Origin of the sequence: Sphingomonas caeni, assembly GCF_026013415.1 — a bacterium.
Taxonomy (GTDB): Bacteria; Pseudomonadota; Alphaproteobacteria; order Sphingomonadales; family Sphingomonadaceae; genus Sphingomonas; species Sphingomonas caeni.
This window is the reverse complement of sequence record NZ_JAPDOK010000007.1, coordinates 1-54436: the sequence shown is the minus strand read 5'-3', so window position 1 is coordinate 54436 and position 54436 is coordinate 1. Positions and strand designations below refer to the sequence as shown.

The 54436-nt window shown below is 67.4% G+C and carries 64 protein-coding genes (1 of these 64 cut by a window edge); 32 read left to right on the top strand and 32 right to left on the bottom strand.

The window, feature by feature from the left end:
• Positions 1–775, bottom strand: the 5' portion of a protein-coding gene (locus OF829_RS16180; protein WP_264941155.1) for a PA0069 family radical SAM protein. It extends 299 nt beyond the left edge of the window; 775 of the gene's 1074 nt are visible here — the first part of the coding sequence; it begins with the start codon at positions 773–775; the stop codon falls past the left edge of the window.
• Between the two features lie 50 nt (positions 776–825).
• Here OF829_RS16180 and OF829_RS16175 point away from each other — a divergent pair, with 50 nt between their 5' ends.
• Together OF829_RS16175 and OF829_RS16170 are read left to right on the top strand one after the other, a co-directional pair.
• Positions 826–1179, top strand: a complete 354-nt coding sequence (locus OF829_RS16175; RefSeq protein WP_319951561.1) for a VOC family protein — start codon at positions 826–828, stop codon at positions 1177–1179.
• Positions 1180–1287: 108 nt separating this feature from the next.
• On the top strand, positions 1288–1584 hold the full coding sequence (locus tag OF829_RS16170; protein WP_406701442.1) for an endonuclease domain-containing protein: 297 nt from the start codon (positions 1288–1290) through the stop codon (positions 1582–1584).
• A 53-nt stretch (positions 1585–1637) separates the two neighbouring features.
• Here OF829_RS16170 and moaB read toward each other — a convergent pair whose 3' ends face one another.
• From moaB to OF829_RS16155, 3 genes are read right to left on the bottom strand one after another with little or no spacing between them, the layout of a single operon-like run.
• Complete coding sequence (moaB, locus tag OF829_RS16165; RefSeq protein WP_264941154.1) at positions 1638–2165, bottom strand: molybdenum cofactor biosynthesis protein B; 528 nt, start codon at positions 2163–2165, stop codon at positions 1638–1640.
• A gap of 15 nt (positions 2166–2180) precedes the next feature.
• Positions 2181–4031: a lytic transglycosylase domain-containing protein gene (locus OF829_RS16160; protein WP_264941153.1), complete on the bottom strand. Its 1851-nt coding sequence runs from the start codon at positions 4029–4031 to the stop codon at positions 2181–2183.
• Positions 4028–4753, bottom strand: a complete 726-nt coding sequence (locus OF829_RS16155) for a uracil-DNA glycosylase family protein (protein ID WP_264941152.1) — start codon at positions 4751–4753, stop codon at positions 4028–4030. Before OF829_RS16155 ends, OF829_RS16160 begins: the two co-directional genes overlap by 4 nt.
• A 127-nt stretch (positions 4754–4880) precedes the next feature.
• Between OF829_RS16155 and OF829_RS16150 the strand changes: the two genes are divergently transcribed.
• The 10 genes from OF829_RS16150 to OF829_RS16105 all read left to right on the top strand — a co-directional run bounded on the left by OF829_RS16150 (position 4881) and on the right by OF829_RS16105 (position 16108).
• Positions 4881–6533 (top strand): electron transfer flavoprotein-ubiquinone oxidoreductase, encoded by a 1653-nt coding sequence (locus tag OF829_RS16150; RefSeq protein WP_264941151.1) that lies wholly within the window; start codon positions 4881–4883, stop codon positions 6531–6533.
• Position 6534: 1 nt separating this feature from the next.
• Positions 6535–8115 carry a tetratricopeptide repeat protein gene (locus tag OF829_RS16145; RefSeq protein WP_264941150.1) on the top strand — a complete coding sequence of 527 codons (1581 nt, stop codon included), beginning with the start codon at positions 6535–6537 and terminating at the stop codon, positions 8113–8115.
• Positions 8116–8126: 11 nt separating this feature from the next.
• Positions 8127–8945: a 4-(cytidine 5'-diphospho)-2-C-methyl-D-erythritol kinase gene (locus OF829_RS16140; RefSeq protein WP_264941287.1), complete on the top strand. Its 819-nt coding sequence runs from the start codon at positions 8127–8129 to the stop codon at positions 8943–8945.
• Between the two features lie 77 nt (positions 8946–9022).
• Entirely contained in the window at positions 9023–9727 is a 705-nt protein-coding gene (locus OF829_RS16135; protein ID WP_264941149.1) for a hypothetical protein, read from the top strand.
• Between the two features lie 235 nt (positions 9728–9962).
• Positions 9963–10697, top strand: a complete 735-nt coding sequence (locus OF829_RS16130; RefSeq protein ID WP_264941148.1) for an enoyl-CoA hydratase/isomerase family protein — start codon at positions 9963–9965, stop codon at positions 10695–10697.
• The gene (locus OF829_RS16125; protein ID WP_264941147.1) at positions 10694–11398 is read left to right on the top strand and encodes an N-formylglutamate amidohydrolase; all 705 of its coding nucleotides are present in this window, start codon (positions 10694–10696) and stop codon (positions 11396–11398) included. Before OF829_RS16130 ends, OF829_RS16125 begins: the two co-directional genes overlap by 4 nt.
• 31 nt (positions 11399–11429) lie before the next feature.
• Positions 11430–13151, top strand: coding sequence for a dihydroxy-acid dehydratase (gene ilvD, locus OF829_RS16120; protein ID WP_264941146.1), 1722 nt, complete (start codon positions 11430–11432; stop codon positions 13149–13151).
• On the top strand, positions 13132–13536 hold the full coding sequence (locus OF829_RS16115; RefSeq protein WP_264941145.1) for a hypothetical protein: 405 nt from the start codon (positions 13132–13134) through the stop codon (positions 13534–13536). Before ilvD ends, OF829_RS16115 begins: the two co-directional genes overlap by 20 nt.
• Positions 13533–14924, top strand: a complete 1392-nt coding sequence (locus OF829_RS16110; protein WP_264941144.1) for an NAD(P)H-hydrate dehydratase — start codon at positions 13533–13535, stop codon at positions 14922–14924. Before OF829_RS16115 ends, OF829_RS16110 begins: the two co-directional genes overlap by 4 nt.
• Positions 14915–16108 (top strand): class I SAM-dependent RNA methyltransferase, encoded by a 1194-nt coding sequence (locus OF829_RS16105; RefSeq protein WP_264941143.1) that lies wholly within the window; start codon positions 14915–14917, stop codon positions 16106–16108. The genes OF829_RS16110 and OF829_RS16105 overlap by 10 nt, the downstream gene beginning before the upstream one ends.
• Before the next feature lie 125 nt (positions 16109–16233).
• Here OF829_RS16105 and truA read toward each other — a convergent pair whose 3' ends face one another.
• Together truA and fmt are read right to left on the bottom strand one after the other, a co-directional pair.
• Positions 16234–16974: a tRNA pseudouridine(38-40) synthase TruA gene (gene truA, locus OF829_RS16100; RefSeq protein WP_264941142.1), complete on the bottom strand. Its 741-nt coding sequence runs from the start codon at positions 16972–16974 to the stop codon at positions 16234–16236.
• Positions 16971–17870 carry a methionyl-tRNA formyltransferase gene (gene fmt, locus OF829_RS16095; RefSeq protein WP_264941141.1) on the bottom strand — a complete coding sequence of 300 codons (900 nt, stop codon included), beginning with the start codon at positions 17868–17870 and terminating at the stop codon, positions 16971–16973. The genes truA and fmt overlap by 4 nt, the downstream gene beginning before the upstream one ends.
• 181 nt (positions 17871–18051) lie before the next feature.
• Here fmt and recR point away from each other — a divergent pair, with 181 nt between their 5' ends.
• The 4 genes from recR to OF829_RS16075 all read left to right on the top strand — a co-directional run bounded on the left by recR (position 18052) and on the right by OF829_RS16075 (position 21340).
• Entirely contained in the window at positions 18052–18648 is a 597-nt protein-coding gene (gene recR, locus OF829_RS16090; RefSeq protein WP_264941140.1) for a recombination mediator RecR, read from the top strand.
• A 48-nt stretch (positions 18649–18696) separates the two neighbouring features.
• Complete coding sequence (gene def, locus OF829_RS16085) at positions 18697–19221, top strand: peptide deformylase (protein ID WP_264941139.1); 525 nt, start codon at positions 18697–18699, stop codon at positions 19219–19221.
• A 79-nt stretch (positions 19222–19300) separates the two neighbouring features.
• The gene (locus tag OF829_RS16080; protein WP_264941138.1) at positions 19301–20578 is read left to right on the top strand and encodes a DNA recombination protein RmuC; all 1278 of its coding nucleotides are present in this window, start codon (positions 19301–19303) and stop codon (positions 20576–20578) included.
• A gap of 78 nt (positions 20579–20656) precedes the next feature.
• The gene (locus OF829_RS16075; RefSeq protein WP_264941137.1) at positions 20657–21340 is read left to right on the top strand and encodes a tetratricopeptide repeat protein; all 684 of its coding nucleotides are present in this window, start codon (positions 20657–20659) and stop codon (positions 21338–21340) included.
• On the opposite strand, the gene OF829_RS16070 is transcribed toward OF829_RS16075, so the two are convergent.
• The 4 genes from OF829_RS16070 to OF829_RS16055 form a co-directional block, all read right to left on the bottom strand.
• Positions 21341–22057 (bottom strand): META domain-containing protein, encoded by a 717-nt coding sequence (locus OF829_RS16070; protein ID WP_264941136.1) that lies wholly within the window; start codon positions 22055–22057, stop codon positions 21341–21343.
• A 241-nt stretch (positions 22058–22298) separates the two neighbouring features.
• Positions 22299–22790 (bottom strand): hypothetical protein, encoded by a 492-nt coding sequence (locus tag OF829_RS16065; protein WP_264941134.1) that lies wholly within the window; start codon positions 22788–22790, stop codon positions 22299–22301.
• Positions 22787–23794, bottom strand: coding sequence for a proline iminopeptidase-family hydrolase (locus OF829_RS16060; protein ID WP_264941133.1), 1008 nt, complete (start codon positions 23792–23794; stop codon positions 22787–22789). The genes OF829_RS16065 and OF829_RS16060 overlap by 4 nt, the downstream gene beginning before the upstream one ends.
• An 88-nt stretch (positions 23795–23882) precedes the next feature.
• The gene (locus OF829_RS16055) at positions 23883–24680 is read right to left on the bottom strand and encodes a TrmH family RNA methyltransferase (RefSeq protein WP_264941132.1); all 798 of its coding nucleotides are present in this window, start codon (positions 24678–24680) and stop codon (positions 23883–23885) included.
• A gap of 99 nt (positions 24681–24779) precedes the next feature.
• Between OF829_RS16055 and OF829_RS16050 the strand changes: the two genes are divergently transcribed.
• On the top strand, positions 24780–25199 hold the full coding sequence (locus OF829_RS16050) for a DUF6326 family protein (RefSeq protein ID WP_264941131.1): 420 nt from the start codon (positions 24780–24782) through the stop codon (positions 25197–25199).
• A gap of 12 nt (positions 25200–25211) precedes the next feature.
• Here the strand turns inward: OF829_RS16050 and OF829_RS16045 are convergent, their stop codons facing one another.
• Genes OF829_RS16045 through OF829_RS16020 form a run of 6 tightly spaced genes read right to left on the bottom strand, consistent with a single transcriptional unit; the run spans position 25212 to position 29552 of the window.
• Positions 25212–25484, bottom strand: coding sequence for an HPr family phosphocarrier protein (locus OF829_RS16045; RefSeq protein ID WP_264941130.1), 273 nt, complete (start codon positions 25482–25484; stop codon positions 25212–25214).
• Positions 25481–25888 carry a PTS sugar transporter subunit IIA gene (locus tag OF829_RS16040; protein ID WP_264941129.1) on the bottom strand — a complete coding sequence of 136 codons (408 nt, stop codon included), beginning with the start codon at positions 25886–25888 and terminating at the stop codon, positions 25481–25483. Before OF829_RS16040 ends, OF829_RS16045 begins: the two co-directional genes overlap by 4 nt.
• A 2-nt stretch (positions 25889–25890) precedes the next feature.
• Entirely contained in the window at positions 25891–26829 is a 939-nt protein-coding gene (rapZ, locus tag OF829_RS16035) for an RNase adapter RapZ (RefSeq protein ID WP_264941128.1), read from the bottom strand.
• Positions 26826–27284, bottom strand: a complete 459-nt coding sequence (locus tag OF829_RS16030) for an HPr kinase/phosphorylase (protein WP_264941127.1) — start codon at positions 27282–27284, stop codon at positions 26826–26828. Before OF829_RS16030 ends, rapZ begins: the two co-directional genes overlap by 4 nt.
• A complete protein-coding gene (locus OF829_RS16025; RefSeq protein WP_264941126.1) occupies positions 27284–28876 on the bottom strand; it encodes a sensor histidine kinase in 1593 nt (530 codons plus the stop codon). The genes OF829_RS16030 and OF829_RS16025 overlap by 1 nt, the downstream gene beginning before the upstream one ends.
• Positions 28845–29552, bottom strand: coding sequence for a response regulator transcription factor (locus OF829_RS16020; RefSeq protein ID WP_264941125.1), 708 nt, complete (start codon positions 29550–29552; stop codon positions 28845–28847). Before OF829_RS16020 ends, OF829_RS16025 begins: the two co-directional genes overlap by 32 nt.
• 291 nt (positions 29553–29843) lie before the next feature.
• Between OF829_RS16020 and OF829_RS16015 the strand changes: the two genes are divergently transcribed.
• The 8 genes from OF829_RS16015 to OF829_RS15980 all read left to right on the top strand — a co-directional run bounded on the left by OF829_RS16015 (position 29844) and on the right by OF829_RS15980 (position 33942).
• On the top strand, positions 29844–31448 hold the full coding sequence (locus OF829_RS16015; RefSeq protein ID WP_264941124.1) for a phosphoenolpyruvate carboxykinase: 1605 nt from the start codon (positions 29844–29846) through the stop codon (positions 31446–31448).
• 41 nt (positions 31449–31489) lie between these two features.
• A complete protein-coding gene (locus tag OF829_RS16010) occupies positions 31490–31933 on the top strand; it encodes a hypothetical protein (protein ID WP_264941123.1) in 444 nt (147 codons plus the stop codon).
• A gap of 127 nt (positions 31934–32060) precedes the next feature.
• Positions 32061–32234, top strand: coding sequence for a hypothetical protein (locus OF829_RS16005; protein WP_264941122.1), 174 nt, complete (start codon positions 32061–32063; stop codon positions 32232–32234).
• Positions 32235–32237: 3 nt separating this feature from the next.
• Entirely contained in the window at positions 32238–32498 is a 261-nt protein-coding gene (gene infA, locus OF829_RS16000) for a translation initiation factor IF-1 (RefSeq protein WP_264941121.1), read from the top strand.
• Complete coding sequence (locus OF829_RS15995; RefSeq protein ID WP_264941120.1) at positions 32495–32767, top strand: hypothetical protein; 273 nt, start codon at positions 32495–32497, stop codon at positions 32765–32767. The genes infA and OF829_RS15995 overlap by 4 nt, the downstream gene beginning before the upstream one ends.
• A gap of 46 nt (positions 32768–32813) precedes the next feature.
• Positions 32814–33134: a hypothetical protein gene (locus OF829_RS15990; protein ID WP_264941119.1), complete on the top strand. Its 321-nt coding sequence runs from the start codon at positions 32814–32816 to the stop codon at positions 33132–33134.
• Positions 33135–33137: 3 nt separating this feature from the next.
• A complete protein-coding gene (locus OF829_RS15985; RefSeq protein WP_264941118.1) occupies positions 33138–33512 on the top strand; it encodes a surface-adhesin E family protein in 375 nt (124 codons plus the stop codon).
• Between the two features lie 37 nt (positions 33513–33549).
• A complete protein-coding gene (locus OF829_RS15980; RefSeq protein WP_264941117.1) occupies positions 33550–33942 on the top strand; it encodes a surface-adhesin E family protein in 393 nt (130 codons plus the stop codon).
• Between the two features lie 55 nt (positions 33943–33997).
• Here the strand turns inward: OF829_RS15980 and OF829_RS15975 are convergent, their stop codons facing one another.
• Genes OF829_RS15975 through OF829_RS15965 form a run of 3 tightly spaced genes read right to left on the bottom strand, consistent with a single transcriptional unit; the run spans position 33998 to position 37262 of the window.
• A complete protein-coding gene (locus OF829_RS15975; RefSeq protein ID WP_264941116.1) occupies positions 33998–35815 on the bottom strand; it encodes a DUF885 domain-containing protein in 1818 nt (605 codons plus the stop codon).
• 20 nt (positions 35816–35835) lie between these two features.
• Entirely contained in the window at positions 35836–36285 is a 450-nt protein-coding gene (locus OF829_RS15970) for an NfeD family protein (RefSeq protein ID WP_264941115.1), read from the bottom strand.
• Positions 36282–37262 (bottom strand): SPFH domain-containing protein, encoded by a 981-nt coding sequence (locus OF829_RS15965; protein ID WP_264941286.1) that lies wholly within the window; start codon positions 37260–37262, stop codon positions 36282–36284. The genes OF829_RS15970 and OF829_RS15965 overlap by 4 nt, the downstream gene beginning before the upstream one ends.
• A 54-nt stretch (positions 37263–37316) precedes the next feature.
• Between OF829_RS15965 and OF829_RS15960 the strand changes: the two genes are divergently transcribed.
• From OF829_RS15960 to guaB, 4 genes are all read left to right on the top strand, one after another.
• Complete coding sequence (locus OF829_RS15960) at positions 37317–38141, top strand: HpcH/HpaI aldolase/citrate lyase family protein (protein WP_264941114.1); 825 nt, start codon at positions 37317–37319, stop codon at positions 38139–38141.
• Positions 38131–38535 (top strand): hypothetical protein, encoded by a 405-nt coding sequence (locus OF829_RS15955; RefSeq protein WP_264941113.1) that lies wholly within the window; start codon positions 38131–38133, stop codon positions 38533–38535. The genes OF829_RS15960 and OF829_RS15955 overlap by 11 nt, the downstream gene beginning before the upstream one ends.
• 68 nt (positions 38536–38603) lie before the next feature.
• Positions 38604–38999: a hypothetical protein gene (locus tag OF829_RS15950; RefSeq protein ID WP_264941112.1), complete on the top strand. Its 396-nt coding sequence runs from the start codon at positions 38604–38606 to the stop codon at positions 38997–38999.
• A gap of 70 nt (positions 39000–39069) precedes the next feature.
• Positions 39070–40527, top strand: coding sequence for an IMP dehydrogenase (guaB, locus tag OF829_RS15945; RefSeq protein ID WP_264941111.1), 1458 nt, complete (start codon positions 39070–39072; stop codon positions 40525–40527).
• A gap of 42 nt (positions 40528–40569) precedes the next feature.
• Here guaB and OF829_RS15940 read toward each other — a convergent pair whose 3' ends face one another.
• The gene (locus tag OF829_RS15940; protein ID WP_264941110.1) at positions 40570–41460 is read right to left on the bottom strand and encodes an outer membrane protein; all 891 of its coding nucleotides are present in this window, start codon (positions 41458–41460) and stop codon (positions 40570–40572) included.
• A 187-nt stretch (positions 41461–41647) separates the two neighbouring features.
• On the opposite strand from OF829_RS15940, the gene OF829_RS15935 reads away from it, so the two are divergent.
• Complete coding sequence (locus OF829_RS15935; protein ID WP_264941109.1) at positions 41648–42352, top strand: helix-turn-helix transcriptional regulator; 705 nt, start codon at positions 41648–41650, stop codon at positions 42350–42352.
• On the opposite strand, the gene OF829_RS15930 is transcribed toward OF829_RS15935, so the two are convergent.
• The 8 genes from OF829_RS15930 to OF829_RS15895 all read right to left on the bottom strand — a co-directional run bounded on the left by OF829_RS15930 (position 42303) and on the right by OF829_RS15895 (position 47919).
• Complete coding sequence (locus tag OF829_RS15930) at positions 42303–42986, bottom strand: DUF2306 domain-containing protein (protein ID WP_264941108.1); 684 nt, start codon at positions 42984–42986, stop codon at positions 42303–42305. The genes OF829_RS15935 and OF829_RS15930 overlap by 50 nt on opposite strands.
• Positions 42983–43201, bottom strand: a complete 219-nt coding sequence (locus OF829_RS15925; protein WP_264941107.1) for a helix-turn-helix domain-containing protein — start codon at positions 43199–43201, stop codon at positions 42983–42985. Before OF829_RS15925 ends, OF829_RS15930 begins: the two co-directional genes overlap by 4 nt.
• Positions 43201–43722 carry a DUF2975 domain-containing protein gene (locus OF829_RS15920; protein WP_264941106.1) on the bottom strand — a complete coding sequence of 174 codons (522 nt, stop codon included), beginning with the start codon at positions 43720–43722 and terminating at the stop codon, positions 43201–43203. Before OF829_RS15920 ends, OF829_RS15925 begins: the two co-directional genes overlap by 1 nt.
• Before the next feature lie 84 nt (positions 43723–43806).
• A complete protein-coding gene (locus OF829_RS15915; RefSeq protein ID WP_264941105.1) occupies positions 43807–46020 on the bottom strand; it encodes an alpha-amylase family protein in 2214 nt (737 codons plus the stop codon).
• A gap of 69 nt (positions 46021–46089) precedes the next feature.
• Positions 46090–46500: an arsenate reductase (glutaredoxin) gene (arsC, locus tag OF829_RS15910; protein WP_264941104.1), complete on the bottom strand. Its 411-nt coding sequence runs from the start codon at positions 46498–46500 to the stop codon at positions 46090–46092.
• The gene (locus tag OF829_RS15905) at positions 46497–47162 is read right to left on the bottom strand and encodes an MIP/aquaporin family protein (RefSeq protein ID WP_319951560.1); all 666 of its coding nucleotides are present in this window, start codon (positions 47160–47162) and stop codon (positions 46497–46499) included. The genes arsC and OF829_RS15905 overlap by 4 nt, the downstream gene beginning before the upstream one ends.
• Entirely contained in the window at positions 47159–47503 is a 345-nt protein-coding gene (locus OF829_RS15900) for an ArsR/SmtB family transcription factor (protein ID WP_264941103.1), read from the bottom strand. Before OF829_RS15900 ends, OF829_RS15905 begins: the two co-directional genes overlap by 4 nt.
• Complete coding sequence (locus OF829_RS15895; RefSeq protein WP_264941102.1) at positions 47503–47919, bottom strand: ArsI/CadI family heavy metal resistance metalloenzyme; 417 nt, start codon at positions 47917–47919, stop codon at positions 47503–47505. Before OF829_RS15895 ends, OF829_RS15900 begins: the two co-directional genes overlap by 1 nt.
• Before the next feature lie 118 nt (positions 47920–48037).
• On the opposite strand from OF829_RS15895, the gene OF829_RS15890 reads away from it, so the two are divergent.
• The gene (locus tag OF829_RS15890; RefSeq protein ID WP_264941101.1) at positions 48038–49222 is read left to right on the top strand and encodes an RsmB/NOP family class I SAM-dependent RNA methyltransferase; all 1185 of its coding nucleotides are present in this window, start codon (positions 48038–48040) and stop codon (positions 49220–49222) included.
• Positions 49223–49254: 32 nt separating this feature from the next.
• Positions 49255–49764, top strand: coding sequence for a tetratricopeptide repeat protein (locus OF829_RS15885; protein WP_264941100.1), 510 nt, complete (start codon positions 49255–49257; stop codon positions 49762–49764).
• A 322-nt stretch (positions 49765–50086) separates the two neighbouring features.
• On the opposite strand, the gene OF829_RS15880 is transcribed toward OF829_RS15885, so the two are convergent.
• Genes OF829_RS15880 through trpB form a run of 4 tightly spaced genes read right to left on the bottom strand, consistent with a single transcriptional unit; the run spans position 50087 to position 54259 of the window.
• Positions 50087–51391 (bottom strand): bifunctional folylpolyglutamate synthase/dihydrofolate synthase, encoded by a 1305-nt coding sequence (locus OF829_RS15880; protein WP_264941098.1) that lies wholly within the window; start codon positions 51389–51391, stop codon positions 50087–50089.
• 9 nt (positions 51392–51400) lie between these two features.
• Positions 51401–52252 carry an acetyl-CoA carboxylase, carboxyltransferase subunit beta gene (gene accD, locus OF829_RS15875; protein WP_264941097.1) on the bottom strand — a complete coding sequence of 284 codons (852 nt, stop codon included), beginning with the start codon at positions 52250–52252 and terminating at the stop codon, positions 51401–51403.
• Entirely contained in the window at positions 52249–53034 is a 786-nt protein-coding gene (trpA, locus tag OF829_RS15870; protein ID WP_264941096.1) for a tryptophan synthase subunit alpha, read from the bottom strand. The genes accD and trpA overlap by 4 nt, the downstream gene beginning before the upstream one ends.
• A 13-nt stretch (positions 53035–53047) precedes the next feature.
• Positions 53048–54259, bottom strand: coding sequence for a tryptophan synthase subunit beta (gene trpB / locus OF829_RS15865; protein ID WP_264941095.1), 1212 nt, complete (start codon positions 54257–54259; stop codon positions 53048–53050).
• Between the last annotated feature and the right edge of the window lie 177 nt (positions 54260–54436).

Here is a 54436-nt window from a genome sequence, read left to right as displayed (position 1 = left end):
CGGCGCGGGCGCCGGCCTCCGCGGCGCGCTCCATGATGTGCTCCATCTCGTGATCGGTGATCGCGGGGATCACCGGGGACATGGAGAGGAAGACGGGAATGCCCGCGTCGCTGAGTTTGCGCATCGCCGCCAGCCGCTTCTCGGGATGCGGGGCGCGGGGCTCGACCGTCATCGCCACCTTGGGGTCGAGCGAGGTGACCGAGAGCATCACCGCCGCCAGCCCCTTGGCGGCCATTGGCGCCAGCAGGTCGATATCGCGCGTCACCCGGTCGGACTTGGTGGTGATCGTCAGCGGATGGTCGCACTCCGCCAGCACTTCGATGCAGCCGCGGGTGATCCGCCACTCGGCCTCGATCGGCTGATAGGGATCGGTGTTGGTGCCGAACGCGATCGCCCGGCACACATAGCCGCGCTTGCCCAGCTCCTCGCGCAGCAGGCGGGGGGCGTCGGGCTTGGCGAAGAGGCGGGTTTCGAAATCGATGCCGGGGGAAAGGTCGTGATAGGCGTGGGAAGGCCGCGCGAAGCAATAGATGCAGCCATGCTCGCAGCCGCGATAGGGGTTGATCGAGCGGTCGAAGGCGATGTCGGGCGAGGCGTTGCGGGTGATGATCGTCTTCGGCTTCTCGACGGTCACCGTGGTGCGGAGCGGGGGAGGGCCCTGGTCGACCAGTTCCTGCGCATCGAGCCAGTCGCCATCTGCCTCGCGCTCGGGCAGGTTGAAGCGCGTGCTTTCCCGGTTCAGCGTTGCGCCGCGGGTGGGGCGGGATTTGGCCATTGCGGAACGCTAGGCCTTCGGGTAGAACATTACAAGAACATTGGAGGCGGATGATGCTCAGGATCAGCTATGTAGAATTGCCCGTGAAGGCCGTGGCCGAGGTGCGCGATTTCTATGCCGGGGCATTCGGCTGGGCCTTCACCGATTTCGGGCCGGACTATGCCGCGACCATGACGGGCGACACCGATATGGGCCTCAACGGCAGCGAGGACCACGCCATCGCCAACATCATGCCGATCGTCGAGGTGAAGGAAGATCTGGAAGGCGCGCTGGAGAAGGTCGTGGCCGCGGGCGGGGTGATCACCCTGCCGATCTTCGCCTTTCCGGGCGGGCGGCGCTTCCACTTCCGCGATCCGGCGGGGCATGAGCTGGGGGTGTGCATCAACGAGCCGGAAACTCACTAATTCCTCCCCCGGAGGGGGAGGGGGACCGCGAAGCGGTGGAGGGGGAGTATCCGCAAGCTAACCGCCCCGAAGGCTACGCGAGCGCGTGCCAAGCAGCTCCGGCGAGAGATGACCCTGCCGGAGGTCTTGCTATGGCGCGAACTCAGAAAGCGCCCGGACGGGCTGAAATTCCGCCATCAGCATCGTGCGGGCCGGTATTTTCTGGACTTCTATTGCTACGAGGTTGCTCTTGCAGTCGAGGTGGATGGGGAAATCCACGGACGCGGTGACCAGCCTGAGCGGAACGCCGTGAGGGACGCCTGGCTTCGTTTGCAGAATGTCCGCGTACTTCGAATCAACGCCTCGGATGTGTTGCGCAATATGGAGGGGGTAGTCCGCTACATCGTGGCCACCGCTCGCGGATAATCCCTCTCCACCAGCTTCGCTGGTCCCCCTCTCCCTCCGGGAGAGGATTGAGGTCACCGCTCCATCAGCCGCGGCATCAGCTCGACGAAGTTGCACGGCCGGTGCCGGATATCGAGCTGGTCGCGCAATATTCCGTCCCACGCATCCTTCACCGCACCGGTCGAACCCGGCAGCGCGAAGAGATAGGTGCCCCGCGCCACGCCGGCGCAAGCGCGCGACTGGATCGTCGAGGTGCCGATCGTCTGGTAGCTGAGCCAGCGGAACAGCTCGCCGAAGCCGGGGATTTCCTTGTCCCACACCCGCGCCAGCGCCTCGGGGGTAATATCGCGCCCCGTCACCCCGGTGCCGCCGGTGGTGAGCACGCAGTCGATCTCCGGATCGTCGATCCAGGCGTGGAGCTTGCCCACGATCGCATCGGCATCGTCGGTCACGATCGCCCTGTCGGCGAGGACATGGCCGGCGCCTTCGAGCCGTGCGACCAGGGTATCCCCCGAACGGTCATCGGCCAATGTCCGCGTATCGGAAACGGTCAGCACCGCGATGCGGACCGGCAGGAAATCCCGGCTTTCATCCAAAGGCATTGGCGTCGATCGGCATCAGTGGAGCGTGGACGACGGAAACTGCTGCCCCCGGCCCATCCGGACCGCGCTCGGCCCCGGCAGCCCCGGGAAGCGCGGCCACAGCCCCTGCACCAGCGCGTCGCGGCTCGGCGAGGGGCGGCCCTCCTGCAGCTCGTACATCCAGTAATTGCGCAGCACGATCATCACATAGCCGCGCGTCTCCCAATAGGGGATGCTCTCGATATACAGCAAAGGATCGCCATTATCGCGGATCGTGCTGTTCCAGTTCGTCACCGGCGTCGGCCCCGCATTATAGGCTGCGATCACCTTGGGCAGCAGCCCGCCGGTAAAGGGCAGGTCGCGCAGCTGCTCGATATAGGATTGGCCGAGTTCCATGTTGACCGCGGGCTTGGTCAGGTCCGAGCTGGCATAGTTCACGCCCCGCGCGCGGCCGATATCGATGGCGGCGATCGGCTTGACCTGCAGCAGCCCCACCGCCCCGGCGGCGCTGCGCACATCGGCGTTGAAGCGCGATTCCTGGAGCGTGTGGGCATAGACGAGCGCGCGATCGACCCGCCAGCCGCCCGCGGGGGTCCAGTTGGGCATCGGATAGCGCGCCTCGAGCAAGGGCTGGGCGCCCGCCGGGCCGTTGTGCGACAGCCAGAGCTGGGTCGAGGCGAGGCTCATCCGCCCCGCGAGCCGGGTGAGCGCGGCATGTTCGTCGGGGGTGGAGAAGCGCGCCTGCTGGCGGAGCACCTCGTCGGCCAGCCGGTTCTCGCCGATCTCGACCAAAGCCGCGGCGACGCGGACATTGCGGTGCCGCTCGAGCTTGCGCCAGTCCTCGGCGATCATGGTCTCGCCGCGGACCGGGGTCTTATCGTCGATCCCCAGCGCCTGGCGCGCGAGCAGGCCATAGAAGGTCTCGCCATATTGCGAGGCGGTGTTCAGGTGCCCCGAAACCCGCTCGGGATGCCCGCACGCCATATCGGCGCGCGAGGCCCAATAGAGGCCGGCGGTGCGCAGCTCGACATCGGCGGCGCGGTTGGCGACGGCTTCGAACGCGGCGCCCGCGGCCTCGCAATCGCCCTGCCGCCATGAGGCGAGGCCCTGGATCCAGTCGGCCTGCGCCGCCCAGCTGCCGGTTCCGGCCTGGCCCTTGGCGGCCATGCGGCGCGCATTGGTATCGTCGCCCGAGACATAATAGATCCAGGCGGTCTTTTGCCGCCATTCGGTCGCGGCTTCGGGGCTCATGTCCTGGACATGCGCCTCGACCAGCGCCTCGGCCGAGGCGCCGTCATCGGACTTCACGAAGGGCTGGATCGCCAGCGCGACCTCGGTCGAGGCCGAATCGCTGCGGGTGGAGGCGACGCGGATGCGGGTGGGCGCCGAGTCGAACCAGACCAGCCGCTGCGGGTTGGGCAGATCGGGCGTATCGGTCGCGCCGCGGGTGCGGGCCATGCGGCTGAGCTGCTCGGCCTGGGGCAGTTCGGGCGAGTCGGCGATCAGCGCGAGCAGGGGCGCGAGCTCGACCTTGGGCGAGCCCGCGGCGGTGTAGAGCTCGGCGCGCGCGATCGCGTGGAGCGGCCCGGTGCGCATCTGAGTCAGGATCGCCTCGGCATCGGCCCAGCGCTTCTCGCGGATCGCGGCGAAGACCTTGCGGTAATCGGCGCGCTGATCGGCGTCGAGCTGGTCGGGAATGCCGTCGCCGTCGCGCATCGCCGGGGCGGGGCGGCCGGGTCCGGGGCGATCGAAGCGCAGCGACGCCTCGGGCACCGCCTGATCGGTGGTGGCGACCAGCCGTTCCTCGACCTTGGCCTCATCGGGCGCGGCATGAGCCGCAACGGGAAGCGCCAGCAACGCGGCGAAAAGGGTGATACGCAACTTCACTGGCCGATCCCCCGGCTAAACAGCAACAGATGTTTCCAGGCCTCGGCCTTGGCGGCGGGACGTTCCATCAGGAAACGAGGGTGGAAGGTCGCCACGGCCTTCGTATTTCCGCCAGAATGATTAATGTCATGTATGCCATTTCCCGAAGCTGAACCGCTCGTCGTGCCAAGTACACGATTCGCCGAAGTCCCAAGCAACAGCAGCTTCTTCGGGGCCACCAGGCCGATGTGATGCAGCGCGAGCTCGATCAACTTGGGCTCTGCTTCGCCCGGGATCTGCCCGGCGAGCGGCCGCGCCCAGGCGAGCGGTGCGAGATGCACCGAGTCGCGGTTCAGGCCGATCGCGGCGAGCATCCGGTCGAGCAGCCGCCCCGCCGGTCCGCTCATCAGCGAGTCGGTATCTTCGGCATCGGGCATGTCGGTGAGGATCATCAGATCGGCGCCGGCAGGGCCCGCCGGCGCGATCCGCGGCGTGAGCCAATCGGCCTCGGGCGCGGCATCGCTCATCCGCCAGCCAATGAAGCCCTCGATCGTATCGGGAAGCGCCGCCACCGGCGCTGCCGTAGCGGCAACCGCCTCGGGTGCGGTCTCACGCACCGGGGCCGGCCGCGCGAGCCAGTCGCGCGGTTCGTCCTCGGCGAGCGTCTCGACCCCCGCGTCGCGCCACCATTCGAGTGCGCTCGCAAGGCTTTGACGCCACTGATCCCCATATTCCCCGCCCATGGATCGCATAGGCCAATGCCTTGACGCCGCGGTCAATCTGGCCCCATCGCCTTAGGGACAGGACGTTGCGCGCATACGATGAGCGCGCGCGAACCCGTCCCGAACAAGGACGGTGAGGGAGATGGAGATGAGCGAACGGGAGTCGATGCCTTACGACGTGGTGATCGTAGGGGCGGGGCCTGCGGGTCTTTCGGCGGCGATTCGGCTGAAGCAACTGGCGGGCGAGGCGGGGGCCGAATTGTCGGTCTGCGTACTCGAAAAGGGCTCCGAGGTCGGCGCGCACATCTTGTCGGGCGCGGTGGTCGATCCCAAGGGACTCGACGAACTGATCCCCGACTGGCGCGACCAGGGCTGCCCGCTCGCCGCCTGCCCGGTGACCGAGAACCATCACTGGGTGCTGACCAGGAACGGCAAGTCGAGCTTCCCCGAGTTCATGACCCCGCCCTTCATGCACAATAAAGGAACCTACACGGGATCGCTCGGCAATCTCTGCCGCTGGCTCGCGGGCAAGGCCGAGGAACTGGGCGTCGAGATCTTCCCGGGCTTCGCCGCGGCCGAGATCCTGTTCAACGACGACGGATCGGTGAAGGGCGTCGCCACCGGCGACATGGGCGTGGCGCGCGACGGCACCCACAAGCCCGATTACCAGCCCGGCCTCGAGCTCCACGCCAAATACACCTTCTTCGCCGAGGGCGCGCGCGGGCATCTGACCAAGCAGCTGATCCGCGATTTCGATCTGGCGAAGGACTCCCAGCCGCAGGTCTATGGCATCGGCATCAAGGAGCTGTGGGATATCGATCCGGCCAAGCACAAGCCCGGCCGCGTGATCCACACCCAGGGCTGGCCGCTCGACGACGACACCCAGGGCGGCAGCTTCCTCTATCACCAGGCTGACGGGCAGGTGGCGCTCGGCTTCGTGGTGTGGCTCGATTATGCCAACCCCTGGCTCTCGCCCTTCCACGAACTCCAGCGCTGGAAGCACCACCCGGCGATCGCCGAGATCCTCGAAGGCGGCAAGCGCGTGAGCTATGGCGCGCGCGCGATCAGCGATGGCGGCTGGCAATCGGTGCCCAAGCTCGTCGCGCCCGGCGCGGCCCTGGTGGGCGACGCCGCGGGATTCCTCAACGTCCCCCGGATCAAGGGCAGCCACACCGCGGTCAAGAGCGGGATGATGGCCGCCGAGGCTGCCTTCGCCGCGGTCCAGGCCGGGCGCAGCGCCGACGAGCTGACCGCCTATCCGCAAGCCTATGAGGCGAGCTGGGTCTATTCGGAGCTGAAGGGCGTCCGCAACGTCGTCCCGCTGGTCAAGAAGTTCGGCGGCACCTGGGGCACCGTCTTCGCCGGCATGGCGATGTGGTCAGAAGTGCTCGGCCTGCGCTGGCCCTTCACGATGCAGCACAAGCCCGATTACAAATACATGCACCGCGCCGCGAACGCGAAGCCGATCGATTATCCCAAGCCCGACGGCAAGCTCAGCTTCGACAAGCTCTCCTCGGTGTTCCTCTCGAACACCAATCATGAGGAGGACCAGCCGATCCACCTGACGCTCAAGGACCCGGAGATCCCGATCCACGTCAACCTGCCCTTGTACGCCGAGCCCGCCCAGCGTTATTGTCCGGCAGGCGTGTATGAGGTGATTGGCGAAGGCGACGACGCCCGTTTCCAGATCAACGCGCAGAACTGCGTGCACTGCAAGACGTGCGACATCAAGGACCCCAGCCAGAATATCACCTGGGTGGTGCCCGAAGGCGGAGGCGGCCCCAATTATCCGAACATGTAAAATGCTGGGCTTGGCGCTTGCCGCGGTGACCGCGGCGGCGCCGGCGTACGCCCAGGTCGATCCGCTCGCCGACTATGTCCGCACCCGCGCCGCTGATGCCGACGGCGCCTCGGATGTCGCCGCCAGGGGCTATGCCGAGGCGTTGACGGCCAATCCCGACGACCCGGCGATTGCGCTCCACGCCTATCGCGTCGGGCTGGCCGTGGGCGATTTCGCGCTCGTCGCCCGCGCCGAGCAGGTGCTGTCGAAGAACCCCGATCCGCCGATCGACACCCCGATCGTCCGCTTCGCCATCGCGCTCCAGAGCGGCGACAAGGCTGCGTGCGACGCCGCGGTCGCCAAGATGGAGGAAGGCCCGCTCGATTTCATGGTGCCGGTGCTCCGCGCCTGGCTCGCCTTCGATCGCGGTGAGGATCCGTTCCCCTGGCTCGACGGGCGCAGCAACAATGCCCTGTCGCGCCGCTTCGCGATGGAGCATCGCGCGCTGATCATGATCGCGCTGGGGCGCACCGATGAGGGGCTGGAGGGCGTCAAGCGCATGCTCGCCGCCTCCGACAATGACGATCTGCGGATCAACGCAGCGCTGATGCTGGCGCAGAAGGGCAAGCGCAAGGAAGCAGCCGCCTTGCTCGCCGGCGACCGGCCCGATTTCGGGGCGCTGCGCAAGGCGCTCGGCAAGCAGCGCGGCAAGCCCGGCGGCGCGGTCGGCGCGGCGCGGCTGTTTCTCAGCCTGACGGTCGATCTGGTGAGCGAGGACGCGCCATCCGAAATCTCGATCCTGCTCGCCCGCTCGGCGCTGCTGCTCGATCCGTCCGACGAGCGCGCGCGCCTCTATCTGGGCGAGGCGCTCTCCAAGGGCGGTTATCACGACCTCGCGCTCGCCGAGCTCGCCAGGGTCGGCCCCAAGAGCCCCTATTATCCCGGCGCCTTTGCGGGCCGGGTCACGGCGTTGCGCCGCGCCGGCCGAACGCCCGAAGCCGTCGCGCAAGCCAGGGGCGCCGCCGAGGCACGCGGCGGGACCGCCGCGGACGCGCGCACCTATGGCGACCTGCTCGCCGAGCAGAAGCAATGGGGCGATGCCGCCGCCGCCTATGGCCTCGCGCTCAAGCGCCCGGGCGGGGAAAGCGACTGGTCGCTGCATTACCTCCAGGGCGTCGCGCTCGATCGTGCGGGCCGCTGGAACGAGGCGCAGTCCCAGCTCCGCCGCGCAATCGAGCTGGGCCCCAACGAGCCGCTGGCGCTCAACTATCTCGGCAATGCGCTGATCGAGCATGGCGACGATGCCCAGGGCGGGCAGGCACTGCTGGAGAAGGCCAACCGGATCAAGCCGGGCGACCCGGTGATCACCGATTCGCTCGGCTGGGCCTATTTCAAGCGCGGCGACGTGACCAAGGCGCTGCCCCTGCTCGAGCGCGCGGCCAAGGCCGATCCGGGCGACCCCAGGATCAACGAGCATCTGGGCGATGCCTATTGGCAGGTCGGGCGGCGTTACGAGGCGCGTTACGCGTGGCGCGCGGCGGCGATCTATGCCGATGAGGACGCCACCAAGCGGCTCGAAGGCAAGATCGCCAACGGCCTGTGAAGCCCGGCGCCGTGATCGTCGAGAAGGCGCCGGCGAAGCTCAACCTCGCGCTCCATGTGCGGGCGAAGCGGCCGGACGGGTTCCACGAGATCGAGACTTTGTTCGCCTTTGTCGAGGTGGGCGACGAACTCCGGCTCACGCCCGCCGACGCGCCGTCGCTGACGCTGACCGGCCCCTTCGCCGATGCGCTGGCGGGGGAGGGCGACAATCTCGTCTGCCGTGCCGCGGTGGCGTTCAAGGCGGCGTTCGGCGGCGGGGACGTCGCGATCACGCTCGACAAGCGGCTTCCGGTCGCCTCGGGCCTGGGCGGCGGATCTGCCGACGCCGCCGCGACGCTGCGCGCGCTTGCCCGGCTGGGTGGCGTCGCGCTTGATCATCCCAGCCTCGCCGCCTGCGCATTGGCGCTCGGCTCGGACGTTCCGGCATGCCTTTTCGGCCAGACTGCGATCGGGCGCGGCAGGGGCGAGCAGCTCGAGGCGATCGACGGTGCCCCCGGCGTGCCGGTGCTCCTCGTCAACCCGCTGGTCGCGGTTTCGACCGCGCAGGTGTTCAAGGCATGGGACGGGATCGATCTCGGCCCGCTTCCCGAAGGCCGGATCGGCGCGGTCGTCCATGACGGCCGCAACGACCTCGAGGGGCCGGCACGCGCGATCGCGCCCGAGATCGGCGAGGTGCTGGAGGTGCTGGCGGACCAGCCGGGCGCGATGCTCGCCCGCATGTCGGGCTCGGGCGCGACCTGCTTCGCTTTATTCGAGCGCGCGGAGGATTGCGCCAGGGCGCGGCGGGCGATCTGGCCCGAATGGTGGGCAGTGGAGACGCGGCTGGCCTAGGGGACCAAGAAGCGCAGATGTGGTAATTGTGACCGTCAAATGCGACGACAACTTTGCCGCTCAATTGAGAGACTCTTGTGACCCCCAAGCTACGCCTTGCTCTCGATCTTGCCCACCAGATCGAAGAATTCCCATTGGAGAAATGCGGCCCTAGCGATGACCCCGACAAGGAAACTGCCTACCTGGCGGCTTTCAGCAGGATCACCACACGCTTCTTCGCGGCGGCACGTCGGATTGGCGATCCCGAGTTATTGGCAATGCTGGATGCGCTGGTCGAGCAACCCCAGCACATCGTTGAGGCATATATCCAGAAAGACGGGCTGATGGCTGTCATCGATTATCTCAAGGAGGTGGCCGAAAGCCCGGCGTACGAAAACGAAATCATTCTCAATTCGGTCTTCATTGCTCCTGAAGTGCTCGTGCAGCTCCGCGCTGCGACGCCCACGACTTTCGATTTCAAAAAGCTGATCAGATTTTGCGAAGAGCTCGACGATGCCTATCGGCGCGGGAACTATCTATCGTCGGTGCTATTGATCCGGGCGATAATGAACCATGTGCCCCCGGTATTTGGCCAGCAGACATTCGGCGCTGTTGTTTCTCAAGCAGGCCGCAGCGTCAAACCAATGCTTGAACGTCTGGAGCACGAAGCTCGCCCAATTGCTGACTTGCACACTCACTTTCTCATCCGGCAGCGCGAATCCCTACCGACCAAAAATCAAGTAGAGCCTTATAAGGGACCCTTCGAACTCCTGTTGCAGGAGGTGATGGCTCGCGCTGAATGAAACCGCGCGTTGGGATTAGGCCTCATCGCAGTCTCTCCATCTTGATCCGTAGGGAGAGCATCAACGGGTGACCGACGGCGTTTACCACTCCCGCAAACCCCCTGTTGTCACTTCCGGGCGCATAACGTCCCCAGCGGATCAGACGCCAGGAGCGGGACGTCCGTCGGTGGTCCGCGCTTCGGCGCGCGCCATCCCCGCCTTCACAGGCGGGTGCGCATCGGGCTAGAGCCGCCCCATGATCCGCCTCGACCGCGACGGCCATGTCGCCACCATCACCCTGAACCGTCCCGCGGCGCGGAATGCGCTGCCGACCACCGGCTGGCTGCAGCTCGCCGAGACCGCCGCCGAGATCGCTGCCGGCGACGCCCGGGTGGCGATCCTGCGCTCGGAGGTGCCGGTGATCTTCTCCGCGGGCGCCGATATCGCCGAATTCCAGCGCTTCACCGGCGACGATCCCACCCGCTTCCGCGAGGTGATGCGCGCCGGGATCGAGGCCATCGCCGCGCTACCCATGCCGTGCATCGCGGTGATCGACGGCGGCTGTTTCGGTGCGGCGATCGCGCTCGTCCTGGCCTGCGACCTGCGCGTCGCGGGCGACGGCGCGCAATTCGCGTCGACCCCCGCCAAGCTCGGCCTCGGCTATCCGCGCGAGGACGTTGCCCGGCTGATCGCCCAGATCGGCAAGGGCAATGCCGCGCGGATGCTGTTCACCGGCGAGATCGTCGATGCCGCGGATGCGCATGAGATGGGTCTGGTCGAACTCCGCTGGGAGGAGCCCGAGCCGCTCGCCCGCGCCTTTGCCGATCGGATCGCCGCCAATGCGCCGGGCGCGATGAAGCTGCTCAAGCGCACCCTCGCCGATCCGAGCGATCCCGCGCTCGATGCCGCATTCGACGCCTGTTTCGCGGGCGAGGAGTTCGCCGAAGGGGTGAAGGCGTTCCGCGAGCGGCGGAGGCCGAGCTTCCCATGAGCGAAGTGATCGAAGGCGGCGCGGCGGATGTGCTGTTGCTGTGCGACCATGCCTCGAACCATGTGCCCGACGATATCGATCTCGGCATCGCGCCCGAGCTGCTCGATCTCCATATCGCGGTCGATATCGGCGCCGGCCCGGTCACGCGCGCGCTTGCCGAACGGCTCGATGCCCCCGCGATCCTGGGCGGCGTTTCGCGCCTCGTCCTCGATCTCCACCGCGAACCCGATCACCCGAATCTCGTCCCGAAGGCAAGCGATGGCTATGCGATATACGGCAATCTTGAGATCGAGACTGAGGAGCGGCTGACCCGCTTCCATATCCCCTATCACACGCTGATCGAGAACCGCATCCGCGCGCATCGCCCGGTGCTGATCCTCTCGATCCACAGCTTCACGCCCCGGCTCGAACAGGGGGGCACGCCGCGCCCCTGGCAGGTCGGCATCCTCTATAATCGGGACGAGAGTGCCGCGCGCCCCGCGATCGGCTGGCTCCGCGGGCAGGGCTTCGTGACCGGCGACAACGAGCCTTACTCAGGCAAGCTGCTCAATGCGACGCTCAACCGGCATGCAGAGGCCAATGGCATCCCCTCGATCGCTATCGAGATCCGCAACGATCTGATCCGCGATGAGGCCGGCGTGCAACATTGGACGGATATTTTAGCACAATTGACGGATCATTTGCGCAATCATCTTGCGTGACCGACCCGTCCGGCATTAGGGCCGCGCCATCATGACCCAGCGATTCGACAAATCCCGCCTGCCGTCGCGCCACGTCTCCGTCGGCCCCGAGCGCGCCCCGCACCGCAGCTATTATTACGCGATGGGCCTCACCGAAGAGGAGATCGCGCGGCCGTTCGTCGGCATCGCCAGCGCGGGCAATGACAGCGCGCCGTGCAACACCACGCTCGATGCCCAGGCCGATGCCGCGCGCAAGGGCGTGGAGCAGGGCGGCGGCATGCCGCGCCGCTTCAACACCATCACCGTGACCGACGGCATCGCGATGGGGCATCAGGGGATGCACTCGTCGCTCGCCAGCCGTGAGGTGATCGCGGATTCGGTCGAGCTCAGCGTGCGCGGCCATTGCTATGACGCGCTGGTCGGCTTTGCGGGGTGCGACAAGTCGCTGCCCGGCATGATGATGGCGATGCTGCGGCTCAACGTGCCCAGCATCTTCGTCTATGGCGGATCGATCCTGCCGGGCCGCTTCCACGGCAAGGACGTGAGCGTGAAGGACGTGTTCGAGGTGGTCGGCCGCTATGCCGCCGGCAACTGCCCGCTCTCCGAGGTGCACGAACTCGAACGCGTCGCTTGCCCCGGCCATGGCGCATGCGGCGGGCAATATACCGCCAACACCATGGCGTGCGTCGGCGAGGCGATCGGCTTATCCTTGCCGAACAGCAATATGGTGCCAGCACCTTATAGTACGCGTGAACAGATCGCGGTCGCCGCGGGCGCGCAGGTGATGGAGCTGCTCGCGGCGAATATCCGCCCGCGCGACATCTGCACCCGCCAGGCCTTCGAAAATGCCGCGCGCATCGTCGCCGCGACCGGGGGATCGACCAATGGCGGGCTCCATCTCCCCGCAATGGCGAGCGAGGCGGGGATCGAATTTGACCTGTTCGACGTCGCCGAAATCTTCAAGACCACCCCCTATTGCGCCGATCTCCAGCCCGGCGGCCAGTATCTGGCGCGCGACATGTACGATGCGGGCGGCGTCTATATGCTGATGAAGTCGCTGCTGGCGGAGGGCTATCTCCACGGCGATTGCATGACCGTGACGGGCAAGACGCTCGCCGAGAATATCGAGCTAGTTACCTGGAATCCCGACCAGAAAGTCATCTATGACGCCAAGACGCCGATCACGCCGACGGGCGGTGTCGTCGGCCTCAGGGGCTCGCTGGCGCCCGAAGGCGCGATCGTGAAGGTCGCCGGCCTCCACAATCTGGTGTTCGAGGGCCCGGCGCGCGTGTTCGACCGCGAGGAGCCCTGCTTCGCCGCGGTCGAGGCGCGTCAGATCAACGACGGCGAGGTCATCGTCATCCGCTACGAGGGGCCCAAGGGCGGTCCGGGCATGCGCGAAATGCTCTCCACCACCGCCGCGCTCTATGGCCAGGGCATGGGCGAGAAGGTCGCGCTGATCACCGACGGCCGCTTCTCGGGCGCGACGCGCGGCTTCTGCATCGGCCATGTCGGCCCCGAGGCCGCCGATTGCGGCCCGATCGCGCTGATCGAGGATGGCGACACGATCCGCATCGATGCCGAGGCGGGGACCATCGATCTGCTGGTCGACGAAGCCGTGCTGGCCGAACGCCGCGCCAACTGGCAGCCGCGCACCAACAACTATCAGGCTGGCGCATTGTGGCGCTATGCGCAGAATGTCGGTCCTGCCTATAAGGGCGCGGTGACGCACCCGGGAGCCAGCGCCGAAACCCATGTCTACGCGGATATCTAGCGCGCTCGCGACGCTCCTCCTCCTCGCCGCCTGCGATCAGAAGCTCCCGGACAAGGTCGCCCAGGCCAAGGCCGCCCGTAGCGAGCGCGCGATCGCCGAGGCCGAGGGCAAGATCGAATGCCTCACTCCCGGCGCGAACGCCTTCGCCTATGTCTGCGCGATCGACCGGACCCAGTCGCAGGACGGGCTGTACCTGACGCTGCGCCACCCGGACGGCGGTTTTCGCCGCCTGCTGGTCACCAGGGACGGGCGCGGCGTGATCGCCGCCGACGGTGCCGAACAGGCGCAGGTCACGCCGCTCGCGGACGATCTGATCGAAGTGTCGATCGCGGGCGCCCACTATCGCTTGCCCGCCACCGTTCGCGGGCAGAAAAAGGCGAAATGATCCCGGCAAACGCCCCCATCGTCACCGCCGACGCGATGCGCGCGGCCGAAGAGCGTGCCTTCCGCCACGAAAGCCAGCACGACGTCATGGAGCGGGCAGGCGAGGCGGTCGCCCGCGAGGCGGCGCGCTTCGCGCTGGGCCGCCCGATCCTGGTGCTCGCCGGGCCGGGAAACAATGGCGGGGACGCCTATGTCGCCGCCCGGCTGTTGAAGGCCTCGGGGCATGACGTCAGCGTCGCCGCGCTGGGCGAGCCCAAAACCGGCGCCGCCGAAGCCATGTTCCGCGCCTGGGAGGGGCCGACCACCTCGCTCTACGAAGCCCGCGCGCGGCCCTTCGTGATCGACGGGCTGTTCGGCACCGGTCTTGCGCGCCCGATCGAGCGCGGACCCCGGGCGCTGATGGCGGACCTGATCAAGGCCGCCGAGTTCAGCCTCGCGATCGATCTCCCCTCGGGCCTCGACACCGATAGCGGCGAGGATCTCGGCGCCCAGCGTGTCACCGCCACCATCGCGCTCGCCGCGCTCAAGCCTGCGCATGTGCTAGCGGCTGGCCTGGAGAAATGCGGCCATGTCCTGCTCGCGGATATCGGCATTCGGGTCGATACCAGCTGGCGTACCGTCGCCCGGCCCCGGTTGCGCGCGCCGGGCGCGCATGATCACAAGTACAGCCGCGGTATGGTCGCGATCGTCGAAGGCGCGATGCCCGGCGCGGCGCGGCTCGCGGCGGGCGCGGCGATGGCGGGTGGGGCAGGCTATGTCACGCTTGCGGGAAGCGGCGAGGGCGGCCCCGATGCGCTGGTCCGCCGCGCGATCGACGGCGCCGATGCGCTGGTCGATTTCCTCGCCGACGAGCGGATCGACGCGCTGGTGATCGGGCCCGGCCTCGGCCGCGAGCGGCGCGCCGAGAATATGCTCAAGGCCGCGCTCGCCTCCGCGCACCCGCTGGTGCTCGATGGCGACGCGCTCAGCCTGCTCGGGCGCGGGGCGGGGCGCTGGCTGAACGGCCGCGCCGCGCCCGCCTGGCTGACCCCGCATGCCGGCGAATTCGACCGCATGTTCGAAATCGAGGGCAGCAAGATCGAGCGTACCCTCGCCGCAGCCGCCGAAACCGGGGCGACGGTGATCCACAAGGGCGGCGACACCGTCATCGCTTCGCCCCAGGGCGACGTCCGTGTGCTGGCGGGCGCGACGCCATGGCTGTCGACCGCGGGTACCGGCGACATCCTCGCCGGCCTGCTCGCCGCGCGCGTCGCCGGAGGCCAGCGCGGGACCGAGGCGGCGGAGGCTGCCGTCTGGCTCCACGCCGGGGCCGCGCACCGTGCCGGACCCGCCTTCATCGCCGATACGCTGATCGATCATATCCCCGGAGCGCTCGCGCAATGCCTGTAGAAGACGAGATCGTCCGCGTGCTCTCGCGCGGCGACGGGGTCACCGCCGATGGCCGCCACGCGCCGCTGGCGGCCCCCGGCGATCGGCTGATGGCGGACGGCACGCTGATCCCCGGGCCCAACCATCAGCGCCCGCCCTGCAAGCATTTCCCGGTCTGCGGCGGCTGCCAGCTCCAGCATCTCGATGAGGCGGCGTGGAGCCAGTTCATCGTCGATCGCATCGCCGCCGCGCTTGCCGCCAACGGGCTGAGCGCCGAGATTCGCGCGCCTTTGCTCTCGCCGCCCAAGACCCGCCGCCGCGCCACGCTCCACGCCGAACGGCGCGGCCGCCAGATCCATATGGGCTTCACGCAGGCGGGCAGCCATGCGCTGGTCGATCTCGACGAATGCTGGGTGCTGGCGCCCGAGCTGTTCGCGCTGATCGCGCCGCTGCGGGGCCTGCTGGCGGGCCTGCTCCCCAACACGAGGCGAATCAACGTCCATCTCGCCCTCACCGATCAGGGCCGCGACGTGCTGATCGACGGGCTCGACGCAGAAGGCCTCGCCGCCGCCGAGGCGCTCACGGGTTTCGCGCGCCGCCACAAGCTCGCGCGGCTGGCGATCGACGAGGGTTTCGGGCCGACGGCACGCTGGGAGCCCGATCCGGTGACGGTGACGCTCGGGGGCGTTCCCGTGCCCTTTCCGGGCGGCAGCTTCCTCCAGGCGACCGCGGAAGGGGAGGCGGCGCTGGTCGCCTCGGTCTACGAGATCGCCGCCGATGCCGATACGATCGCGGACCTGTTCGCCGGGCTGGGCACCTTCACCTTCGCCTTTCCAAATGCCCGAATCTATGCGGCGGAGGGCGCGCGCGATCCGCTCCTCTCGCTCAAGGCGGCTGCGGGCATGGCCCAGCGCCAGGTCTTCGCCGATCACCGCGACCTGTTCCGCCGCCCGCTGACCCCCGCCGATCTCAATAATTTCAACGCGGTGGTGCTCGATCCCCCGCGCGCCGGCGCCAAGGAGCAGGCGGCCGAGCTGGCGGCGTCGAGCGTTAAGTTGATCGCCTATGTATCGTGCAATCCCAATACGTTCGTGCGCGATGCCGATATTCTGTGCAAAGGCGGCTACACGCTCGACTGGATCCAGCCGGTAGGCCAGTTCCGCTGGTCCACCCATGTCGAGCTGGCGGCGCGGTTCAGCCGCTAACTCCTTCTCCCTTTGGGAGAAGGAAGGGGCCCGCCGCGAAGCGGTGGGAAGGATGAGGGTGACGGTTCACCCTCACCCTTCCGCCGACTTCGTCGGCTCCCTCCCTCTCCCAAAGGGAGAGGGATTCAAGGATAATCCGCCCGCAGAAAGAACAGCCCGTCCGAAGGCGCGTTGAGCCCCAGCGCCGCACGATCCTTCGCCTCGAGCGCCGCGCTCATGTCGTCGGCCGTCCATTTCCCCTGGCCGACCAGCGCCAGGCAGCCCACCATCGACCGCACCTGATGGTGGAGGAACGACCGCGCCGAGGCGCGGACGGTGATCCGCTCGCCTTCGCGCGCCACGTCGAGCCGGTCGAGCGTCCGCAAGGGGCTGTCCGCCTGGCAATGCGCTGAACGGAAGGTGGTGAAATCGTGCCGGCCTAGCAGCCGCGCCGCGCCCTCGGCCATCGCCCCGGCGTCGAGCTCGTTCGCGATCCGCCACGCCAGGCCCTTTTCCCAGGTCAGCGGCGCGCGACGCTGGATGATGCGATACTCGTAATGCCGCGCGATGCAGGAAAAGCGCGCGTGCCAGCCGCCCGCGACCATCTCGCACTCGAGGATCGCCACCGGCGCCGGCCGCAGCTTGGCATTGAGCGCTTCCATCAGCCGGAACGGCGTGATCGGCCGCGCGATATCGATATGCGCGCGCATGCCGAGCGCATGGACGCCGGCATCGGTCCGCCCCGCCGCGTGGCAGGCGACGGTCTCGCCCGTCACCTCGAACGCGGCCTCCTCGATCGCCTGCTGGACGCTGGGGCCGTGATCCTGCCGCTGCCAGCCCATGAAGGGGCGGCCGTCATATTCCACGGTGAGCGCGAAGCGGGTCAAAGCTGCGTGCCCGCGGGAATCGGGAAGCCGCGGAGGAGTTCCTCCGCCGTCATGACGCCACGGCCTGCACGCTGGACCTTTAGCGGGCGGATGGCGCCGGGCTTGCAGGCGATCTTCAGATCATCTGTGAGCGTCATGCCGGGCGCGCCTTCTGCGGGCATCACGTAAGCGTCAAGGATGCGAATTCGCTCGCCTTGGAACTCAAACCAGGCTCCCGGCGGATTGAACGCCTGTATCTGCCGCACGACCGCGAAGGCGATCTGTGAAAAGTTGAGCTGCGTCTCTGACTTGTCGATCTTGGCCGCGTAGGTCACCCCTTCCTCCGGTTGCGCGACCGGCGGATAGGCGTCGATATCGCTCAGCACCTCGACCATCAGCCGCGCGCCCATCGCGCTCAGCTCGGCAGTGAGCTCACCGGCGGTCTTGCCCGAGGCGTAAGTACGCCCTTCCAGCCGAACCGGCCCGGTATCCAACCCCGCCTCCATCTGCATGATGCAAACGCCGGTCTCGCTGTCGCCCGCCAGAATCGCCCGCTGGATCGGCGCCGCCCCGCGCCAGCGCGGCAGCAGCGAGGCATGGACGTTGAGGCATCCCAGCCGCGGCGCATCGAGCACCGATTGCGGCAGAATCAGCCCATAGGCGGCGACCACCGCGACATCGGCCTTCAGCGCCGCGAACGCCGCCACCGCCTCGGGCTCCTTGCGGAAGGAGAGGGGGGTGCGGACTTCGATCCCCAGCGCTTCCGCCCGCGCCTGAACCGGCGAGGGCGCGATCTTGCCGCGATTCCCCCGCCGCGGCGGCTGGCTGTACGCCGCCACCACCTCGTGCCCGGCCTCGACCAGCGCATCGAGCACCGGCACCGCGAATTCGGGGGTTCCCATGAAGATCACACGCATGGCCAGCGCCTTTAGGAGCAACGGTCAGCTGATGCCAGTCACCCTCACCCTTCCGGCGCTTCGCGCCTCCCTCCCTCTCCCAATGGGAGAGGGAAGGGGCCCGCCGCCGCAGGCGGTGGGAAGGGTGAGGGTGACGTGCGAGGAGGTTTCCTTTCTGTTCCCCGCTCGCTATCTCCCCACCATGGCCTCCCCCGAAATCGAAGCGCTGACCCAGGCCCTGTCGCGGCTCCCCGGCCTTGGCCCACGTTCGGCCCGCCGCGCTGTCCTTCATCTGCTCAAAAAGCGCGAAACCGCGCTCGATCCGCTGCTCGCCGCGCTCAGTCAGGTCAGCCAGCGGCTCGCCACCTGCGCCACCTGCGGCAATGTCGATACGACCGACCCCTGCGCCATCTGCGCCGATCCGCGCCGCGACGCGCGGTCGCTCTGCGTCGTCGAGGAAGTCGCCGATCTCTGGGCGCTCGATCGCTCGCGGCTCTTCCCCGGCCGTTTCCACGTCCTGGGCGGCCGACTCTCGGCGCTCGAGGGCATCCGCCCCGAGGATCTCGCGATCGACGGCCTCGTCCGCCGTATCGCCGCGGGCGGGATCGACGAGGTGGTGCTCGCGATGAACGCCACGCTCGAGGGCCAGACCACCGCGCATTACATCGCCGAGCGGATTGAGGCCTATCCGGTTCGCGTCACCCAGCTCGCGCACGGCCTGCCCGTCGGCGGCGAACTCGACTATCTCGACGAGGGCACGCTTGCGCAGGCGCTGCGCGCGCGGCGTCCCGTCGCCTAGCGGACATCCCATCTTGCAGCCGGGCGCGAGCGAAACTAGATCGCACCCATGGCCCTCCTGCCCATCATCGAAGTCCCGGATTCCCGGCTGCGCATCATTTCGACTCCGGTCGATACGGTCGACGACGAACTGCGCGATCTGATCGGCGACATGTTCGACACCATGTACGACGCCCCCGGCATCGGCCTCGCCGCGATCCAGGTCGGCGTGCCCAAGCGCGTGATCGTGATGGATCTGCAGGAGCAGGAGGATGAGGAAGGCAAGCCGATCCGCGAGCCGCGCGTCTTCATCAATCCCGAGATCGTCGACCCTTCCGAAGAGCAGAATGTCTACACCGAGGGCTGCCTGTCGGTCCCCGACCAATATGCCGATGTCGAGCGCCCCGCGACCTGCCGGGTGAAGTGGCTCGACGAGAAGGGCGAGGCGCATGACGAGGTCTTCACCGGCCTGCTCGCGACCTGCATCCAGCACGAGATGGATCATCTCGAAGGGATCGTCTTCCTCGACCATCTCTCGCGCCTCAAGCGCGACATGATCATGAAGAAGCTGACCAAGGCGCGTAAGGCCGCCTGATCCCCCTCCGCGGGAATGACGAAGGGGTTGCCGCTCGCCGGCCGGCCAGCTAGGTTCGCTTTCTGTTCCGGGAGGCTGAATGGACTCGCTCGCCCCAATCCTGATCGTCGCGGCATTGCTGGGCGGGCTCGCGCTGGGCTGGTTCCTGGGTGGGCGCGGCGCGGCGCAGATGCGGGCCGAGCGCGATGCGCGCGAGGCCGATTTCCGTGCCGCCGCCGCCGATCTCGCCCGCGCCCAGATCGAACTGGCCGAGACGCGCGGGGCGGGGCAGGGCTTCGAGGAGAAGTTCGCCAATCTCGCGCACCGCGTGCTCGGCGAGGCGCAGAAGACGCTGGTCGAGCGCGCCGATGCCCGCTTCCACCAGGCCGGCGAGAAGACCGAGGCGCAGCTGAAGGCGCTGCTCCAGCCCGTCGAGGCCACGCTCAAGCGCTATGAGGAGGGGCTGAGCAGCGTCGAGAAGGAGCGGGTGGGCAGCTATCAGGCGCTGCGCGAGGCGGTGACGCTGCTTCACACCGGCCACACCCAGGTGCGCGACGAGACCGCCAAGCTGGTCAATGCGCTGCGGGCGAGCCCCAAGGCGCGCGGCCGCTGGGGCGAGCAGAGCCTGCGCAACGTGCTCGAACAGGCCGGGCTCTCGCCCTATGCCGATTTCCAGACCGAGGTTTCGGTCAACACCGAGGACGGGCGCCTGCGCCCCGACGTGATCGTCCGCATGCCGGGCGGGCGCAAGCTGATCATCGACGCCAAATGCTCGCTCAACGCCTTTCTCGACGCGAGCGAGGCGCATGACGAGGTGGTGCGCACGGCGCACCTCCAGGCGCACACCGCGGCGATCCGCCGCCACGCCGAACAGCTCGGCTCGAAGAATTACTGGGCGCAGTTCGGCGACGCCGCCGACTATGTGATCCTCTACATTCCCGGCGAGCATTTCCTCACCGCCGCGCTCGAGCAGGACGACGGTCTGTGGGAATGGGCGTTCGAGCGCCGCGTGCTGCTCGCCACGCCCACCAATCTCGTCGCGATCGCGCGCACCGTCGCCAGCGTGTGGCGGCAGGAGCGGCTCGCCGAGGAAGCCGCCGAGATCGCCCGGCTCGGCAAGGAACTCCATTCGCGCCTCGCCACCATGGGCAGCCATGTCGCGCGGATGGGCCGCAACCTCGAAGCGGCGACCGGCGCGTATAATGCGATGGTCGGCAGCCTCGAAAGCCAGGTAATGACGCAGGCCAAGCGCTTCGAAACCCTGGAGGTTTCGAGCGGAACCAAGGAGATCGAGCCGCTCCCGATGATCGAAACCGCCCCGCGCCCGCTCGCCAAGCTGGTGACCGGCCCGGCGGATGAGATCGAGGCCGCGGAGTAGAGTGGGCGCAACCGGCATTTATCCCGGGTTCATGTTCGGCCCGTTAGCCTTCGCCCGAACGCATCGAGGGAGGGGATCATGCGCTTCTTGTTGGCATTGTTGCTCGCGGCCATGCCGCTGTCGCCCGCGATGGCGCAGGGAAGCTGGGCCACATCGCCGCGCGCCGAGCGGCTCCAGCAGCTGTTCGACGCCGTTCGCGAAGGCCGCGCGGCCGAGGCGATCGATCTCGCCGATCCGATCCTCGCCGAATATGAAAAGACCTATCCCGCCGGGATTCGCGTCTTTTGCATTGGGGACATGAACGATCTGCCGCTCTATCTCGACGCCGCAAAGGGCGTGGAGCGATCGGAGATGATCGCCATCGACACCGGCTGGTGCTTCGCGCTCTGGGCCAAGGGCTATGCGCTGGTCGACCTGCATCGCATCGACGAGGCGGTGCCGTTCCTCGAGCGCGCCGTCGCGATGGAGCCGATCAATTCGCAATATCTGTCCGAGCTGGGCAACGCCTATCAGGAGCTCAAGCAGTTCGACAAAGCGCTCGCCGTCTTCACCCGCGCCGCCGACGCAGCGCAGCGCCTTCAAGGCGACCACCGCGTCCACTGGCTCACCCGCGCCTGGCGCGGCATGGGCTTCAGCCTGATCGAGCTGCGCCGCTGGGACGAGGCCGAGGCGCTGTATCGCCAGTGCCTCGAACTCGATCCCAACGACGCCAAGGCGAAGAACGAACTGGCCTATATCGCCCAGCAGCGCCCGAAGCGCTGATCAGCGCCGCCCGCCCTCGGGCGCGAGCACCAGGGTCCGCCCGCGCGCGCCGGTGAGCACCAGCTTGCCGCCGCGATTCCGGCTGACGCTCAGCCGCTGGCCGAGCAGCTGCAGAAAATCCTGCTCCTGCGTGCCGGTGAAGCGCGTGCAGGCGCGCTTGGTGGTGATCAGCGGCCCGGCGCTCAGCCGTCCGCGCTCGAAGCTGAAGCGGCCCGAAAATGCGTTGCACCCGGTATTGCCGCTCACCCGGCCATTCTCGAACCGGATGGTGACGGTCGTGCCGGGGACCACCGGCCGCCCGGCGATCGACCGGACGCGCCAGCTGCCATCGACGATCGGCCGCGGTACTTCCACCGCCGCTGCGCCGCCGCAGCCCTGATATTGCCGCCCGTCGACGCTCACCTGCACCGTGTCGGGATAGGTCCGGTCGCTCATCCCGTCGCTGCAGCGCTTGTGGACGATGTTCACGTTGATGCGCCGGGTCTGATAGATTTCGCCGGCAAAGCCATGGATCACCCTCGGCGTCGGCACGCTGACCGCGGGTCCATCGGGGCGTTCGAACTTCATCGTCTGCGGCGTGATCGTCAGCGCCCAGAAGGGCTCGGTGCCCAATGCCTTGTACGGCGCGCGCTCCGCCGGATTCTGGGCGCTGGCGTCGCCCGGCGTGAACGCGGCGATGGTCAGCAGGCCGGCGGCGGCGAGGGTTGAGATATGCATTGCGAAAACTCCTTCGGCATCCGGTTAGGATGACGTGGCTGAACGGTGCATTGCCGTAACAATACACTGGCGTTCAGGTTCCGCAGGTTGAGCTGCCAAGGTGGATTGACATTCAATCCTCCCCCGCGAGGGGGAGGTGTCAGCGGAGCTGACGGAGGGGGAGGACGGCGGTGACCTCAAGGTTCCGTATCCTCCCCCTCCGACGCCTTCGGCGCCACCTCCCCCTGGCGGGGGAGGATTGTCAGTGGCGATATTTGGAAAACGCGCCCGCCGCGGTCCTGGTCCGCGAGCCCTGGCCGAAATGGGTCGCGTAGCGATGGCTGCCGGTGCAGGCGAAGCGGTACAGCGCCGAGGCGGGCAGGATCGGCTTCGGGCCCGAGCCCGCCGACGAGACCTCGCGCATGCGGCCGCCCGTATAGAAGGTCGCCACCAGCCGGGCATCCTGGGTGTTCGCCGCGCAGTCGATGGTGACGATCGACCGGCTGCCGGTCGCGCCGCTCGCCTTGGGCTGGCGATAGACCAGGAAGGTCGGCAGCTCGACCCGGTCGCCGTTCCGCACGGCCTCGCCATCGACCAGCACGACCGTGTCCCCGGAGCCCACACCCTCTCCGGTGACGTCAAGCCCCCACCAGTCGCCCTGATCGAAGCTGTCGGCGACATGCTCGACCTCCGCCGACTGGTCCTGCGCCATCGGAGCGGCGAGCATCAGGGCAAGCAGGGACAGCAGTTTCACTCGAGCTTCCTCAGGAACCGCAGCAGCCCCGCGAAATAGACCTGCTGGTCGTCATACATCGCCATATGGCTGCCCTTGGGGCAATAGAGAAACTCGCCGCGCGGGAACGCCTTGGCCATCCGCTCCATATAGGCCGGGTCCATCGTGTCGTAGCGCGCGCCGATCACCAGGGTCGGCACCTTGATCCCGGGCAGATCGGCGAACCGGTCCCAATCGACCAGGTTGCCGCCGGCGCCCAGCTCGCTCGGCCCCTGCATCATCGTGTAGATATGCGGGTTGATCTTCGCGAAGGCGCGGTTGACCGGCTCGGGCCATTGGTCCGCGGGCATGCGCAGGAAATGCTGCTCGTAATGGTTCGGTATCAGCAGCTCCATATAATGCGGATCCTCGGTCTTGCCCGCGGCCTCCATCGCCTGGATCTCGGCGAGCGCCTTGGGATCCATCGCCGGCATGATCACGCGCCTGGCATAGTCGTTATAGGCGGGGATCGAGGCCATCATGTTCGAGACGATCAGGCATTTGAGATTCTGCTGATATTTCAGCGCATATTCCATCGCGAGCAGCCCGCCCCAGCTCTGGCCGAACAGGCAGAAATTGCTCGAATCGAGCCCGAGCGCGATCCGCACCTGCTCGACCTCCTCGACGAAGCGGGGGAGCACCCACAGGCTGTCGTCGTCGGGCTTGTCGCTGTTTCCGGCGCCGAGCTGGTCGTAATAATAATATTCGACCCCCGCGCCGGGCAGGTAGCTGTCCATCGCCTCGAGATAGTCGTGCGGCACCGCGGGCCCGCCATGGAGCAGCAGCACCTTGAGCTTGGGATTGTTGCCGACGCGCTTGGTCCAGACGCGGAACTTGCCCCTGGGCGTGTCGATCGTGATCATCCGCGCGCCGCCCGACAGGATGTCGCTGCGGCCTTTATTGTCGAAATAGCCGGCGGGCTGCGCCTGCGCGGCGAGCGGAAACAACAGCAGCGCCGAAAGCGCGGCGATCAGGCGGCGGATCATGGCTCTTCCCCTGTTGGCGAACCGCTTGTGCGGTCTCGCCTCGCTTATAGAGGCTATGGTTACGGACACGAAGCCCGTGCTGGATGCATCAGCGGCTCTGGTTGAGCACTTCATACGCCATTACCGCGGTCGCCACCGCGGCGTTGAGACTGTCGGCCTTGCCCAGCATCGGGATCTTGACCAGCAGATCGCACTCCGCAGCCATGTAATCGGGCATGCCCTGCGCCTCGTTGCCGGTCAGCAGGAAGGTGGGGGCGGCATAGCGTGCCGCGCGATAGTCGCTCTTGGTATCGAGGCTCAGCCCCACCAGCTGCCCCGGCCCCTCGCGCAGCCAGTCGCGGAACTCCGCCCAACTCGCCCGCACCACCGGCACGGTGAACAGCGCCCCCATGCTCGCCCGCACCGCCTCGACCGAAAAAGGATCGACGCACTCGTCGACCAGGATCAGCCCGCCCGCGCCGACCGCGTCGGCAGTGCGCAGGATCGTCCCCAGATTGCCCGGATCGCGCAGCCGCTCCGCCACCAGCCAGATCGCGGCGCTGCTCCGGTCGAGCGCCTCCAGCTGCACCGCGAATTCTGGATAGACGCCGACCACCGCGCCGGGATTGTCCTTGCCCGACAGTTTGGAAAGGATGTCGGCATTGGTCTCGATCGCCTCGCCGCCCGCCGCCTCGGTCGCGGTGACGAGCGCCTTGACCAGCGCATGCCCGGCCATATCTGCCGCGAAGAACAGATATTGCGGCAGCCGCCCCGCCTCGCGTGCCTCGGTCAGGATGCGCAGCCCTTCGGCGAGGAACAGTCCTTCCTCGCGACGATGCTTCTTGTCGCGCAGATTGCGGACGCGCTTGATGAGGGGGTTGGAGAAGGCGGTGATTTCGCGGGGCACGGCGGCTTAATGCCCGCGCAGCCGAGCGACGACAAGCCGGGGAGTCGCGTGAGTGTATTATCCATGCTACACACCTGCGGTCATTCGAGGGAGGGTGTGATGGTGGAAAGGGAAGGACGCGGCGCGGATCTGCCCGTGCCGCTGCGCGTCAAGCTGGCCGCGCTCTGGGCGGCGCTGATGTCGCTCTACATCTATAATGACTATTTCCAGCTCTACCGTCCCGGCACGCTCGCCCGGATGGCGGCCGGCCAGCTCGGACCGCTCGGGCCCGCGACCGAAACGCTGCTGATCATCGTCTCGGTGCTGCTGGCCGTTCCAGCACTGATGATCGCGCTTTCGGTGCTGCTGCCCGCGCCGGTCAGCCGCTGGCTGAATGTCCTCCTGGGCGTCGCCTACACCGCGGTGGAGGTCCTGACGGTCGGGAAGTCCCATCCGGCATATCAGATGGTCGTCGCGCTCGAGATCGCGACGACGTTGATGATCATCTGGCTGGCGGTGCGCTGGCGGGTGCCAGGGTGAACGGCCGGGGCGTCAATCCTCCCCGAAACGGTCCTCGACCAGCTGGACCAAAGCCGCGACCGCACTTTCCGCGCCGTCGCCCTGGGCGCTGATCGTGATCGTGTCGCCCATCGCGGCGCCGAGCATCATCAGCCCCATGATCGAGGTCGCGGTGACCGCCGATCCGTCCTTCTCGACCGTCAGCGGCACGGGTTGCGACGAGGCGAGCGTCACGAACTTGGCGCTGGCGCGGGCATGCAGCCCGCGGCGGTTGCCGATCAATACGGTCTGGCGCGCTTCGCTCACGCAGCGGCCTCGCCGAGCACCTCGGAGGCGACGGTGATATATTTCTTGCCCGCCTCGCGCGCGGCGGCGACCGCATCGGTCACCTTCATCGTCTTGCGCGCGCCGTCGAGGCGGATGAGCATCGGCAGGTTGATCCCCGCGATCACCTCGACGCGGCCCGCCACCATCAGCGAGATGGCGAGGTTCGAGGGGGTGCCGCCGAACAGATCGGTCAGCACGATCACGCCGCGCCCGGCATCGACGTCCGCGATCGCCTTGGCGATGTCCGCGCGCCGTTCTTCCATATCGTCGTCGGGCCCGATGCAGATCGTGGCGATCCGCTCCTGCTTGCCCACGACATGCTCCATTGCGACGACGAATTCCTCCGCGAGGCGCCCGTGCGTCACCAGAACGAGACCGATCATTGCTAAACTCCGCCCCCCGATCCAGCTACCGGGGCTCCTTCTAGTGAGTCCTGCGGCGCGGTCTGTAAATCCCGGTGAGTTACCGTGGGGGAAAATCCTTCGTCGCGCAACCGCGCCGCCATCCGCTCGGCGACATGGACCGAGCGGTGACGTCCCCCCGTGCAGCCGAAGGCGATGGTGACATAGGCTTTCCCCTCCGCCTGATAGCGGGGGAGGAGGAGCAGCAGCAGCGACTCGATCTGCGCCATCGCCTGTCCATAAGCGGGATCGGCGGCGATGTGGGCGGAGACGTCGGCGTCGCGACCGGTGCCGGGGCGCAGCGCCTCGTCCCAGTGTGGATTGCGCAGGAAGCGCATGTCGAACACCAGATCGGCGTTGCTCGGCAGGCCCCGCGCGAAGCCGAAGGACATGACCGAGACCACCGTTTCGCCGAGTCGCTCGCCCGAAAAGGTCGAACGGATCTGCTGCGCGAGCTCGTTCGATCCGAGCGCGGTGGTGTCGATCAGCCGGTTCGACCAGCGCCTGAGCGGCATCAGCAGCTCGCGTTCGCGCGCGATCCCGTCGCTCGCCGGCCGGTCCTGCGCCAGCGGATGCCGCCGCCGCGTCTCCGAATAGCGCCGCTCGAGCTCGCTCCCCGCGCACTCAAGAAACAGGGTACCAATATCGTGACCATGATCCTCACGCAGCTTCTTAATCCGGCGGACGATGCTCTCCGCGTCGAAGCCGCGCGTCGCCACGCCGATGCCGATCGCCAGCGGCCGCTCGTCATCGCTTTCGGTGCTCTCCGGCGGGGGGGTGTCGAGCAGGCGGTTGAGCAGCAGCAGCGGTAGATTGTCGACCGTCTCCCAGCCCAGATCCTCGAGCGTGCGCAGCACGGTCGATTTGCCCGCGCCGGACATGCCGGTGACGAGCAATATCTGTTTGGGCCGCCGCTTGCTCATTTCTCCGGTTCTTTGGCGCCGAGTCGCTTGAGCGCCAGCTCCACCTTGATCGGCGCGGAGGGCTCGAGCGCGGCGAGCGCCAGCACCGGCACGTCGATCCCGGCGATGCGGCGGGTGCGCTGGTCCTCGGGAAAGCGCGGCGGTGCATCGAGGATGACAATCAGCAGGTCCACGGGCGCGCGCTCGACATGCGGCATGTCGATGATGCCCACGCCGCGCACCTCGATTCGGCCGGCGATCGTCGGGGGCGGGGAGGCGTTCAGCTTGCCGCTCTGACGTTGGCAGATCGTCTGGTCGTCGGCGACGAGCAGCGCGCCGCGGTCGATCAGCCGCAGCGCCAGATCGGACTTGCCCTCGCCCGAACGCCCCTCGATCAGCACGGCGCGGCCGCCGATCGCGACGCAGCTCGCATGGATCGTCTCGGACGAAAGCTCGGGTACGCGCAGTTCGGCCATCAGTTGCTCTCGGCTAGCGGGAGGCGGACCACGAAGCGCGCACCTCCCAAACGATCCTCCCGCGATTCAATCGCGATGCTTCCCTGATGCGCTTCGACAATCGTGCGCGCGATGGCAAGCCCCAGCCCCGAATGCTGGCCGAACGCCTCGCTTTCGGGACGGACCGAATGGAAGCGACGGAACACGTCCTCGCGCGCTTCTTCGGGGATGCCGGGGCCTTCATCCTCGACTTGGACGGTCAGCATATAGGCATCGCTGCGCGCCGCGATCGAGACCAGCCCGCCCGCGGGCGAGAAGGAGACGGCGTTCTCGATGAGATTCTCGAACACCCGCTCCAGCCGTGCGCCCTCGCCGAGCACGATCAGCCGCGTCCCCGGCGCACGGTCGAAGACGAGGCGGATGTCGTTGGGCATTTCGCGCGTCTCGCGCTGCTCGATCAGCGCCTCGATCATCTGCCCGACATCGACCGGCTCGAATTTGGCGCGGCTCAGCTGCGCGTCGAGCCTCGAGGCTTCGGAAATATCGGTGATCAGCCGGTCGAGCCGGTGCACATCGTCGCGGACGATCTCGAGCAGCAGGTCGCGCTGCTCCTTCTTCTTGACCCGCGTCAGCCCCTCGACCGCACTGCGCAGCGAGGCAAGGGGGTTCTTGAGCTCGTGGGTCACGTCCGCGGCGAAGCTCTCGGTCGCGTCGATGCGTGCACGAAGGGCGCCGCTCATGTCCGACAGCGCGCGCGCCAGCAGCCCGATTTCGTCGCTGCGCGAGGGCAGGCGGGGCACCACCACTTCGCGCGCGCGCCCCAGCCTCACCCGGATCGCCGCGCGGGCGAGGTGGCGCAGCGGCCGCACGATCGTCCGCGCGAGAAACAGCGAGATCAGGATCGACGCGACCGAGACGATCAGCAGCACCACCCCCAGCCGGTATCGCTCGGCGCGCGCCGTGGTGGTGATGTCGCGCGCATTGACCATGGTCATTACCACGCCGAGCCCGACGATCGGCGCGGCGGCGGTGATCACGGGCGTGCGGTCGGGCGCGCGCCAGACGGTCGCTGGCGAGCCATGCGTCGTCCGCGCGGTGCGCACGTCGGGCCAGTCGAGCCCGCGATCGCCGGGATGATCGCGGTAGAGCGGCACCCAGTCGGCCCCGGCCACCGTATCGATCACCGCGTCGAGGAAGCGCGCGATCACCTGGCCGGTCGGATCCTTGGTCGGATCGCGCAGCAGATTGTTCCGCAGCCCCAACGCCCGGCTGTCGGCGAGCAGCTTGCCTTCCTCGTCATAGAGGCGGATGCGCGTGCCGGTGTCGCGCGCGAGGCTCAGCACCAGCAGCTCGCGCGTCTCCTTGGTCTTGTCCGAAGTGCCCGCGGAGGCGATCGCCTGCGCGATCAGCTTCACCTCGCGGCTCGCCTGGGCGATGCGGCTGTCCGTGATCCGGCTCCGATAGGAGTCGAGATAGGAGAAGCCGCCCGCCAGCAGCGCCAGCGCGAAGATGTTGACCGCCAGAATCCGTGGCGTCAGCGAGACGCGGTTGGACCATTTGAGCGCAAGCTCGCGGTCCTCGCTATTCGTCGGAGAAGCGGTATCCGGCGCCATACAAGGTCTCGATAGCATCGAACTCGGGATCGATCTGCCGGAACTTGCGGCGAACGCGCTTGATGTGGCTGTCGATGGTGCGGTCGTCGACATAGATGTCGTCCTGGTACGCCGCGTCCATCAGCTGGTTGCGCGTCTTCACGATCCCCGGGCGCTGCGCGAGCGTCTCGAGGATCAGGAACTCGGTGACCGTCAGCGTGACGTTGGTCCCGCCCCAGGTGACGCGGTGGCGCGCCGGGTCCATCGTCAGCCGGCCGCGCTCGAGGATTTCGGCGACCGGCGCCTCCTCGCCCTCGGCGGTGGGCACGCTCGCCTCGGTGCGGCGCAGGATCGCGCGGATGCGGGCGATCAGCAGCCGCTGGCTGAACGGCTTGGCGATATAATCGTCCGCGCCCATCGCGAGGCCCAGCGCCTCGTCGAGTTCATCGTCCTTGCTGGTCAGGAAGATGACCGGGATCGCACTCTTCTCGCGCAGCCGCCGCAGCAGCTCGAGCCCGTCCATCTTGGGCATCTTGATGTCGAGCACGGCGAGATCGGGCGGGTTCTCGACGAGCGCTTTGAGCGCGCTCTCGCCGTCCGAATAAACGCGGGTGAGGAAGCCTTCGGTCTGGAGAGCGATCGAGACCGAGGTCAGGATGTTGCGGTCGTCATCGACCAGCGCGACTGTCGCCGTCATTTTGTCTTTCGGGTGTTGCAGCAATACATCAGTGGGGGTTAGCCCAAAGATTGTGGCCGCTCAATGTCATGCCAAGCCCCGGCGAGTCGCAAAGCGCCCCATAAGCGGTCGTTTCGTGGCCGGAAGGGCCGGAGCGGCCCGAATTTTCGAGCCCCTTCAATGCGATGCCACCGGTTACCTAACGGGTGACAACGTTGCCCGTGTTGACTCGCTTGGCGCGGGGATGCTTGCGGCGCCCATCATTGGAGCGCGCCCGGTCCAGAGCTTCGGGCGACGAAGGAGAATCACCAAGTGACCGAGCGCGTGCCTCGCCACGGTCTCGATGCCCAGGGCATCGCGACCGTGGCCCAGATCCATTGGAACCTGATCACCGCGCCATTGGTCGAGCATGCCGTGCGCCGCGGCGAGGGCAGGCTTGCCAAGAATGGCCCGCTGGTCGTCGCCACCGGCAAGCACACCGGCCGCTCGGCCAAGGACAAGTTCATCGTCCGCGACACCACCACCGAGGACACGATCTGGTGGGGCACCACCAATATCGGCATGACGCCTGCGCATTTCGCCGCGCTCAAGGCCGATTTCCTCGCCGAGGTCGCCCAGCGCGACACGCTGTTCGTCCAGGACCTGTTCGGCGGCTCGCAGCCCGAGCACCGCGTCCAGGTGCGCGTGATCAACGAGCTGGCGTGGCACAATCTCTTCATCCGTACGATGCTCGTCCGCCCCGAAGCGGCCGAGCTGGCCGGATTCGTCCCCGAATACACGATCATCGACCTGCCGAGCTTCCGCGCCGACCCTGAGCGCCACGGCACCCGCGGCGAGACGGTGATCGCGGTCAATTTCACCGAGAAGCTGATCCTGATCGGCGGCACCGCCTATGCCGGCGAGATGAAGAAGAGCGTGTTCGGCCTGCTCAACTACCTGCTGCCGGTCGACGGGATCATGCCGATGCACTGCTCGGCCAATATCGGCCCGAATGGCGACACCGCGGTGTTCTTCGGCCTCTCCGGCACCGGCAAGACCACGCTCTCGGCCGACGCCAGCCGCACGCTGATCGGCGACGACGAGCATGGCTGGTCGGACACGGCGGTCTTCAATTTCGAGGGCGGCTGCTACGCCAAGATGATCAACCTGTCGGCCGAGGCCGAGCCCGAGATCTTCGCCACCTCGAAGCGCTTCGGCACCGTGCTCGAAAATGTCGTGATGAACGAGGCGCGCGAACTCGATTTCAACGATAACAGTCTCGCCGAGAACAGCCGCGGCTCCTATCCGCTCGAGTTCATCCCGAATACGAGCGAGAAGAATCTTGGGCCGGTTCCCAAGAACATCATCTTCCTGACCGCGGACGCCTATGGCGTGCTCCCGCCGATCGCGAAGCTCACGCCCGAACAGGCGATGTATCATTTTCTGTCGGGTTACACAGCCCGGGTAGCCGGCACCGAGATCGGCGTGACCGAGCCATCGGCCACCTTCTCGACCTGCTTCGGCGCCCCCTTCATGCCGCGCCACCCGTCGGTCTATGGCAATCTGCTCAAGGAACGGATCGCGCGGGGCGGGGTGAAATGCTGGCTGGTCAACACCGGCTGGACCGGCGGCAAATATGGCGTCGGCAAGCGCATGCCGATCAAGGCGACCCGCGCCCTGCTCAACGCGGCGCTGGACGGCGGCCTCGATACTGTCGATTACCGCAAGGACCCCAATTTCGGATTCATGGTCCCCATGAGCGCTCCCGGCGTCGACACCGCGATCCTCGATCCGCGACAAACCTGGGCGAACCCGGCGGAATATGACGCGACCGCGGCCAATCTGGTCGATCAGTTCGTGGCCAACTTCGCCCAGTTCGCCGAGCATGTCGACGAAGGTGTGCGCCAGGCGGCGCCAAGGACCTCCGAACCCGCATAATCGGCCCGGCATCGACCGGGCCTTCGAAGAAAGCCCGATCGATGACCGACTATTCGCCCCGCCTCTTCACGACCGACGCCGAGATCGAGCATCTCGGCGAAGGCCTGCTCGCGTGCAGTCTCGCGCGCCCCGAATGGACGCATGAGGCGCATCTCGCCTCGTGCCTCTATCTGCTCACCCGCCGCCCCGACCTGGATGTCGACCGCCAGATCGCAGGCATCATCTCGCGCTTCAACGAGAGCGTCGGCGGGGTGAATGACGAGACCCAGGGCTATCACGACACGATCACCCACGCCTATGTCGCGGGCGTCCGCCTGTTCCTCCGCCAGACCGGCGAGACCGGGCTCAAGGAACAGGTCAACGCGCTGCTCCTCTCGCCTATGGGCAAGCGCGAATGGCCGCTCGGCTTCTATTCGAAGGAGCTGCTCTTCTCGGTCCCCGCACGGATGGGCTTCGTTCCGCCAGACCTGGCGCTTTTGCCCTGATTTGGGGGTGCGGGTGGCTATTTCGGCCCCCGCACCCTATATACCCGTCATCGCGCGGCAAATCCTTCGTAGGCGCCGGCGGCTGAGAGACCAAATGCGCTCCCGCTTACACTCCCGGGAGCCTTGTATGGACCTCAACTATCTCATGCACCGGCAACAGGTGTCGCTGATGCGTGCCGATGCGGCGACCTGCACCAGTTCGCGCTATTCGCATCGCGTGCTTGCGGAGGGTTATGGCGATCGCATCCGCACGCTCCAGCTGGAGCTCGGTGCGGGCGTCGTCGCCGAACAGGCCGCCTGACGCATGGCGAAAGAAGAACTCATGACCCTCGACGGCCTCGTCGAGGAAGTGCTGCCCGATGGCCGCTTCCGCGTCTGCCTCGAGAATGATCATCGCGTCATCGCCTATACCGCCGGCAAGATGCGGCGTTTCCGCATCCGCACGCTCGCGGGCGACCGCGTTCAGGTCGAGATGTCGCCCTATGATCTCGACAAGGCCCGCCTCGTCTATCGCGAGCGTGTTGCCAGCAGCGGCTTTGCCCAGCGCAAGGGAGGACGGCGATGACCGAAGAAACCGCAGCCGTGGCCGAGGCCACACCCGAAAAACCCGGCTACAAGCGCTTCCGCCGCCCATTCAGCGCGGTCCGCCTCGATCCCGCCGCCGCCGCGCGGCAGGGTAAGGCGGCATCGCTGGCCTATGAGCGGTTCAAGGACTTCGCCGCCGTGAAGCTGTTCCTGAACACGCATGACGATACGCTCGGCGGCCGCCCGATCGATCTGGCGGTGGCGAGCGCCGAAGGGCTTTCGTCGGTTGAGGCGTTTCTGGCGCGCTAGTTCCATGCTAGCCTCCCCGCGCAGGGTTCACGCGTAGGAGGTTTTCATGGGCATTCTCGACGGCATTCTCGGCCAGGTGACTGGAAACGCTGACGTGGCGAACCTCGCCGCGAAGGTTGGCCTGTCGCCGGAGCATGTCGAGTCGGCGGTCGCCGCGCTCGCCAAGTTCCACCCGATGCAGGGCGATACCGCCGAGGGCGCTGCGGCGCATACCGGGCTTCCGCTCGACAAGATCCAGGAGCTGATCGGCCATATCGGCGGCGAGGGCGCGCTGGCCAAATATGCCGGGATGCTCGACGCCGATGGCGACGGCAATCCGCTCGACGACGTCGCCGGCATGGCCGCGGGCCTGTTCGGGAAGAAATAAGCGATGATCCTGGCCGCGCTCCTCGCGCTCGCCGCGCCCGTCTCTGCCGCCACTGCGGAGAATTGGGTGCTCGTCACCACCGCGCCCAACGGGGTCGCCATCTATATCGACAAGGATGGGCTCGAGCGGAACGGCGACACCGTCATCGCCACCGAGCGGCACGATTATTCGGGCACGAACGACGCCCGCTACAGCGAGATGCGCGTGCGCACCGCGTATAATTGCGCCGCGCACACTCGCCAGGTGAAGTCCGCGACCGTCACCCCGGCGGGCGGCGGCGCGAAGCAGGAGATGACCTTCTCCGACAGCGAATCGCCCGTCGAGGCGGTCCGGCCGGATACGATCAGCGCCAGCATTTTCGCGCAGGCCTGCGGCTAGAAACGGCTTCAACCCGAGATTGAGAAAGGCAAGACCCATGCGTACCGCACTGTTCGCCGCCCTGACCCTGTTCGCGACCCCGGCCTTCGCCGCCATGGCCGAGGATTGGGCGCGCATCACCTCCACCGATACGGGCGCGGTCATCTATGTCGACAATGGATCCCTGCACCGCGAGGGCAATCTGATCGTCGGCGTCGAGCGCTGGGATCATCGCCAGGACAGCGAGGCGAAGCACCGCGAGGTCCGCATCCTCGCTGCCTATGATTGCCGCGGCAACACCTATCAGATCAAGGCCGCCGACGTCTGGGACGCCGACAATACCGCCCCGAAGCATTTCGACTGGACCCCGGAGGAATCGACCCCGCAGCCCGTCGATCCGGCGTCGATCGCGGGCACGATCCTGAAGCACGTCTGCTCGCGCAAGGTGTGAGTCCAAGTGCGTCATCCCGGCGAAGGCCGGGATGACGGCTATCGGCCCTTGCGGATTATCCCTTCCGTTCCGCAATATGCGCGTCGATGACCCTACCCAGCACGGTCATCGGCACATTGCCGCCGAGCACCACCGCATCGTTGAACGCGCGGAAGTCGTAGCGGTCGCCCAGCGCGGCCTTGGTCTTGTCGCGGAGGCGATTGATCTCGGTATGGCCGACCTTGTAGCCGCACGCCTGGCCCGGCCATGAGCAATAGCGGTCGACCTCGCTGGTCACTTCCTCGACCCCCGATCCGTTGGTCGTCGCGAACCATTCGATCGCCTGTTGCCGCGTCCAGCGCTTGGCGTGGAGCCCGGTATCGACCACCAGCCGGCACGCGCGGAACGCGATGCCCTGGAGATAGCCGAGCCGCTCGACCGGATTGGCGTCGTACACCGCCAGTTCGTCCGCCAGCTGCTGCGCGTAGAGCGCCCAACCTTCCGAATAGGCGTTGAACTGGAGGAGCGAGCGCACCAGCGGCAGCTTGAACGTATATTCGCCCTGCCACACATGCCCGGGGATCGCCTCGTGATAGGCGAGGTCGGGCAGGCTGAAGCGCCGGTGCAGGTCGGTGGTGCGCAGGTTAATCCAGAATTTGCCGGGGATCGTCCCGTCGATCGATCCGGGCCCGCCATAGGCGCCCGGCGCGCCCGGCTCGGCCTCGGGCGACATGCGCTTCACCTCGACATTGCCCTTCACCAGCGTGTGGAACGCCTGCGGCATGCGGCTGCGGATATCGTCGATGCGCGCGCGCAGGAACGCCATGATCTCGGCGCGGCCGGCGTCATTGTCCGGGAACATGAAGCGCGGATCCTTGCCCAGCGCGGTCATCCGCTCGCCCACCGTGCCGCTGGTAAAGCCTTCCTTGCGCAGGATCACGTCCATCCGCGCCTGCAGCTCGGCCAGCTCGTGCAGCCCCTGCTGGTGCACTTCCTCGGGGCTGCGCGTCGTGGTGGTGCCCGCGCTCAGCGCCCAGGCGTAATAGGCGTCGCCATCGGGGAATTTCCACACGCCCGCATCGCTCGTCGCCCTGGCGCGATGCTTCTCCAGCTCGCCGAGTTGGCGGTCGAGCGCGGGCGCGATCACCTGGCTGCAGATATCGAAGGCGCGCTGGCCGAAATCGCCCTTCATCCCCGCGGTGCGGTTTGCGACCGAGGTCACCAGCCCCCAACCGGCAATCTCGCCGCTGCGGGCGAGCTTCAATTGCTTCAGGCATTTGTCGAGCAGGAAATCGGGCGCGATAACGCCTTTTCCGGCCGCGATCTTCAGCCGTTGCGTCTCGCCGTCGAGTTGACCGGCATAGGCCGCCAGCCGGTCGATATAGGCCTCGCCATCGTCGCGATTCTCGATCCGGTGGTCGGTCTCGAGCAGTTGCGGCGTATCGAGAAACGCGCCGACATTCTGGATCACCACATAGGGCGAATTCCGCCAGCTGCCGACAGCGACGTCGCCATAGCCGAACCTGAACCCCTTGAGGGCGGACTCGAACGCGGTCTTCACCACATCGACATTGACGCGCATCGTGTGGCTGAGCTGGTTGGTATCGAGCGTGCCGAGCTCCGCCACCGACTTGGTCAGATGCGCCGCGACCGCCTGCTGCCCCTTCATCGACTTGTCGCTCAGCCGGTATTTGAGCTTGGCGCGCTTGTCCTTGTCGATTCCGAGCGACGTCGCGCCCTCGGGCCCGTCGCGCAGCAACTGCTCGGCCACGCGGTCGATCATCGCCTGCGCCCGGGCCTCCTCGGTCGGCGCGGCGAAGGCGCGGGCAGGGAGCGCCGAAAGCGCGGCGGTAGCGCCCGCTCCGATCAGCAGGTCGCGGCGATTGGTATGCATTCGGTCGGTCTCCGGAAAAATCAGCCCGCGGGCTCCACCTCGAGCGTGTTGCCGTTCGCACCGGTGATCCGCACATGTGCCCCTGCAGGCGCATCCGCCCCCCGCGCGGTCCACTCGCTGTCGCCGACGCGCACCCGGCCCTGGCCCGCGACGATCGGCTCGGCGACGGTCACCACCTGCCCGATCAGCCGCGCGACGCGGTCGTTGAGCAGGGGATCGCTGCTCTCCACCGGGTTGCGCGCATACCAGCGACGCCCGATCGCGACCGAGGCGGCCGATGCCAGTGCGAAGATCGCGATCTCGACGACGAGCGGCAGCGGCACCAGCAGCGCGATCGCGCCCGTCACCGCCGCACCCGCCGCGATGAAGACGAGGAAGATACCCGGGATCAGCAGCTCGATGATCGCCAGTAGCGCTGCCAGTCCCAGCCAGGCCAGCCCCGGCTGCGCGAGAATATCCTCCCAGCTCATCCCTGGCCTCCCGGCGAGAGCGGCACCGAAGGCCGCGCGGGGCGCGGTGTGGGTGGCGCGGGCGGCGTGCCGCCGCCGCCCAGCGCTTCCTTCGCGAGCTCGCCGATCCCGCCCAGCGTCCCGATCAGCGCGGTCGCCTCGACCGGGAACAGGATCGTCTTGGCATTGGGCGAGGTTGCGAACTTGCTGATCGCCTCGACATATTTCTGCGCGACGAAATAGTTGATCGCGGTCGCCGAACCCTTGGCGATCGCGTCCGAGACTGCCTCGGTCGCCTTGGCTTCCGCTTCCGCAGAACGCTCGCGCGCTTCGGCATCGCGGAAGGCAGCCTCGCGGCGGCCCTCGGCCTCGAGGATCTTGGACTGTTTCTGCCCCTCGGCGCGCAGGATTTCCGACGCCCGCGTGCCCTCTGCCTCGAGAATGTTGGCGCGCTTCTCGCGCTCGGCCTTCATCTGCCGGCCCATCGCGTTGACGATGTCGGCGGGCGGGCGGATGTCCTTGATCTCGACGCGGGTGATCTTCACCCCCCACGGGGTCGTCGCGTGGTCGACGACGTTGAGCAGCCGCGCATTGATCTCGTCGCGCTTCGACAGCGTCTCGTCGAGGTCCATCGATCCCATCACGGTGCGCAGGTTGGTGGTCGTCAGCTGGAGCAGCGCAACATAGAGGTCGCTCACCTCATAGGCTGCCTTGGCTGCGTCGAGCACCTGGAAGAACACCACGCCATCGGTGGAGATCATCGCATTGTCCTTGGTGATGATCTCCTGCCCGGGGATGTCGATCACCTGCTCCATCATGTTCACCTTGCGGCCGACGCGATAGAAAAAGGCGGGATAGAAATTGAGGCCCGGCTGGGCGACTGCGGTGAAGCGGCCGAAATATTCGATCGTGTAATGATAGCCTTGGGTGACGACCTTCACACTCGAGAAGAGGTAGAGCAGCACCACGACGAGCCCGAGCCCCGCCACCATCAGCATGTCCATTCCGAGTCCCCTCGCAAAAACTGGCCTTTGCTAGCATAGAGAGCGGCGATGAACACGCTGAACCGACCGGCGCCGCGTACGCTTCTCTTCCTTCCGGCCTCGAACCCGCGCGCCATCGAGAAGGCGCGAGGACTCGGTATCGACATGGTGATCCTCGACCTCGAGGATGCCGTCCGCGGCGAAGACAAGAGCGTGGCGCGCGTCGCCGCGGTGGCGGCTGCCGCACAGGGTTTCGGCGACCGGCTCTGCGCGATCCGCCTCAACGCCATCGACTCGGACGAGCATGCGGCGGATGTCGCCGCGGTCGCGGGCTCGGCCTGCGACTATGCCGTCCTCCCCAAGGCCGAAAGCGCCGGTGAGGCGGCGCGGGTGGCCCGGGCGCTCGGCAAGCCGCTCCTCGCGATGATCGAAACCCCGCGCGGCGTCCTGAATGCCGCCGCCATTGCGGATGTGCCCGACGTCGAAGGCCTGATCGCCGGCTCCAACGATCTGCGCGCAACGCTCCACATTCCCTCGGGCCGCGAAGGGCTCAGCCTCTCGCTCCAGACGATCGTGCTGGCCGCGCGCGCCGCGGGCATCTGGGCGATCGACGGCGTGTTCAATGCGCTCGAGGATGCCAAGGGCCTCGCCTCCGAATGCCGTCATGGCCGCTGGCTCGGCTTCGACGGCAAGTCGCTGATCCATCCCAACCAGATCCCGATCGCCGCGCAGGCTTTCGGGCCCAATTCGGAGGAGGTCGAAGAGGCGCGCGCGCTGATCGAGGCAGCTACTGGCGGCGCCGAGCGTTTCCGCGGCCGGATGATCGAATCGATGCATGTCGAGCAGGCGCGCGCGTTGCTCGACAGACTGGACGGGAAGCAGGATGCGAGCTGAGTTCAACGCGATCCATGAGGAACTGCTCGCCGCCATCGGCGAACTCGACCAGCTGACCCAGGAAAGCGAGCCCAACCAGTCCGCCGTGGCCTCGGCCCGCGCCCGCCTGAGCAAGGCCAGCGGCAAGCGCCGCGCCATGTTCGACATGGCCTGCAACTATCTGAACAAGACCGCGGCGCCCGCCGATGCGGAGACGCTCCGCGGGTTGCGCGACCTCAACGCCGCCCAGCTCAAGGCCTCGACGGCGCATATCGGCGCCTGGGGCCTGCGCCAGCTCGTCGCCGACTGGCCCGGTTATGTCCGCACCGCGGCGCCGATGCGCCAGTCGATGCGCGACCTGATCGCCGCGGACCGCAAGACCTTGTTGCCGATGCTGGACCGGGCAGGGGGTTGAGCCTGTCACCGGGGCTAACCCGGAGATGCATGTTAACGTTTTGAACATCCGCCAAGTTATTATGACTTATGGCTGATTTGCGGACCCTGCACGACGAATTGCTCGCGGCGCTTGCCGAGATGGAGGCGCTGACCGCGCGTCCTTCGTGCGACGAATCCGAGCTGTCGCGCCTCCGCTACCGCCTCTCGCGGGTCAGCGGCGAGCGGCGCAGGCTCGTCGAGCAGATGTGCCTGTCGCTGGCCGATCACGTGACGGGCGACCAAGCCGAGCGGCTGCGTGCCGTCCATGCGAGCAGCCTCGAGGCACGTGCCGCTTCCAACGCGCATATCGGCGCCTGGAACATTCGAGAGGTCGCCGCGGACTGGGAAGGCTATCGCCGCGCTTCGGCGAAGATGCGCGCGATCATGCACGCGCAGATCGCCGCCGAGAAGGCCGCACTCTGTCCGCGCGTGGTTCGCGCCTGACCCCCTAGCGCATTCCAGAACCCGCGTTTACATGGGCCGCCAACTTCCGACTCAGGACTTGGCGCGCCCCATGGATATCCCCCTCGGCCTTACCTTCGACGATGTTCTCCTGTTGCCGGGGGAATCGGAGGTTCTGCCCAGCCAGGCCGATACGCGGACGCGCGTCACCCGCGGCCTCGCGCTCAACATCCCGATCCTCTCCTCGGCGATGGATACCGTCACCGAGGATGCGATGGCGATCGTGATGGCGCAGCTCGGCGGCATCGGTGTGCTCCACCGCAATCTCGATATCGAGCAGCAGGTCGAGGCGGTCCGCCAGGTCAAGCGGTTCGAGAGCGGGATGGTGGTCAATCCGATCACGATCGCGCCCACCGGAACGCTGGCCGAAGCGCGCGCGCTGATGGAGCATCACCGGATCAGCGGCATTCCCGTGGTCGAATCCGGCGGCAAGCTGGTGGGGATCCTCACCAACCGGGACGTCCGCTTCGCGGGCAATCCCGACCAGCCCGTCTCCGAGCTGATGACGCACGAGAATCTTGCCACGGTTTCGGCCGATGTCGGCAAGGAGGACGCGCGCCGCCTGCTCCATCAGCGCCGCATCGAAAAGCTGCTGGTGGTCGATGACGCCTATCGCTGCATCGGGCTGATCACCGTCAAGGATATCGAGAAGGCGGTGAACTACCCCCATGCCACCAAGGACGAGGCGGGCCGCCTGTGCGTCGCCGCCGCCACCACCGTGGGCGACAAGGGTTTCGCGCGCACCGAGGCGCTGGTCGATGCCGAGTGCGACCTGATTGTGATCGACACCGCGCACGGCCATAATGTCGAGGTCAGCCGCGCGGTCGAGCGCGTCAAGAAGCTGTCGAACCGCGTCCAGGTGATCGCCGGCAACATCGCCACCGCCGAGGCCGCCAGGGCGCTGATCGGTGCGGGCGCGGACGGGCTCAAGGTCGGGATCGGCCCCGGTTCGATCTGCACCACACGCGTGGTCGCCGGCGTCGGCGTTCCCCAGCTCACCGCGGTGATGGAGGCCGCGAACGAAGCGGCGAAGTCGGGCGTCCCCGTCATCGCCGATGGCGGCATCCGCACGTCGGGTGACATCGCCAAGGCGCTCGCGGCGGGCGCCGGCAGCGCGATGATCGGCTCGCTGCTGGCGGGCACCGAGGAAGCGCCGGGCGAGACCTTCCTCTATCAGGGCCGCGCCTATAAATCGTACCGTGGCATGGGCTCGGTCGGCGCGATGGCGCGCGGTTCGGCCGACCGTTATTTCCAGCAGGATATCAAGGACCAGCTAAAGCTGGTGCCCGAGGGCATCGAGGGTCAGGTCCCGTTCAAGGGCCCCGCACGCGAAGTGATCCACCAGCTGGTCGGCGGCGTGAAGGCGGCAATGGGTTATACCGGCGCGAAGACGATCGAAGAGCTTCAGCGCAAGGCTCGCTTCGTCCGCATCACCAATGCCGGGCTGCGCGAAAGCCATGTCCATGACGTGACGATCACGCGGGAAGCGCCAAACTACCCAACCCGCTGAAAGACGGCGGCGTTCCCTCCGCCGCCGCTCATCGGCGCGCCTTCAGAAGTGGAATGACAGCGTAAACGCAAGCCGTTCGTCGCGTAGATCCACTCGGGTGCTCCCCGGGACCGCACCCGTGTTGGCGGGCGGATGGTTGCCGCTGCCGTCGGTGATCGTCGCGCCGCTATTGACGGGCGTTGCCGCGCCCAGCGCAAGGGTCTTGGCGCCGAAATTACTGTGACGATAATCGATTCCGATGCTGAAACTCCCGGCCAGCCGGTAGTCGATCCCGGCGCCCGCGGTCCAGCCAATGAAACTGTTCCTGGCTGTGCTGGTGGCGACTGCGGGGCCATAAGGACCGAAATTGGCGACGGTGCAGGGCGCCGTGCAGGGAGCAGCGGGTCCGCCGGGATCGGTATAGGTGTCGATCGCGGTCAGCTGCGCTCGCGTGCCCGCAACGCCACCGCTCGCGTAGAGCAATGCCTTGCCGGTGGCGAAGCCGAGCCGCAGCCGGGCGGACCAGTCATAGTCCTTCTTGACCGTGCGCGTTGCGACCACGGTCGAAACGGGCGTCAGGACTGTAACGGGCAACGAGGCCGTGCTCGATGTCCCGCTCGATGATTGGCCAAAATTGCCGCCCAGTTCGACGCCATAGACAAAACCTCCCGACTGGCCGAGCCAACCAAAGGCCGCGCCCCCGGAAAAGCCCGTTTCGGTATCCGAGCCCGACGTTGCGACACTGGTCCCGGGGACGACGACGAGTCCGCGCCCGGGCACGATCAGGTTGGTGACCTGGTTCACGGAATCGGTGCTGGAAGTCGTGACCTGCTGGCTGTCACCGGCTGCGGAGACCGAAATATAGGGACCCGACCAGTCTTCCACTTCCTGCTCTTGTGCGAAAGCCGGGGTCGCGAGGACAAGGAGAACCGAAGCACCGAACAGCCGCACCATAACGCCTCCGTCTTTGAACCTGTTTGAGGCGGGAAACTGCCGAAGCGGCCGTGGCGTGACCACTCACGGATTTGAGAGTTGACGGCGTGGTCTTTGCTTGAATCGGGTGTGCGCCACGGATACACTTCGCCGCGCCGCAATCATTCGGGACAAGCGCGTGAGTCCTTCGTCCGCCATCGCCAACGGCATGATAGAGGCAGCGCTCGCCGAAGGGTCGCCGGCCGAGATCAGCGCGGGCTTCCTGCACGCGGCGCGCGCGGCCGGCGCAAGCTATCTTCAAACCCGCGTCTATCGCCGCCCGGGCGTGCCGCTGACCTCCGCGACGCATTGGGCGGCGGGCGGCCTTGTCAGCCGGATCGCACCACCCGATTGGGCGGGCAGCGCGGCGTTCAACTATATCTGTTTCGAGAAGAATCCCTTGCTTGCCGCGATCCGCGAAAGCCGCACGCGATACCGGTTCGGCGACTTTGCGCCGCAGGAGGATCGGGCCTTCGGCGAATATTGGGAAGCCATGTCCGAAGCCGGAATGGCGGAAGCGCTGTGCGCGACCTCCTATGGCGCGGGCGGCAAGATTGCCTCGCTGCATCTCGGCGTGACCCATCGTGATTTTGTGAAGGGCGAGGCGGAGGCGATCCAGCGCGCGGGGCTGGTTCTGACCGAACGCCTGATCGACCTCGCCGAACCTCCGGCCCGTGAAGACGTGACGCTAAGCGTCCGCGAGCACGATGCCCTGCGCTATGTTGCCGATGGCAAGACCGACTGGGAGATCGGCGTCATCCTTGGCGTGTCGCAATCGACCGCGCGGTTCCACATCGATAACGCGCGGCGTAAATTGGGCGCCGTCAACCGGGCACAGGCGGTCGCGCGTATGGCCGTCCGCCGGCTGATCTAAGCGCGAAGGTGCGACTGAATCGCACGCGCGCCAACCAGAAGACCATCAGCCCGAGCGGCGCAAAGCCCAGCGCGAACAGGACAGGGGATCCGCGCACCACCGCGGGCATCACGCCCTGCTGGCCAATGAAGAACGATCCGGTCGCGATGAAGAAGGCGAAGCACATCCGCCAAAGGTGACGCGAGATGCGCTGCTTCGTGCTCAGCGGCGCGCGCAGGATCGCGTTGAGATCGAGCAGCCCGGCCAGCAGGCAGAAGCCGCCCATCGCATAGACGGGTCCCGGACCGACAGGCGTTTTCGCGACTCCGCTGGCGGCTCCCCAGAACATCGCCCCGGCGGTCAGCAGCGCGGCGGCGCAGGCCAGTTTCTCGAACCAGCCCGTCATCCCGTCGCGCCGCCGCGCCGCGACCCACGACGTCAGGATGAAATAGCAGACGAGCGCCCCGCTTACCGGCGACCCGGGCGGGTTCCGATACGGTTCGAGGATCGCGACGGTCACACCCAACACCATCATCGCCGCGAAGAAGCCCGTCCCCGCCAGCGCGTGCCAACGCCCGCCCTTGCGCACCGACACGGCCAGCGCTCCGCAGACCAGCGCGATCAGCCCGCCTGCGATATGGATCCACAGGATCACGCTCCGTCCTCCCCCGGCGCGTACCGCAGCAGATCGCCCGGCTGGCATTCGAGCGCCTCGCAGATCGCCTCGAGCGTCTCGAAGCGGATGCCGCGCGCCTTGCCGGTCTTGAGGATCGACAGGTTGGCGAGGGTGATCCCCACCTTCCCCGCAAGCTCGGTCAGGGTCATGCGCCGTGCGTAGAGCATGTTGTCCAGGGTCACGACGATCGCCATCAGATCATCGCCCCCAGATCGGCGCGGATGCGCGTGCCTTCCTCGAAGACCCGTGCGAGCACGAATACCAGCACCACCGCCAGCCAGCCCGACAGGCCGGCCCATTGCCAGTCGATATGCGATCCCGCCGCATTCATCAGCCGCGCCATCACCCCGGAGACCAGATGGAGCAGCTGCAGCCCGAGCAGGCACCAGGCGATCGTCTTCAGCCGCACCGCATTCTCGGGCACGAACGGATCGCCTGCGCGCACCGTCTCGATGATCGCCAGCACCCGCATCAGCATCACATGCACCGCCGCGACCGTCACCGCCGCGAACAGCATCCACAGGCGCAGCACCGGGATCAGCATCCCGCCACGCACGGACGGCTGCTTGGCGAAGAAATCATGGAAGACCGGCTCGAAAACGAAGCTGCCGGGCAAGGCGAGGACGATCAGCACCCCCGCGAACAGGTTGAACCCGATCAGGATCCAGAGGAACGCACGCGACAGAGCGAGCGCAGCAGGTTGAGCGGCGGGCAAAGCGAATCTCCCGAATCATTATCGTATAACGATAAGGTGGATATCGTTTTGCAGCAATATCCTTATTGCTAGGCGATGTGTGTGCTAGCTCCGCTCGAGCGCCACCACCTCATAGTCGCTCAGCCCCTGCACGATGAGGCGCACCGTCGAACCCCGCTGCTTGACCGTCAGCGGCTTGCCCGACCGCAGCAGCGTCGCCTTCACCGGCCGCGCGTCCGCCAGCACCATCCGCACCCGTTGCGCCCCCAGCGGAACCGCGCCGCGCGACGCGGTTGCTCGGAAGCCCGGCTGCGTGTGGTTGACCAGGTGGAGCGCATAGCCCGCCTCGCTCTCCCAGCCATAGGTCTCGATCAGCCCGTCGCCCTGCACACTGATCGGCGCGCTGTCGCCCAGCTGCCAGCGCAGGGCGTTCAGCACCAGATCGCCCTGGTCCCCCGCGCCCGAGCGCCAGTAACCCGCCTCGACATCCCCGGCGAAATAGACCTGCCGCCCGCCGCCCGGCCATTCGTGCACCGCGACCGTCGGAAAGGCGGTATGCGGCTGCCGGCTATAGACGCCTTCGGTCGGATACCAGGGATATTGCGCGACATGCGTCAGGATCTGCGCACCCTCCACCGCGATCGGCACGCGGCAGCTCGATCCCTGGATCCAGCCCGCGTCCTCGAACCCGGCGACGATCGGGTGCCGCACCTCGATCCGCTGCACCGCCGCCGATCCGGGGAAGGGGACGCGCGCATCTGTCCGCCCGCGCCCATAGCTTTCGCGCCGCCCGATCCGCCGCATCCCGAACAGGCCGGCCAGCGCAAATTCCGACCGCTCGCCGCCCTTTTCATCGTACAGCCCGGTCTCGAAGGTCGCGAGCACCGATCCGCCGCCGGCCGCGAACGCAGCAACCGCGCGCGCCTCGCCATCGCTCATCAGCGCGATATTGGGCAGTACCAGCAGCTTGTACTTCGCCAGCACCTCGGCGCGCAGGTCGGTCTCCATGATCACGTCGAACGCGATCCGCGCTTCGGTCAGCAGCTGGTACATGCCCTGCAACGCATCGAGCGGATCGGTCCCCGCCGGCGCCTGGTCGAGCCGGTTGGTCCGCTGCGACACCACCAGCGCCACGTTCGCGATCGAGCGGAGATTGTGGAAATGCCTGTCGTGCTCCGCCTGCCACGCTAGCAGCTCGCGCCCCACCTTCTGCCAGCGCCGGTCCTCGTGGAACCCCTGCTGGAACCCCAGCCAGTGATAATGGACCACGCCGCCGGCCGCGAGCGTCTGGTGCATCCGCGACAGCACCTCCGCCCGGTTCCCCGTCACGTTGCGCCAGCGGATATCCCCCGAAATCTCATAGCCCGCGGTGATGTTGGTCACCGGCCGGTCGCCGACGATCGCCTTGCCGATCCGCGTCTGCTGGCTCGCGTCCCAGGCCGGCGCGCCCATGCCGCCGCGCCCCTGATTGTCCGCCATGAACCAGGGCGCCGTCGCCGCCAGCGCCGAAAGATCGAGATTCCCTCCGCGAAACCCGCCCCCCAGATTGCCGGTGAAGATCAGGGCCGGGTTGGCCTTCGCCACCAGCGCTTCATATCCCCGCCACAGCTCGACCGCGCGCTTCAGGAATGCTTCCTGATAGGTGCGCGACTTGGGATCGCCGATCTTGCGGCATTCGGAGCAGTAGCAGATCACCGCATCGGCGCTCGGCCAGCCATTGGTGTAGATGCCATCGACCGGATAGCGCGCCAACACCTCGTTCCACAGCCGCGGCACGAAATCGGTCATATAGTCGCTGAACTGGCAGGTCGGCGCGAACTCCGACGAAGCCGAGGGATCGTCCGGCGCCCCCACCAGCGATCGCCGCACCAGCGCGCCGTCCTCGGTCCGGCAGAACCAGGCCGGATGCTTCTCGGCGAGCGCGCTCTTGGCGATATCGATGCTGAACCGCGCCATCACCCGGATCCCGCGCGCCTTGGCGGCCTTGACGCATTCCCCGAACAGGTCCCGCCCGTTCAGCCACGCGCTCACCGGCAGATCGGGGAGAGCGGTCGGATAGAAAGCGACGACGTTGGTGCCGCTGAGGTACGTCATCTGCGCCTTGCACGAAGCGAGATAGTCCGCCCATGCCGCGACATCGAACCCTTCCGGATCGCGCTCGTTGAAATTGACATGCACGATCCGCTTCATCCGCTGGTGCCAGGCGTCGGCGGGATAGGGCGCGCGGGCGGAGGAAGGGGATGTCCCCGCGGCCTTGGCCGCGCCCGCAGCAAGCGCCGCCCCCGCCATCAACGTGAAATCGCGGCGGCTGGCGTCCATGGCGGGTCCCCTGATGGCGTGTCGCAGGGGATCATATCGATGGAGCCAACTTAGACAATTGGCCCTCGGCTATGGCCGGACGATTTCGCCGTCTTCCTTGGTGAATTCGGCCGGAACCCGATCCAGCAGTGCCAACACCGCCTCGGAGGGCCGGCAGAGCTTCGTGCCCTTTGGCGTGACCACGATCGGCCGGTTCACCAGCACCGGATGCTTCAGCATCGCCTCGAGGATCGCCTCGTCGCCCGCCTCGGGATCGAGCAGGCCCAGTTCGGCTGCGGGCGTGCCTTTCTCGCGCAGGATATCGCGCGGGGCAGCACCCATATCCGCCAGCAATTCCTCGAGAAGCGGCCGCGTCCAGCCGGCCGTCAGATAGTCGACGACCCTCGGCGCGTACCCGGCCGCCTCGATCATCGCCAGCGTGTTGCGCGAGGTGCCACAGGCGGGATTGTGATAGATGGTGACCGGAAAGGCCTGGGTCATGACGGGGGCTCCTCTTTCAACAGCCATCCGAAGAAACCGAGCGCGGCGACCGTTCCCGCCAGCTGCCCCGCGACGAAGACCGGGACCGAGGCCGGCGCGATCCCGGCGAAGGTGTCGGATAGGCTCCGCGCGACCGTCACCGCCGGGTTGGCGAACGAGGTCGAGGCGGTGAACCAATAGGCGGCGGTGATGTAAAGCCCCACCGCGACGGGGACGAAGTCGGGCCGGGCGCGCCGGACACCCAGGATCGTCCCGATCAGCCCGAAGGTCGCGATGCCCTCCGCCAGACCCTGCGCCAAGCCGTCGCGCGCCTTGTGCGACAGCTGCAGGACCGGCTCGGCGAACATCGCGTGCGCCAGCCACACGCCGAGGATCGCGCCTGCGAACTGGACGGCGATGTACGGCATGGCGGCACGCGGTGGCATTTCGCGCTTCGCGAGGAAGACCAGCGTCACCGCCGGGTTGAAATGCGCCCCCGATACCGGGCCGAACATCTGGATCAGCACGATCAACCCCGCGCCGGTCGCGATCGTATTGCCCAGCAGCGCGATCGCGTCGTTGCCGCTCGCCAGGCGCTCGCCCATGATCCCCGAGCCGACGACAATCGCGAGCAGCATCGCCGTCCCGGCGAATTCGGCGGCGAGGCGGCGCGATAGCGTCATTGGGCGCAACACCCGGTATCGGCCGCGAATTCGCCCAGCGATCCGCAGATCTCGGGTCGCCCGGCGCAGCAATCGGCGACAAGGAAGCCCAGTAGGTCGCGCATTCGCTCATAATCGGCCGAATAGATGATCGAACGCCCCTTGCGCCGCGACTGGATCAGCCCCGCATAGCCCAGGATCGTCAGATGCGTCGACAGCGTGTTGGGCAGCGCCCCGACCTCGCGCGCGATGTCGCCCGCCGCCACGCCTTCCGCCCCGGCACGGACCAGCAGGCGGAACACGGCAAGACGGCTGGCATGCGCGAGCGCGGACAGCGCCTCTACCGCGGTTGGCAGCTGCATCAGCAGCACGCCTTGGCGGCGGGCTGCGGAATCGCTTCGTCCTCGCCATAGGAAGTGGCTTCGCCATGCGTGAAGAAGGTCTCCCAACGCACGCCGGCGGTGTCGGTGACCCAGGACTTGTCGGATTTGGCGTAGCAGCAGGTCGTGGCCTGCTGGTCGAAGGTCTCCGATCCCGCGGCCTTGAGCCGTGTCGCCAGTTCGGCGAGCTCCTCGGTGCTGTCGACCTGCACGCCGACATGATCGATCCCCGGCGCGCGTGCCCGCGCCGAGATGGCGAGGTTCACACGCGGATCGTCGAGCATCCACTTCGCATAATCGGGCTTGGTCACCGAGGGCGGCGCGTCGAACAGCGTGGAATAGAAGCCGATGGCCTGGTCGAGGTCGGGCACGCTGATATGCATGTGCAGGCGCTTCATGGGCATCTCCATCGATTCGAGTATTCGACGATAGCCGAAATATCGAATTTGAAAAGCCCCGGAGGTGGCTGGTGCGACGCTCTTCCCATGTAGGAGTTCCTCTGCTCTACGCCGCGCCATGACCCCCGCCGCGCGCACCCAGGCTGCCATCGAGCTGCTCGACCAGATCATCGGCGCCGCCCGCGATAATGGCGCGGCGGCCGACACGCTGATCGCCCGATGGTTCGCCGCGCGCCGCTATGCCGGGTCGAAGGACCGCCGCGCGATCCGTGAGCTGGTCTATGACGCGGTCCGGCTGCTCGGCGAACGGCCCGGGAGCGGCCGCGCGGCGATGCTCGCGCTCGTGGCGGAGCGGCCCGGGCTGGCCGAGGCGTTCGACGGCTCGCCCTATGGCCCCGCCGCGATCGATCCCGGCGAGCCGATCGCGCGGCCCGGCTATGTGCCCCATTGGCTGGTCAAGCCGCTCCGCGCCTCGGAGATTGGCGCGGCGGACCAGGCGGCCCTGCTCGCCCGCGCCCCGCTCGATCTGCGCGTCAACCGCCTCAAGGCCGATCCCGCCCAGCTCGCCGCCGAAATTCCCGATGCCGAGCGGCTCGATTTCGTCCCCGATGCGCTGCGCCTGCCGTCCGATACCCGGATCGACAATCTCCCCGCCTATAATCAGGGCGAGATCGAAGTGCAGGATGCGGGCAGCCAGCTCGTCACCCTCGCGGCCCGGGCCGAGCGCGGCCACCGCGTCGTCGATCTGTGCGCCGGGGCGGGTGGCAAGACGCTCGCGCTTGCCGCCGCGATGGGCAATGTCGGGCAGCTTCTGGCCTGCGACATCGTCCGCGACCGCCTCCAGCGGCTCCCCGAACGCGCCGCACGCGCCGGGGTGAGCATTGCCGAGACACGCCTGCTCAATCCAGGCCAGGAGGCGCACCAGCTCGCGGACCAGACCGGCCGCGCCGATATCGTCTTCGTCGATGCCCCCTGTTCGGGAACGGGTACCTGGCGCCGCAATCCCGAGGCACGCTGGCGGCTGACGCCCGATCGGCTCGCCAAGCTGGTCGCGACGCAAAAGGCGATCCTCGATCTGGCGGCAGGCCTGGTCCGTCCCGGCGGCGTGCTGGTCCATGTCGTCTGCTCGGTGCTCGATGCCGAGGGGGCTGGGCAGGCTTTGGCCTTTCTGGAGCGCCATCCGGGCTGGACCGCCGAGCCGCTCGCGCTGGGCGCGGGCACCGCGCGCGGCCCCGGCATTCGGTTGACCCCGTTGTCCCACTCGACGGATGGATTTTTTGTCGCAAGGATGCGGCGGCCATGATAGCCCCGCGAGTCCAAGCCCCGGAGATGTTGATGCGAGTTTTTGCTGTCTCGGCCGCCGCAGCGCTCATGCTGCTGACCGTTTCCACCGGCCTGATGGCCCAGCGGCCCGACGATCAGATCGATCCCAAATCGGTCGCGCTGGTCCAGCAGGGGCTGACGCAGAAGGCGTCGGGCAATTTCGACGGCGCGATCGACTCGCTCGAAACCGCGCTCGCGGTCGATCCGCGCAACCGCGCCGCGTTCATCGGCCTGGCCGAGATCGCCCGGGCGCGCGGGCTCTATGGCCGCGCGATCCGCCTTTATACCGAGGCTTTGGCGCTCGAGCCCAACGATGTCGCGGCGCTGCGCGGCCAGGGCGAGGCGATGGTCCAGAAGGGCGCGGTCGAGAAGGCCAAGGGCAATCTGGCGCGCATCCGCACGATCTGCGGCACCAGCCCGTGCAACGACGCGACCCTGCTCGCCGCCGTGATCGACAAGGGCCCGCCGGCCAGCGTCGTCGCCGCGACCAACCCGCCGGATGCGACGCCGGCCAAGCCCTGACCCGATTTGCGATCCTGCGAAATCAGGAGCCCAGGGTTACGAGGGGACAGCGCTTGAGGCTCTGGACTCCATTCGCGTCTGGGCTTTGCAGGGCGTGGTTCGTAGAGTCCGCTCCCCAAGCCCTTGCAATGTAGGATTTCGCCTGCTTGGCTCGCGCAGCCGGTCGCTCCGCCCGCTCTTTGGCCCTGTCGATCCGCACCTGGTGAACCAGGCCTTTTCCCCCGGGAACTGCGCGGCGCAAGACATGCGCGATAGTGTGAAGCTAGTGTCAACTTTCACATGCTGGGACGGCCCAGCCTCCTGCGCAAATCGAGCCCGGACCCTAATCGGGCAGTTGCCGGTTCGCTTCGAGCACGGTGCCCGCGAGATAGAGTGAGCCGAGGATCAGGACTGCGCCGGTGCCGGCGGGAAGCGCGGCGAGCGCCTGCGGGACATCGCCGGCGGTGGTGGCTTCAAGGCCCAGCGCCTGCCCGATCCGTGCGAGCGCCGCCGGGGCATGATGCTCGTGACCCGGCACCGGGACCGCGGTGATTCCCGACAGCAGCGGCGCGAGCGGGGCGAGCAGGCCGTGCGGATCCTTGTTGGCGAGCATGCCCAGGATCAGGTAGCGCGGGCCTTTGGGCGCGACCTGGCGCAGCGTTTCGGTGACTGCGGCGGCGGCGGCGGGGTTGTGACCGCCGTCGAGCCAGACCGGGGCGGGAGCGAGCGCGGCGAGCGGGCCGGGCGCGAGAGGCTGCATCCGCGCGGGCCAGCGGGCGTTGCCGGCGGCGGTCGAAAGGGCGTCGTCGGGAATGGTCAGCGCCGACTGCGCCCGCAGCAGCGCGATCGCCAGCGCGAGATTGGCCGGCTGATGCGGCCCGGCGAGCGCGGGGAGGGGCGTTTCGATCTCCCCCCGGGCATCGGCATAGCGGAGCTGGCCGTCCGCCGCGGACCAGTGCCAGCCATCGCCTTCCATCAGCAGCGGCGCCCCCGCCTCCCGGGCAACCTGCGCGACCCGCGCGGCGATATCCCCGGCGTAGCGCATCGTGACCAGCGGCACGCCGGGCTTGGCGATCCCGGCTTTCTCGCCCGCAATCTCGAGCAGGGTATCGCCGAGGAAGCTCTGATGGTCGATCCCGAGCTGGGCGATCCCGGTCGCGGCGGGGCGCGGGAGGACGTTCGTCGCATCGAGCCGCCCGCCGAGCCCCACCTCGATCACACAGGCATTAGCGGGCGTGCGCGAGAAGGCGAGAAAGGCGGCGGCGGTGGTGACCTCGAAGAAGCTCGCCCCGATATCGCCGCCCGCATCGAGCACCTCTTCGAGCAGCGGCGCCAGCATGGCATCCTCGATGAGATGCCCCGCCAGGCGGATACGCTCGTTGAACCGGACGAGGTGTGGGCTCGAATAGACATGAGCGCGCAAGCCCGCCGCCTCGATCGCCGCGCGCAGGAAGGCGCAGGTCGATCCCTTGCCGTTGGTCCCGGCGACATGGAGCACCGGGGGGAGGCTCAGGTGCGGGTCGCCGATGCGGGCGAGCAGCGCGGTGATCCGCTCGAGACCGAGGATATCGGCGCCGGGGGAGAGCGCGGTCAACCGGTCGAGCTGGCGCTGGACCGGGGGGGAGGAAGAGGTAGCGTGGTCGGGCACTTTCGGGTGCTACGCCGCCTTCTTCCCCTCGCAGAGCAACCCGATCAGCTGCCCCAGCGTCTCGCGCAGGTCCTTGCGGTGCGTCACCATGTCGACCAGCCCGTGATCGAGATAATATTCGCTCGTCTGGAAATCGTCGGGCAGCTTCTCGCGGATCGTGTTCTCGATCACGCGGCGGCCGGTAAAGGCCAGGGTGGCGCGGGGCTCGGCGATCTGGACGTCGCCCAGCATCGCATACGCCGCCATGACGCCACCCGAGGTCGGGTCGGTCAGCACCACGATATAGGGGAGCCCCGCATCGTGGAGCATCTCGATCGCCACGGTGGTGCGCGGCATCTGCATCAGCGACAGGATGCCCTCCTGCATCCGCGCGCCGCCCGAAGCGGTGAAGACGATATAGGGCGCGCGCGCGCCGATCGCGGCCTCGACCCCGGCGATGAACGCCTCGCCCACCGCCTGGCCCATCGATCCGCCCATGAAGGCGAAATCCTGCACCCCGATCACCGCGTGGCGGCCGAGGATATTGCCGCTGGCGTTGATGAACGCGTCGGGCTCGCCGGTCTCGGTGCGCGCGGTGCGCAGGCGATCGACATAGCGCTTCGAATCGCGGAACTTGAGCGGGTCCTCGGCCACTTTCGGGCTGGCGAGAACGGTGTAGCCGGGATCGAACAGATGCTCGAACCGCTCGGCGGGGCCGATCCGCTCATGATAGTCGCAGGTCGGGCAGACACTCAGATTCTCTTCGAGCTCCTTGACGAAAACCATTGTCCCGCAACCCTTGCACTTGTGCCAGAGATTGTCTGGCGTCTCGCGCTTGGTGACATAAGCGAGGGCATTTCGGACTCTCGAGATCCAGGTCATGCGACTTCCTTGGCGGCGGCGATCGCCGTCTTGAGCGAATGGATATAGGCGCGGACGGGTTCCGGCGCATCCTCGCCGTGCCGGCCGACCAGTTCGACGATTGCCGATCCGACCACGACACCGTCCGCGACACGGGCGATCGCGGCGGCCTGGTCGGGGGTGCGCACGCCGAAACCGACCGCGACGGGGAGCGTAGTGGCGCGCTTGAGCCGGGCGACCGCGCTTTCGATGCTGTCCTGCGCGGCCTGCTGGAGGCCGGTGATCCCGGCGACCGAGACATAATAGAGGAAGCCGCTCGCCCCTTCGAGCACCGCGGGCAGGCGCGCGGTGTCGGTGGTGGGGGTGGCGAGGCGGATATTGGCGACCCCGGCGGCGCGCAGGGCTTCGCCGAGACTGTCATCCTCCTCGGCGGGGATATCGACGCAGATCACCCCGTCGACGCCCGCCTCGGCGCAGGCGGAGGCGAACCATTCGGGGCCGCGCACGGTCATCGGATTGGCATAGCCCATCAGGACGAGCGGCGTCTCCGGATGGCGCTGGCGAAAACCGCGGGCGAGGTTGAACACGTCGGCGGTGCGGGTGCCCTTGCCGAGGCTGCGGAGGTTCGCGGCCTGGATCGCGGGGCCATCGGCCATCGGATCGGTGAAGGGCATGCCGAGCTCGATCACATCCGCCCCGCCCGCGACCAGTGCGTCGAGCACGGCGGCGGTGGGGCCATCGCCGGCGGTGACGAAGGTGACGAGCGCGGGGCCTTTGGCGAAGGCGGCGGCGAGGCGGGTCATCTTACGCCCCTTGTCACAGCTTCACCCCCAGCGCTTCCGCCACGGTGAAGATATCCTTGTCCCCGCGCCCGGATACATTCACCACAATGATCTGATCCTGACTCATTTCCCGTGCCTTGGTCTCCAAAGCTGCGAGCGCGTGCGAGCTTTCGAGCGCCGGAATGATCCCCTCGAGCTTGCAGCAGAGCTGGAAGGCGTCGAGCGCCTGCTGGTCGGTGATCGGCAGATAATCCACCCGCCCGCTCTCGTGCAGCCAGCTATGCTCCGGCCCGATCCCGGGATAGTCGAGCCCCGCCGAGATCGAATGCGCCTCGGTGATCTGGCCGTCCTCGTCCTGGAGGAGGTAGGTGCGGTTGCCGTGGAGGATGCCCGGGACGCCGCCATTGAGGCTCGCGGCGTGCTGGCCGGTCTCGATCCCGTGCCCCGCGGCTTCGATGCCGAGCATCGCCACGTCGGGATCGTCGAGGAAGGGGTGGAACAGCCCGATCGCGTTCGATCCGCCGCCCACCGCGGCGATCAGCAGGTCGGGCAGGCGGCCCTGGGCCTTGAGGATCTGCGCGCGCGCCTCGGTGCCGATCACGCTCTGGAAATCGCGGACCAGCTCGGGATAGGGGTGCGGGCCCGCGGCGGTGCCGATGATGTAGAAGGTGTCGTGGACGTTCGCGACCCAGTCGCGCAGCGCCTCGTTCATCGCATCCTTGAGCGTCTGCGCGCCGCTGGTGACGGGGGTGACCTCGGCGCCGAGCAGCTTCATCCGGAACACATTGGGCTGCTGGCGCGCGACATCGACCGCGCCCATGAAGACGGTGCAAGGCAGCCCGAAGCGTGCCGCGACGGTCGCGGTGGCGACGCCGTGCTGGCCGGCGCCGGTCTCGGCGATGATCCGCGTCTTGCCCATCCGCCTGGCGAGCAGGATCTGGCCGATACAATTGTTGATCTTGTGCGCGCCGGTGTGGTTCAGTTCCTCGCGCTTGAAATAGATTTTCGCCCCCCCGTAATGCTCGGTCAGCCGCTCGGCGAAATAGAGCGGGCTGGGGCGGCCGACATAATGCTCCATCAGGTCGTCGAACTCGGCCTTGAACGCCGGATCGGCCTTGGCCGCGCGATATTCGCGCTCGAGATCGAGGATCAGCGGCATCAGCGTCTCGGCGACGAAGCGGCCGCCGAACTGGCCGAAATGCCCGCGCTCGTCAGGCTGGGCGCGATAGGAGTTGGGGGCGTTCATTGCGGGTGCGGCTTTAGCAGTCTGGTCCGGAGTGTCGAGCCAAGTCGAGGCAGGGCTGTGCCAAGCCAGGCTTTCGCTATGCTAGGGCCTGTTGAGATTGATCGTGAGTTGATGACGGCTGCGGCGAGATAGATGCAAGCTTTGAAGCTCTGATCGGTTTTGTCGGCGCGCATGGCG

Coding starts and splice junctions, on each gene's coding strand:
- OF829_RS16175 (WP_319951561.1), top strand. CDS start 826: ATGATGCTCAGGATCAGCTATGTAGAATTGCCCGTGAAGGCCGTGGCC.
- OF829_RS16170 (WP_406701442.1), top strand. CDS start 1,288: ATGACCCTGCCGGAGGTCTTGCTATGGCGCGAACTCAGAAAGCGCCCG.
- moaB (WP_264941154.1), bottom strand. CDS start 2,165: ATGCCTTTGGATGAAAGCCGGGATTTCCTGCCGGTCCGCATCGCGGTG.
- OF829_RS16155 (WP_264941152.1), bottom strand. CDS start 4,753: ATGGGCGGGGAATATGGGGATCAGTGGCGTCAAAGCCTTGCGAGCGCA.
- OF829_RS16150 (WP_264941151.1), top strand. CDS start 4,881: ATGAGCGAACGGGAGTCGATGCCTTACGACGTGGTGATCGTAGGGGCG.
- OF829_RS16145 (WP_264941150.1), top strand. CDS start 6,535: ATGCTGGGCTTGGCGCTTGCCGCGGTGACCGCGGCGGCGCCGGCGTAC.
- OF829_RS16130 (WP_264941148.1), top strand. CDS start 9,963: ATGATCCGCCTCGACCGCGACGGCCATGTCGCCACCATCACCCTGAAC.
- OF829_RS16125 (WP_264941147.1), top strand. CDS start 10,694: ATGAGCGAAGTGATCGAAGGCGGCGCGGCGGATGTGCTGTTGCTGTGC.
- ilvD (WP_264941146.1), top strand. CDS start 11,430: ATGACCCAGCGATTCGACAAATCCCGCCTGCCGTCGCGCCACGTCTCC.
- OF829_RS16115 (WP_264941145.1), top strand. CDS start 13,132: ATGTCTACGCGGATATCTAGCGCGCTCGCGACGCTCCTCCTCCTCGCC.
- OF829_RS16110 (WP_264941144.1), top strand. CDS start 13,533: ATGATCCCGGCAAACGCCCCCATCGTCACCGCCGACGCGATGCGCGCG.
- OF829_RS16105 (WP_264941143.1), top strand. CDS start 14,915: ATGCCTGTAGAAGACGAGATCGTCCGCGTGCTCTCGCGCGGCGACGGG.
- fmt (WP_264941141.1), bottom strand. CDS start 17,870: ATGCGTGTGATCTTCATGGGAACCCCCGAATTCGCGGTGCCGGTGCTC.
- recR (WP_264941140.1), top strand. CDS start 18,052: ATGGCCTCCCCCGAAATCGAAGCGCTGACCCAGGCCCTGTCGCGGCTC.
- def (WP_264941139.1), top strand. CDS start 18,697: ATGGCCCTCCTGCCCATCATCGAAGTCCCGGATTCCCGGCTGCGCATC.
- OF829_RS16080 (WP_264941138.1), top strand. CDS start 19,301: ATGGACTCGCTCGCCCCAATCCTGATCGTCGCGGCATTGCTGGGCGGG.
- OF829_RS16075 (WP_264941137.1), top strand. CDS start 20,657: ATGCGCTTCTTGTTGGCATTGTTGCTCGCGGCCATGCCGCTGTCGCCC.
- OF829_RS16070 (WP_264941136.1), bottom strand. CDS start 22,057: ATGCATATCTCAACCCTCGCCGCCGCCGGCCTGCTGACCATCGCCGCG.
- OF829_RS16060 (WP_264941133.1), bottom strand. CDS start 23,794: ATGATCCGCCGCCTGATCGCCGCGCTTTCGGCGCTGCTGTTGTTTCCG.
- OF829_RS16050 (WP_264941131.1), top strand. CDS start 24,780: ATGGTGGAAAGGGAAGGACGCGGCGCGGATCTGCCCGTGCCGCTGCGC.
- OF829_RS16040 (WP_264941129.1), bottom strand. CDS start 25,888: ATGATCGGTCTCGTTCTGGTGACGCACGGGCGCCTCGCGGAGGAATTC.
- rapZ (WP_264941128.1), bottom strand. CDS start 26,829: ATGAGCAAGCGGCGGCCCAAACAGATATTGCTCGTCACCGGCATGTCC.
- OF829_RS16030 (WP_264941127.1), bottom strand. CDS start 27,284: ATGGCCGAACTGCGCGTACCCGAGCTTTCGTCCGAGACGATCCATGCG.
- OF829_RS16025 (WP_264941126.1), bottom strand. CDS start 28,876: ATGGCGCCGGATACCGCTTCTCCGACGAATAGCGAGGACCGCGAGCTT.
- OF829_RS16020 (WP_264941125.1), bottom strand. CDS start 29,552: ATGACGGCGACAGTCGCGCTGGTCGATGACGACCGCAACATCCTGACC.
- OF829_RS16010 (WP_264941123.1), top strand. CDS start 31,490: ATGACCGACTATTCGCCCCGCCTCTTCACGACCGACGCCGAGATCGAG.
- OF829_RS16005 (WP_264941122.1), top strand. CDS start 32,061: ATGGACCTCAACTATCTCATGCACCGGCAACAGGTGTCGCTGATGCGT.
- infA (WP_264941121.1), top strand. CDS start 32,238: ATGGCGAAAGAAGAACTCATGACCCTCGACGGCCTCGTCGAGGAAGTG.
- OF829_RS15995 (WP_264941120.1), top strand. CDS start 32,495: ATGACCGAAGAAACCGCAGCCGTGGCCGAGGCCACACCCGAAAAACCC.
- OF829_RS15990 (WP_264941119.1), top strand. CDS start 32,814: ATGGGCATTCTCGACGGCATTCTCGGCCAGGTGACTGGAAACGCTGAC.
- OF829_RS15985 (WP_264941118.1), top strand. CDS start 33,138: ATGATCCTGGCCGCGCTCCTCGCGCTCGCCGCGCCCGTCTCTGCCGCC.
- OF829_RS15980 (WP_264941117.1), top strand. CDS start 33,550: ATGCGTACCGCACTGTTCGCCGCCCTGACCCTGTTCGCGACCCCGGCC.
- OF829_RS15975 (WP_264941116.1), bottom strand. CDS start 35,815: ATGCATACCAATCGCCGCGACCTGCTGATCGGAGCGGGCGCTACCGCC.
- OF829_RS15970 (WP_264941115.1), bottom strand. CDS start 36,285: ATGAGCTGGGAGGATATTCTCGCGCAGCCGGGGCTGGCCTGGCTGGGA.
- OF829_RS15965 (WP_264941286.1), bottom strand. CDS start 37,262: ATGCTGATGGTGGCGGGGCTCGGGCTCGTCGTGGTGCTGCTCTACCTC.
- OF829_RS15960 (WP_264941114.1), top strand. CDS start 37,317: ATGAACACGCTGAACCGACCGGCGCCGCGTACGCTTCTCTTCCTTCCG.
- OF829_RS15955 (WP_264941113.1), top strand. CDS start 38,131: ATGCGAGCTGAGTTCAACGCGATCCATGAGGAACTGCTCGCCGCCATC.
- OF829_RS15950 (WP_264941112.1), top strand. CDS start 38,604: ATGGCTGATTTGCGGACCCTGCACGACGAATTGCTCGCGGCGCTTGCC.
- guaB (WP_264941111.1), top strand. CDS start 39,070: ATGGATATCCCCCTCGGCCTTACCTTCGACGATGTTCTCCTGTTGCCG.
- OF829_RS15940 (WP_264941110.1), bottom strand. CDS start 41,460: ATGGTGCGGCTGTTCGGTGCTTCGGTTCTCCTTGTCCTCGCGACCCCG.
- OF829_RS15935 (WP_264941109.1), top strand. CDS start 41,648: ATGATAGAGGCAGCGCTCGCCGAAGGGTCGCCGGCCGAGATCAGCGCG.
- OF829_RS15925 (WP_264941107.1), bottom strand. CDS start 43,201: ATGGCGATCGTCGTGACCCTGGACAACATGCTCTACGCACGGCGCATG.
- OF829_RS15915 (WP_264941105.1), bottom strand. CDS start 46,020: ATGGACGCCAGCCGCCGCGATTTCACGTTGATGGCGGGGGCGGCGCTT.
- arsC (WP_264941104.1), bottom strand. CDS start 46,500: ATGACCCAGGCCTTTCCGGTCACCATCTATCACAATCCCGCCTGTGGC.
- OF829_RS15905 (WP_319951560.1), bottom strand. CDS start 47,162: ATGACGCTATCGCGCCGCCTCGCCGCCGAATTCGCCGGGACGGCGATG.
- OF829_RS15900 (WP_264941103.1), bottom strand. CDS start 47,503: ATGCAGCTGCCAACCGCGGTAGAGGCGCTGTCCGCGCTCGCGCATGCC.
- OF829_RS15895 (WP_264941102.1), bottom strand. CDS start 47,919: ATGAAGCGCCTGCACATGCATATCAGCGTGCCCGACCTCGACCAGGCC.
- OF829_RS15890 (WP_264941101.1), top strand. CDS start 48,038: ATGACCCCCGCCGCGCGCACCCAGGCTGCCATCGAGCTGCTCGACCAG.
- OF829_RS15885 (WP_264941100.1), top strand. CDS start 49,255: ATGCGAGTTTTTGCTGTCTCGGCCGCCGCAGCGCTCATGCTGCTGACC.
- accD (WP_264941097.1), bottom strand. CDS start 52,252: ATGACCTGGATCTCGAGAGTCCGAAATGCCCTCGCTTATGTCACCAAG.
- trpA (WP_264941096.1), bottom strand. CDS start 53,034: ATGACCCGCCTCGCCGCCGCCTTCGCCAAAGGCCCCGCGCTCGTCACC.
- trpB (WP_264941095.1), bottom strand. CDS start 54,259: ATGAACGCCCCCAACTCCTATCGCGCCCAGCCTGACGAGCGCGGGCAT.